The sequence below is a fragment of the Aquabacter sp. DMC10 genome (genome assembly GCF_056314145.1).
This window is the reverse complement of sequence record NZ_JBQUYX010000008.1, coordinates 277050-331133: the sequence shown is the minus strand read 5'-3', so window position 1 is coordinate 331133 and position 54084 is coordinate 277050. Positions and strand designations below refer to the sequence as shown.

The 54084-nt window shown below is 68.6% G+C and carries 60 protein-coding genes (1 of these 60 cut by a window edge); 28 read left to right on the top strand and 32 right to left on the bottom strand.

Annotation, left to right across the window (positions count from 1 at the left end; all coding sequences use genetic code 11):
- Positions 1-139 precede the first annotated feature (139 nt).
- The 4 genes from ychF to ACT54L_RS21170 form a co-directional block, all read right to left on the bottom strand.
- Entirely contained in the window at positions 140-1237 is a 1098-nt protein-coding gene (gene ychF, locus ACT54L_RS21185; protein ID WP_476087622.1) for a redox-regulated ATPase YchF, read from the bottom strand.
- A gap of 158 nt (positions 1238-1395) precedes the next feature.
- A complete protein-coding gene (gene pth, locus ACT54L_RS21180) occupies positions 1396-2004 on the bottom strand; it encodes an aminoacyl-tRNA hydrolase (RefSeq protein ID WP_476087621.1) in 609 nt (202 codons plus the stop codon).
- A 24-nt stretch (positions 2005-2028) separates the two neighbouring features.
- A complete protein-coding gene (locus ACT54L_RS21175) occupies positions 2029-2634 on the bottom strand; it encodes a 50S ribosomal protein L25/general stress protein Ctc (protein ID WP_476087620.1) in 606 nt (201 codons plus the stop codon).
- A 198-nt stretch (positions 2635-2832) separates the two neighbouring features.
- Positions 2833-2961 (bottom strand): hypothetical protein, encoded by a 129-nt coding sequence (locus tag ACT54L_RS21170; protein WP_476087619.1) that lies wholly within the window; start codon positions 2959-2961, stop codon positions 2833-2835.
- A gap of 175 nt (positions 2962-3136) precedes the next feature.
- Between ACT54L_RS21170 and ACT54L_RS21165 the strand changes: the two genes are divergently transcribed.
- Genes ACT54L_RS21165 through ACT54L_RS21155 form a run of 3 tightly spaced genes read left to right on the top strand, consistent with a single transcriptional unit; the run spans position 3137 to position 5775 of the window.
- On the top strand, positions 3137-4144 hold the full coding sequence (locus ACT54L_RS21165; protein WP_476087618.1) for an ABC transporter substrate-binding protein: 1008 nt from the start codon (positions 3137-3139) through the stop codon (positions 4142-4144).
- A gap of 4 nt (positions 4145-4148) precedes the next feature.
- On the top strand, positions 4149-4976 hold the full coding sequence (locus ACT54L_RS21160; protein ID WP_476087617.1) for an ABC transporter ATP-binding protein: 828 nt from the start codon (positions 4149-4151) through the stop codon (positions 4974-4976).
- Positions 4957-5775 (top strand): ABC transporter permease, encoded by an 819-nt coding sequence (locus ACT54L_RS21155; RefSeq protein WP_476087616.1) that lies wholly within the window; start codon positions 4957-4959, stop codon positions 5773-5775. Before ACT54L_RS21160 ends, ACT54L_RS21155 begins: the two co-directional genes overlap by 20 nt.
- Positions 5776-5800: 25 nt before the next feature.
- On the opposite strand, the gene ACT54L_RS21150 is transcribed toward ACT54L_RS21155, so the two are convergent.
- Positions 5801-7975: a primosomal protein N' gene (locus ACT54L_RS21150; RefSeq protein WP_476087615.1), complete on the bottom strand. Its 2175-nt coding sequence runs from the start codon at positions 7973-7975 to the stop codon at positions 5801-5803.
- 159 nt (positions 7976-8134) lie between these two features.
- On the opposite strand from ACT54L_RS21150, the gene obgE reads away from it, so the two are divergent.
- The 9 genes from obgE (at position 8135) to rlmH (ending at position 14445) form a co-directional block, all read left to right on the top strand.
- Positions 8135-9172, top strand: coding sequence for a GTPase ObgE (gene obgE / locus ACT54L_RS21145; protein WP_209099109.1), 1038 nt, complete (start codon positions 8135-8137; stop codon positions 9170-9172).
- The gene (locus tag ACT54L_RS21140) at positions 9160-9360 is read left to right on the top strand and encodes a hypothetical protein (RefSeq protein WP_476087614.1); all 201 of its coding nucleotides are present in this window, start codon (positions 9160-9162) and stop codon (positions 9358-9360) included. The genes obgE and ACT54L_RS21140 overlap by 13 nt, the downstream gene beginning before the upstream one ends.
- A 79-nt stretch (positions 9361-9439) precedes the next feature.
- On the top strand, positions 9440-9688 hold the full coding sequence (locus ACT54L_RS21135) for a type II toxin-antitoxin system Phd/YefM family antitoxin (protein ID WP_476087613.1): 249 nt from the start codon (positions 9440-9442) through the stop codon (positions 9686-9688).
- The gene (locus tag ACT54L_RS21130; RefSeq protein ID WP_476087612.1) at positions 9685-10062 is read left to right on the top strand and encodes a type II toxin-antitoxin system VapC family toxin; all 378 of its coding nucleotides are present in this window, start codon (positions 9685-9687) and stop codon (positions 10060-10062) included. The genes ACT54L_RS21135 and ACT54L_RS21130 overlap by 4 nt, the downstream gene beginning before the upstream one ends.
- 53 nt (positions 10063-10115) lie before the next feature.
- Positions 10116-11246 (top strand): glutamate 5-kinase, encoded by a 1131-nt coding sequence (gene proB, locus ACT54L_RS21125; RefSeq protein WP_476087611.1) that lies wholly within the window; start codon positions 10116-10118, stop codon positions 11244-11246.
- A gap of 214 nt (positions 11247-11460) precedes the next feature.
- Positions 11461-12756: a glutamate-5-semialdehyde dehydrogenase gene (locus ACT54L_RS21120; RefSeq protein WP_476087637.1), complete on the top strand. Its 1296-nt coding sequence runs from the start codon at positions 11461-11463 to the stop codon at positions 12754-12756.
- Entirely contained in the window at positions 12756-13430 is a 675-nt protein-coding gene (locus tag ACT54L_RS21115) for a nicotinate-nucleotide adenylyltransferase (protein ID WP_476087610.1), read from the top strand. Before ACT54L_RS21120 ends, ACT54L_RS21115 begins: the two co-directional genes overlap by 1 nt.
- A gap of 99 nt (positions 13431-13529) precedes the next feature.
- A complete protein-coding gene (gene rsfS / locus ACT54L_RS21110) occupies positions 13530-13928 on the top strand; it encodes a ribosome silencing factor (protein ID WP_209105401.1) in 399 nt (132 codons plus the stop codon).
- A gap of 34 nt (positions 13929-13962) precedes the next feature.
- On the top strand, positions 13963-14445 hold the full coding sequence (gene rlmH, locus ACT54L_RS21105) for a 23S rRNA (pseudouridine(1915)-N(3))-methyltransferase RlmH (RefSeq protein WP_476087609.1): 483 nt from the start codon (positions 13963-13965) through the stop codon (positions 14443-14445).
- A gap of 9 nt (positions 14446-14454) precedes the next feature.
- Here rlmH and ACT54L_RS21100 read toward each other — a convergent pair whose 3' ends face one another.
- Entirely contained in the window at positions 14455-15171 is a 717-nt protein-coding gene (locus ACT54L_RS21100) for an SDR family oxidoreductase (protein ID WP_476087608.1), read from the bottom strand.
- A 105-nt stretch (positions 15172-15276) separates the two neighbouring features.
- Here ACT54L_RS21100 and ACT54L_RS21095 point away from each other — a divergent pair, with 105 nt between their 5' ends.
- From ACT54L_RS21095 to ACT54L_RS21065, 7 genes are all read left to right on the top strand, one after another.
- Complete coding sequence (locus tag ACT54L_RS21095) at positions 15277-16668, top strand: murein hydrolase activator EnvC family protein (RefSeq protein ID WP_476087607.1); 1392 nt, start codon at positions 15277-15279, stop codon at positions 16666-16668.
- Positions 16665-18014: a S41 family peptidase gene (locus tag ACT54L_RS21090; RefSeq protein WP_476087606.1), complete on the top strand. Its 1350-nt coding sequence runs from the start codon at positions 16665-16667 to the stop codon at positions 18012-18014. Before ACT54L_RS21095 ends, ACT54L_RS21090 begins: the two co-directional genes overlap by 4 nt.
- 494 nt (positions 18015-18508) lie before the next feature.
- Complete coding sequence (locus ACT54L_RS21085; RefSeq protein WP_476087636.1) at positions 18509-19039, top strand: F0F1 ATP synthase subunit delta; 531 nt, start codon at positions 18509-18511, stop codon at positions 19037-19039.
- Complete coding sequence (gene atpA / locus ACT54L_RS21080) at positions 19039-20568, top strand: F0F1 ATP synthase subunit alpha (protein WP_476087605.1); 1530 nt, start codon at positions 19039-19041, stop codon at positions 20566-20568. The genes ACT54L_RS21085 and atpA overlap by 1 nt, the downstream gene beginning before the upstream one ends.
- Positions 20569-20624: 56 nt before the next feature.
- Complete coding sequence (locus ACT54L_RS21075) at positions 20625-21494, top strand: F0F1 ATP synthase subunit gamma (protein WP_476087604.1); 870 nt, start codon at positions 20625-20627, stop codon at positions 21492-21494.
- Positions 21495-21524: 30 nt separating this feature from the next.
- Positions 21525-22961 (top strand): F0F1 ATP synthase subunit beta, encoded by a 1437-nt coding sequence (gene atpD, locus ACT54L_RS21070; protein ID WP_476087603.1) that lies wholly within the window; start codon positions 21525-21527, stop codon positions 22959-22961.
- Positions 22962-23108: 147 nt separating this feature from the next.
- A complete protein-coding gene (locus ACT54L_RS21065) occupies positions 23109-23525 on the top strand; it encodes a F0F1 ATP synthase subunit epsilon (RefSeq protein WP_476087602.1) in 417 nt (138 codons plus the stop codon).
- A gap of 277 nt (positions 23526-23802) precedes the next feature.
- Here the strand turns inward: ACT54L_RS21065 and ACT54L_RS21060 are convergent, their stop codons facing one another.
- The 4 genes from ACT54L_RS21060 to rplU all read right to left on the bottom strand — a co-directional run bounded on the left by ACT54L_RS21060 (position 23803) and on the right by rplU (position 25871).
- On the bottom strand, positions 23803-24306 hold the full coding sequence (locus ACT54L_RS21060; RefSeq protein ID WP_476087601.1) for an RNA pyrophosphohydrolase: 504 nt from the start codon (positions 24304-24306) through the stop codon (positions 23803-23805).
- A 103-nt stretch (positions 24307-24409) separates the two neighbouring features.
- A complete protein-coding gene (locus tag ACT54L_RS21055; RefSeq protein WP_209099143.1) occupies positions 24410-25042 on the bottom strand; it encodes a GNAT family N-acetyltransferase in 633 nt (210 codons plus the stop codon).
- A gap of 160 nt (positions 25043-25202) precedes the next feature.
- Positions 25203-25472: a 50S ribosomal protein L27 gene (gene rpmA / locus ACT54L_RS21050; RefSeq protein WP_476087599.1), complete on the bottom strand. Its 270-nt coding sequence runs from the start codon at positions 25470-25472 to the stop codon at positions 25203-25205.
- A gap of 21 nt (positions 25473-25493) precedes the next feature.
- Positions 25494-25871, bottom strand: a complete 378-nt coding sequence (gene rplU, locus ACT54L_RS21045) for a 50S ribosomal protein L21 (RefSeq protein ID WP_476087598.1) — start codon at positions 25869-25871, stop codon at positions 25494-25496.
- Between the two features lie 230 nt (positions 25872-26101).
- Between rplU and ACT54L_RS21040 the strand changes: the two genes are divergently transcribed.
- Entirely contained in the window at positions 26102-26494 is a 393-nt protein-coding gene (locus ACT54L_RS21040; RefSeq protein WP_209099149.1) for an acyl-CoA thioesterase, read from the top strand.
- A gap of 3 nt (positions 26495-26497) precedes the next feature.
- Here the strand turns inward: ACT54L_RS21040 and ACT54L_RS21035 are convergent, their stop codons facing one another.
- The 4 genes from ACT54L_RS21035 to ACT54L_RS21020 all read right to left on the bottom strand — a co-directional run bounded on the left by ACT54L_RS21035 (position 26498) and on the right by ACT54L_RS21020 (position 31495).
- Positions 26498-27328 (bottom strand): DNA-binding transcriptional regulator, encoded by an 831-nt coding sequence (locus ACT54L_RS21035; RefSeq protein WP_476087597.1) that lies wholly within the window; start codon positions 27326-27328, stop codon positions 26498-26500.
- 218 nt (positions 27329-27546) lie between these two features.
- Positions 27547-29073 (bottom strand): bifunctional 3-(3-hydroxy-phenyl)propionate/3-hydroxycinnamic acid hydroxylase MhpA, encoded by a 1527-nt coding sequence (gene mhpA / locus ACT54L_RS21030; protein WP_476087596.1) that lies wholly within the window; start codon positions 29071-29073, stop codon positions 27547-27549.
- A 36-nt stretch (positions 29074-29109) separates the two neighbouring features.
- On the bottom strand, positions 29110-30078 hold the full coding sequence (locus tag ACT54L_RS21025) for a VOC family protein (RefSeq protein ID WP_476087595.1): 969 nt from the start codon (positions 30076-30078) through the stop codon (positions 29110-29112).
- A 79-nt stretch (positions 30079-30157) separates the two neighbouring features.
- On the bottom strand, positions 30158-31495 hold the full coding sequence (locus ACT54L_RS21020) for an MFS transporter (RefSeq protein ID WP_476087594.1): 1338 nt from the start codon (positions 31493-31495) through the stop codon (positions 30158-30160).
- A gap of 638 nt (positions 31496-32133) precedes the next feature.
- On the opposite strand from ACT54L_RS21020, the gene ACT54L_RS21015 reads away from it, so the two are divergent.
- The gene (locus ACT54L_RS21015) at positions 32134-32955 is read left to right on the top strand and encodes a hypothetical protein (RefSeq protein ID WP_476087593.1); all 822 of its coding nucleotides are present in this window, start codon (positions 32134-32136) and stop codon (positions 32953-32955) included.
- An 18-nt stretch (positions 32956-32973) separates the two neighbouring features.
- Here the strand turns inward: ACT54L_RS21015 and ACT54L_RS21010 are convergent, their stop codons facing one another.
- From ACT54L_RS21010 to ACT54L_RS20990, 5 genes are all read right to left on the bottom strand, one after another.
- Positions 32974-33615, bottom strand: coding sequence for an NrsF family protein (locus tag ACT54L_RS21010; RefSeq protein WP_476087592.1), 642 nt, complete (start codon positions 33613-33615; stop codon positions 32974-32976).
- Position 33616: 1 nt separating this feature from the next.
- Entirely contained in the window at positions 33617-34171 is a 555-nt protein-coding gene (locus tag ACT54L_RS21005; protein WP_476087591.1) for a sigma-70 family RNA polymerase sigma factor, read from the bottom strand.
- A 135-nt stretch (positions 34172-34306) separates the two neighbouring features.
- Complete coding sequence (locus tag ACT54L_RS21000) at positions 34307-34930, bottom strand: CGNR zinc finger domain-containing protein (protein ID WP_476087589.1); 624 nt, start codon at positions 34928-34930, stop codon at positions 34307-34309.
- A 102-nt stretch (positions 34931-35032) separates the two neighbouring features.
- A complete protein-coding gene (locus tag ACT54L_RS20995; protein WP_476087588.1) occupies positions 35033-35923 on the bottom strand; it encodes an alpha/beta fold hydrolase in 891 nt (296 codons plus the stop codon).
- A gap of 130 nt (positions 35924-36053) precedes the next feature.
- On the bottom strand, positions 36054-36956 hold the full coding sequence (locus ACT54L_RS20990) for a LysR family transcriptional regulator (protein WP_476087587.1): 903 nt from the start codon (positions 36954-36956) through the stop codon (positions 36054-36056).
- Between the two features lie 126 nt (positions 36957-37082).
- On the opposite strand from ACT54L_RS20990, the gene ACT54L_RS20985 reads away from it, so the two are divergent.
- Together ACT54L_RS20985 and ACT54L_RS20980 are read left to right on the top strand one after the other, a co-directional pair.
- Positions 37083-37622 (top strand): carboxymuconolactone decarboxylase family protein, encoded by a 540-nt coding sequence (locus ACT54L_RS20985; protein ID WP_476087586.1) that lies wholly within the window; start codon positions 37083-37085, stop codon positions 37620-37622.
- A 62-nt stretch (positions 37623-37684) separates the two neighbouring features.
- A complete protein-coding gene (locus tag ACT54L_RS20980; protein WP_476087585.1) occupies positions 37685-38311 on the top strand; it encodes a pyridoxamine 5'-phosphate oxidase family protein in 627 nt (208 codons plus the stop codon).
- A 48-nt stretch (positions 38312-38359) separates the two neighbouring features.
- On the opposite strand, the gene ACT54L_RS20975 is transcribed toward ACT54L_RS20980, so the two are convergent.
- The 3 genes from ACT54L_RS20975 to ACT54L_RS20965 are packed head-to-tail and all read right to left on the bottom strand — an operon-like array spanning position 38360 to position 40789.
- Positions 38360-39139: an aldolase gene (locus tag ACT54L_RS20975; protein ID WP_476087584.1), complete on the bottom strand. Its 780-nt coding sequence runs from the start codon at positions 39137-39139 to the stop codon at positions 38360-38362.
- 2 nt (positions 39140-39141) lie between these two features.
- A complete protein-coding gene (locus tag ACT54L_RS20970; protein ID WP_476087583.1) occupies positions 39142-39789 on the bottom strand; it encodes a glutathione S-transferase family protein in 648 nt (215 codons plus the stop codon).
- A gap of 7 nt (positions 39790-39796) precedes the next feature.
- Complete coding sequence (locus tag ACT54L_RS20965) at positions 39797-40789, bottom strand: Bug family tripartite tricarboxylate transporter substrate binding protein (protein WP_476087582.1); 993 nt, start codon at positions 40787-40789, stop codon at positions 39797-39799.
- Between the two features lie 85 nt (positions 40790-40874).
- Between ACT54L_RS20965 and ACT54L_RS20960 the strand changes: the two genes are divergently transcribed.
- Together ACT54L_RS20960 and mtnK are read left to right on the top strand one after the other, a co-directional pair.
- Entirely contained in the window at positions 40875-41405 is a 531-nt protein-coding gene (locus ACT54L_RS20960; RefSeq protein WP_476087581.1) for a helix-turn-helix domain-containing protein, read from the top strand.
- A gap of 193 nt (positions 41406-41598) precedes the next feature.
- Positions 41599-42870 carry an S-methyl-5-thioribose kinase gene (mtnK, locus tag ACT54L_RS20955; protein ID WP_476087580.1) on the top strand — a complete coding sequence of 424 codons (1272 nt, stop codon included), beginning with the start codon at positions 41599-41601 and terminating at the stop codon, positions 42868-42870.
- 23 nt (positions 42871-42893) lie between these two features.
- On the opposite strand, the gene ACT54L_RS20950 is transcribed toward mtnK, so the two are convergent.
- A complete protein-coding gene (locus ACT54L_RS20950; RefSeq protein ID WP_476087579.1) occupies positions 42894-43400 on the bottom strand; it encodes a PRC-barrel domain-containing protein in 507 nt (168 codons plus the stop codon).
- Positions 43401-43486: 86 nt separating this feature from the next.
- On the opposite strand from ACT54L_RS20950, the gene ACT54L_RS20945 reads away from it, so the two are divergent.
- The 3 genes from ACT54L_RS20945 to ACT54L_RS20935 are packed head-to-tail and all read left to right on the top strand — an operon-like array spanning position 43487 to position 46952.
- Positions 43487-44149: a cytochrome b/b6 domain-containing protein gene (locus ACT54L_RS20945; RefSeq protein WP_476087578.1), complete on the top strand. Its 663-nt coding sequence runs from the start codon at positions 43487-43489 to the stop codon at positions 44147-44149.
- Positions 44150-44158: 9 nt separating this feature from the next.
- A complete protein-coding gene (locus tag ACT54L_RS20940) occupies positions 44159-44950 on the top strand; it encodes a molybdopterin-dependent oxidoreductase (RefSeq protein WP_476087577.1) in 792 nt (263 codons plus the stop codon).
- Between the two features lie 34 nt (positions 44951-44984).
- Entirely contained in the window at positions 44985-46952 is a 1968-nt protein-coding gene (locus tag ACT54L_RS20935; protein WP_476087576.1) for a hypothetical protein, read from the top strand.
- Here ACT54L_RS20935 and ACT54L_RS20930 read toward each other — a convergent pair.
- The 9 genes from ACT54L_RS20930 to ACT54L_RS20890 form a co-directional block, all read right to left on the bottom strand.
- Positions 46941-47300, bottom strand: coding sequence for a DMT family transporter (locus tag ACT54L_RS20930; RefSeq protein WP_476087575.1), 360 nt, complete (start codon positions 47298-47300; stop codon positions 46941-46943). The genes ACT54L_RS20935 and ACT54L_RS20930 overlap by 12 nt on opposite strands.
- Positions 47297-48361 (bottom strand): NAD-dependent epimerase/dehydratase family protein, encoded by a 1065-nt coding sequence (locus ACT54L_RS20925; RefSeq protein WP_476087574.1) that lies wholly within the window; start codon positions 48359-48361, stop codon positions 47297-47299. The genes ACT54L_RS20930 and ACT54L_RS20925 overlap by 4 nt, the downstream gene beginning before the upstream one ends.
- Positions 48358-49110 (bottom strand): glycosyltransferase family 2 protein, encoded by a 753-nt coding sequence (locus tag ACT54L_RS20920; RefSeq protein ID WP_476087573.1) that lies wholly within the window; start codon positions 49108-49110, stop codon positions 48358-48360. Before ACT54L_RS20920 ends, ACT54L_RS20925 begins: the two co-directional genes overlap by 4 nt.
- Complete coding sequence (locus tag ACT54L_RS20915) at positions 49107-49823, bottom strand: TIGR04282 family arsenosugar biosynthesis glycosyltransferase (protein WP_476087572.1); 717 nt, start codon at positions 49821-49823, stop codon at positions 49107-49109. The genes ACT54L_RS20920 and ACT54L_RS20915 overlap by 4 nt, the downstream gene beginning before the upstream one ends.
- A gap of 9 nt (positions 49824-49832) precedes the next feature.
- A complete protein-coding gene (locus ACT54L_RS20910; RefSeq protein WP_476087571.1) occupies positions 49833-51011 on the bottom strand; it encodes a trans-sulfuration enzyme family protein in 1179 nt (392 codons plus the stop codon).
- 145 nt (positions 51012-51156) lie between these two features.
- Positions 51157-51885, bottom strand: a complete 729-nt coding sequence (locus tag ACT54L_RS20905; protein ID WP_476087570.1) for a GntR family transcriptional regulator — start codon at positions 51883-51885, stop codon at positions 51157-51159.
- 94 nt (positions 51886-51979) lie between these two features.
- A complete protein-coding gene (locus ACT54L_RS20900) occupies positions 51980-52915 on the bottom strand; it encodes an ABC transporter substrate-binding protein (protein WP_476087569.1) in 936 nt (311 codons plus the stop codon).
- Between the two features lie 12 nt (positions 52916-52927).
- Positions 52928-53779: an ABC transporter permease gene (locus tag ACT54L_RS20895; RefSeq protein WP_476087568.1), complete on the bottom strand. Its 852-nt coding sequence runs from the start codon at positions 53777-53779 to the stop codon at positions 52928-52930.
- Positions 53763-54084, bottom strand: the 3' end of a protein-coding gene (locus ACT54L_RS20890; RefSeq protein ID WP_476087567.1) for an ABC transporter ATP-binding protein. 482 nt of this gene lie beyond the right edge of the window; the window shows 322 of its 804 coding nt (coding positions 483-804); its start codon lies off the right edge, out of view; the stop codon is at positions 53763-53765. The genes ACT54L_RS20895 and ACT54L_RS20890 overlap by 17 nt, the downstream gene beginning before the upstream one ends.

The following is a 54084-nucleotide window of genomic DNA, read 5'->3' as shown; positions in this document are numbered from 1 at the left end:
TCCCGTTTCTCCCTTGCGTCATAGGGGAGGAAGCCGGGAGGCGGGTCAAGGCGTCAGAGGGTCCACCGCCTTCTGTCCATCCGGATGCGTGCGCTGGCCCGTGCCCGGCGATCAGCCGGGGCGCGATCCGCCGCAGCCCTCAATTGGCGAAGCGGAAGTGCAGCACGTCGCCGTCCTGCACCACATACTCCTTGCCTTCCAGGCGCAGCCGGCCCGCCTCGCGGGCGCCGGCCTCGCCCTTATTCGTCACATAATCCTGGAAGGCGATGGTCTCGGCGCGGATGAAGCCCTTCTCGAAATCCGAGTGGATCACGCCCGCCGCCGCCGGCGCGCGGGTGCCGCGGGTGATGGTCCAGGCGCGGGCTTCCTTGGGGCCGACGGTGAAATAGGTGACGAGGTGCAAGAGGTCGTAGCCGGCGCGGATCACGCGGTTGAGGCCGGGTTCCTCGAGGCCGATGGCGTCCAGATAGTCCTTCTGGTCGTCCGGGGGCAGGACGGCGATCTCGCTCTCGATCTTCGCGGACACCACCACCGCCTTGGCGCCCTCGGCCGCGGCGCGGGCGAAGACGGCGGCCGACAGCGAATTGCCGTCATGCGCCGAGGCTTCCTCCACATTGCACACATAGAGGACGGGCTTGGCGGTCATCAGGCCGAGCATGCCGAAGGCGCGCTCTTCCTCGGGCTTGCGCTCCACGAGGCGGGCTGGCTTGCCCTCGCGCAGCAGCACAAGGGCGCGCTGCATGAGGTCAAGGCTTTCCTTGGCCTCCTTGTCGCCGCCCTTGGCCTTCTTCTCCTGGGCCGCGGCGCGCTTTTCCAGGCTCTCCAGGTCGGCGAGCATGAGCTCGGTCTCGATGGTCTCGATGTCGTCCACGGGAGAGATCTTGCCCTCCACATGGGTCACGTCGCCGTCCTCGAAGCAGCGCACCACATGGGCGATGGCGTCGCATTCGCGGATATTGGCCAGGAACTGGTTGCCCAGCCCTTCGCCCTTGGAGGCGCCGCGCACCAGGCCGGCAATGTCCACGAAGGTGAGGCGGGTGGGGATGATCTGGCCCGAGCCGGCGATGGCCGCCAGCGTGTCCAGGCGCGGATCGGGCACGGCCACTTCGCCCACATTGGGCTCGATGGTGCAGAAGGGATAATTGGCCGCCTGCGCCGCCGCGGTCTGGGTGAGCGCATTAAAGAGCGTCGACTTGCCGACGTTCGGCAGGCCCACGATGCCGCATTTGAAGCCCATGCTCTGCAATCTCTCAAGGACAGGAGGCCGGCGCGCGGCTCCGGCGCGGGACCGGAAGCGACGCGGCAGCAGGTTGGGGGCTCCCTATCACATCGCAGCGGGCGACGGGACAGGGGGATGGGAAAAAGCATGCGGGCGCGCGGGGCGCGGTGCCGCCGTCAGTCCTTCGCGCCCAGCACCTTCTGCGCCCCGAAGCCCTGGGCCTCGAGGAAAAGGTGGGCGCGGTTCTGGAATTCCTCGGGCTTGCCGGCGGCGAACTGGTCGGCAAAATCGGCGCTGGCGGTGCACACCGCCTCCACCCAGGCCCGTTCCGCCTTGCCGAAATCGTTCAGCACATAGGCATGCACCAGCGCCTTGTCGCCGGGATGGCCGATGCCGAGCCGCACCCGCCAATAGTCGTTGCCGCAGAGCGCCGTGATGGATTTCAGGCCGTTATGGCCGGCATTGCCGCCGCCCTTCTTCACCCGCACCTTGGCGGGGGGTAGATCCAGTTCGTCATGGAAGACGACGACCTTGTCGAGGGGGATCTTATAGAAGCGCATGGCCTCGGCCACGGCGCGCCCGCTCTCGTTCATGAAGGTCTCGGGCAGGAGGGCGATGGCCTTCTCGCCGCCCAGCTCACCCTCGCAGGCCGCGCCCTGGAAGCGCCGGCGCCAGGGGGAGAAGCGATGGCGGCGGACAATCGCGTCCACCGCCATGAAGCCGATATTATGCCGGTTGCCGGCATATTTCGGGCCGGGATTGCCGAGCCCCACGAAGAGGAGCATGGGTCAACTCCGGCCCGGTTCCGCTCACGCCGTCGCGGCGGCGGCAGCGGCTTCCTCGGCCTCGAGGGCCGCGGGCGCCACGATGGTGGCGAGGGTGTCGTCGCCGTGCAGCGCGGACACCACGCCCTCGGGCAGGGTCACGCCGGACAGGTGGATGCTGTCGCCGATCTCAAGGCCGGTGACGTCCACATTGATGGCCTCGGGGATGGCTTCGGCGGGGGCATCCAGCGTCACCGCATGGTGCACCACGTTGAGCACGCCGCCGGCCTTCAGGCCCGGGGAGGCTTCCTGATTGACGAAGTGCACGGGCACTTCGACGGTCACATGAGCGCCAGCGGAAACCCGCAGGAAGTCCACGTGCAGGGGCAGGTCCTTGACCACGTCGAGCTGGTAGTCCCGGGGGATCACGCGCAGCTTCTTGCCGTCCACGTCGATGAGAAAGAGCGTGGTCAGAAAGTGGCCGGCATAGATCGTCCGGGTGATCTCCTTGTGGTCCAGGGAGATGGTGATCGGTTCCTGCTTCTCGCCGTAAATCACGGCGGGCACGCGTCCAGCGCGGCGCTCGGCACGGGCGGCCCCCTTGCCGGCCCGCGGGCGCGCCACAGCCTTCAGTTCCTTGATGGCGGTCATGGCACTTGTCCTAGGTTAAAGGGTTCTCTAACGGCCGACGGCCGCTCGCGCGGCCGTCCGGCTTTCGCTCGCGGCACGCCTCCAGGGGGGCGCATGCCTCGGCGAAGGCGCGCTTATAGCTGCGCAGCCCTTCAATTGCAACGGGCCGCCGCGCATGGGAGGGCGGCGCGCGCAGGCCTCGTGGCCGGGCGGGTGGGTTTACTGCGCCACCGGCTCGCCGCCGCAGGTCTTGGGCGGCGTGTATTTGAACCAGTTGCCGCACTTGTCACAGGCGGACAGGGAGAATCCCACAGCCACGACGAGGGCGATACGAACCAAGCTGCGCACCGGCAGACCCCTTACGCATTTGCGCCCCCAGGATAGAGGCAATGGGCGCTTATGACCATCACCACAGCGGACATAAAATACAAAATTTTAATGTTATATAAATCATAGCACGATTGAAATTGACTTTATCGATTATGTGGAGATTATTTACGCAACGTTCCTGTGGAGACCTTCCATGCGCAAAGCCGGGCTTTTTGCCCTCGCGGCCCTTGTGCTGCCGTCCCTCGCCCTCGGTACTTCCGCCCCGGTGCGGGCCGAGACCGACCAACTGCGGATCGCCCAGCAGTTCGGCATCGCCTATCTCCCGCTCATCGTCGCCAAGGAGCGCAAGCTCATCGAGGCGCGGGCGGTGGCGGACGGGGTTCCCAACCTGAAGGTGGAATGGCTGCGCCTCTCGGGGGCGGCGGCCATGAACGATTCCCTCATTTCCGGTGGCCTCGACTTCGCCACCGCCGGGATCGCGCCGGCGATCCTCACCTGGGACAAGACGCGCGGGAAGGTGGACATCTCGCTGGTGGCCTCCCTCGGCTCCATGCCCAACGTGCTGACCACCAACAATCCCAATGTGAAGACCATCAAGGACTTCACCGCCTCTGACCGGATTGCGCTGCCGTCGGTGAAGGTGGGCTTCCAGCCCATCGTGCTGCAGATCGCCGTCGAGAAGACCTTCGGCAAATATGACAAGCTGGACGACCTCACCGTCAGCCTGCCCCATCCCGACGCCACCACGGCGCTTCTGTCCGGCACCGGCGGCATCAGCGCCCACTTCACCTCGCCGCCCTTCTACGAGCAGCAGCTCGCCAGCGGAAAAGTGCACGAGGTGCTCAACAGCTATGACGTGCTGGGCGGGCCACACACCTTCAACGTGGTCTATGCCACCAAGAAGTTCGTGACCGACAATCCCAAGGTCATCCAGGCCTTCGTGGAGGCGCTCGATGAAGCCAATGCCTGGATCAAGGCCAACCCGGCCGAGGCCGCCAAGCTCTATATCGCCGCCGAGAATTCCAAGCTGGACCCGGCCTTCGTGGAGAGCATCATCCGCGATCCGCAGATCAACTTCACCACCACGCCCGAACGGGTCGAAGCCTTCGTGGACTTCGAGTATCGGGTCGGCCTCATCAAGCAGAAGCCCTCCTGGAAGGAGCTGTTCCAGGCCGGCCTCCATGCCAAGAGCGGGAGCTGAGGCCGTGCTCAGTCCCTTGGGGGAAGGCGCGTCCAGCGCGGTGCCGCTCGCCGTGTCCGGCGTCACCTTGCGCTATCGCTCCCAGGCTGGCCTCGTCACGGCGGTGGAGGATGTCTCCTTCTCCATCGGCCGGGGCGAGCGGCTGGCGCTGCTCGGCCCCTCGGGCTGCGGCAAGTCGAGCCTGTTGCGGGCGGTGGGCGGCTTCCTGAAGCCGGAGGCCGGCACCATCCGCCTGAATGGCGCACCGGTGCGCGGCCCCGGCCCCGATCGCATGGTGGTCTTCCAGGAATTCGATCAGCTCATGCCCTGGCTGACGGTGATGGGCAATGTGGCGTTCGCCTTGCGCAAGGCCCGGCGCATGGGCAAGGACGAAGCCCGCCGCGTGGCCCTGGAGTGGGTGGGCCGCGTCGGGCTCGGCTCGTTTGCCCATGCCTTTCCCCATACTCTGTCGGGCGGCATGAAGCAGCGGGTGGCCATCGCCCGCGCCTTCGCCGTGCAGCCGGCCATCCTGCTCATGGACGAGCCGTTTGCCGCCCTCGACGCCCTCTCCCGCCGGCGCATGCAGGATGAATTGCTGGCGCTGTGCGAGGAGACGGGCGCGACCACCCTGTTCGTCACCCACGCCATCGAGGAAGCCGTGCATGTGGGCACGCGCATCCTGGTGCTCTCCCCCCATCCCGGCCGCATCGCCGCCGAATATGATGTGGCGGGGGAGGCGGGGCGTCGCGGCACGGCCCAGTTCGCTGCCCTCGAAGCGGAAATCCAGTCTCGCATCTTCGCCGGCAATGTCCCGCGCGAAGGGAAGGCCGACCATGTCCTCGCGCACGCTTGAAGCCGCCGCCCCCGCCGGGCGGGCGCCCCTGGCCCTCGGCCCGGGCGCGCGGCAGGCCATTCTCCTGGTGGTGCTGGCCGCCATCTGGGAGGCCTATGCCCGCTATCTCAACAATTCCCTGCTGCTGCCCAGCTTCACCGAGACCCTCCAGGCCCTGGTGACGGCGACGCTGAACGGCGAACTGCCCGGGCGGACCGTGGCGTCCCTGTCGGTGCTCTTGTCGGGCTATGGTATCGGCATCGTGCTGGCGGCCGTCATCACCGGGCTCGCGGCCTTGAGCAAATGGGGGGAGAGCCTTCTGAGCCTCCTCACCTCCATGTTCAATCCGCTGCCGGCCATCGCCTTGCTGCCCATCGCCTTGCTGTGGTTCGGCGTCGGCTCGTCCAGCCTCATCTTCGTGACCGTCCATGCGGTGCTCTGGCCGCTGGCCCTGTCCTGCCATGCCGGCTTCCGGGCGGTGCCGCAGACCTTGCGCATGGCCGGGCGAAACCTGGGCCTCGCCGGACCGTCTTATGTCTTCACCTTGCTGGTGCCGGCGGCGCTGCCCTCCATCCTGTCCGGCCTGCGGCTCGGCTGGGCGTTTGCCTGGCGCACCCTGATCGCGGCCGAGATGGTGTTCGGCGCCAGCGCGCGCTCGGGTGGGCTCGGCTGGTTCATATTCACCAACCGGGCGCAGCTCGACACGGCCAATGTCTTTGCCGGCCTGCTGGCGGTGATCCTGATCGGCCTCGTGGTGGAAACCGTCATCTTCGCCACCCTGGCCCGCCTCACCGTGCGGCGCTGGGGGCAAGAGAGTTGAAGGTAGGAGAGCTGAGAGGCGCCCCCTACAAGAAGGTCATCGGGTCCACGTCGATGGCCACCTTCACATTGCCGGTGGGCTTGGGCGCCACCGCCCGCCAGGCGCGCAGATAGGCCGAGAGGTCGTAGCCGCGCGGCGAGCGGGCGAGAAGCCGCCAGCGGTGGCGCCCGCGCAGGATCGCCAAGGGCGCTTCCGCCGGGCCCAGCACACGCACGTCCCGGTCGCGCGGGGCGCTGGCCAGCAGCGCCCGGGCATGGGCTTCCGCCGCCTGGGCCTCGCTCGCCGAGACGATGAGGCTGGCGAGCCGTCCGAAGGGGGGCAGCTGGGCCTCTTCCCGCGCCGCGATCTCGTTTTCGTAGAAGGCGGCCCGGTCGCCCTTCACCAGCGCCTGCATCACCGGATGCTCGGGCATATGGGTCTGGATGAAGCCGCGTCCCTCCGCCGCGCCGCGCCCCGCCCGCCCCGCCACCTGATGCACCAGTTGGAAGGTGCGCTCGGCCGCGCGGGGGTCGCCATGGCCGAGGCCCACATCCGCATCCACCACCCCCACCAGGGCAAGGCCGGGGAAATTGTGCCCCTTTGCCACCAATTGGGTGCCGACGATCACATCGACTTCGCCGTTCGCCACCGCATCCAGCTCCGCCCGCATGCGCTCGATGCCGCCGGTGAGGTCGGAGGAGAGCACCAGAGAGCGCGCGTCCGGGAACAGTGCCGCCACCTCCTCCTGGAGGCGCTCCACCCCAGGGCCGCAGGGAATGAGGCTGTCCTTGGCCTGGCAGCTTGGGCAGGTGTCCGGCACCGGGGCCTGGTAGCCGCAATGGTGGCAGGTCAGACGGCGGCGGAAGCGGTGCTCCACCAGCCAGGCCGAGCAGGAGGGGCAGCGCATGCGATGCCCGCAGCTGCGGCACAAGGTGAGCGGAGCATAGCCGCGCCGGTTGAGGAACAGAAGTGCCTGCCCGCCATCCTCCAGGGTCTGGTTGATCTCGCTTTCCAGGCGCGGGGCGATCCAGCGGCCGCGCGGCGGGCCTTCGCGCCTGAGATCAATGGGCGCAAGGCCCGGCACCTTGGCGCCGCCGAACCGCTCCGGCAAAGGCAGCCGGCGATAGCGCCCGCGCCTTGCATTCACCTCGGTCTCGATAGAGGGGGTCGCGGAAGTGAGCACGATGGGCGCCCCGGCTAGGCGCGCCCGCACCACTGCCATGTCGCGGGCATGATAGGCGACGCCATCATCCTGCTTGTAGGCGGGATCGTGCTCCTCATCGACGATGATGAGGGCGAGGTCCTTGAAGGGCAGGAACAAAGCCGAGCGCGCGCCCGCCACCACCTGCGCCTCGCCCCGCGCCACCGCCGAGAGCAGACGCGCGCGGCGGCGGGTGGAGACGCCCGAATGCCATTCCGCCGGCTTCACCCCGAAGCGGCGGGTGAAGCGGTCGAGGAAGGCCTGGGTGAGGGCGATTTCCGGCAGCAGGATGAGGCATTGCCGCCCTTGCCGCACCGCTTCCGCCACCGCCTCGAAATAGACCTCTGTCTTGCCGGAGCCGGTGACGCCGTCCAGCAGGTGCGGCGCGAAGGCGCGGGCCTCCACCGCTTCTTTCAGGATCTGCGCCACGCCCGCCTGCTCGGGCGAGAGGGTGGGGGCGGCATGGTCGGGATCGGGAGGATAGGCGGCAGGCTCGGGGGGCAGGACCAGGGATTCCAGCACCCCTTCATCCACCAGCCCGTCCACCACGGAGGGCGAGACCCCCGCTTCCCGCGCCGCCTCGCTTTTGCCGCGCACGAAGCCGTCGGCGAGCAGAGCCAGCAGCTTCTCCCGCGCCGCCGAGCGGCGGACCGGGTCCTTGCCGGTGGGCCGTACGCCCACCCGCTCGCGCGCCTCGCCGGGGCTTTCCCCATGGCGCAGCGCCATGCGCAGCACCATGCCGCGGGGGGCCAGGGTATAGTCCGCCATCCAGTCGATGAGGCGCAGAAGGTCGGGGGGCAACGGCTCATAGGCGAGCTTGGCCTTCACCGCCTTCAGCTTGGCCGAGGGCACCACTTGGCTTCCGCCCGCGCGCGGCCAGACGCAGCCGATCATGCCGCGTGATCCCAGCGGCACATGGACGAGATCGCCGGGCGCAAGGTCCAGCCCGTCGGGGACGGCATAGGAATAGGGGGTATCGAGGCCCAGCGGGAGCAGGACATCGACGGTGCGGGCGCTCATGTTCCTCTTTTGATCCGGCGACGCGAAAAGGTCAAAGGCGCCGGCTGCCTCGTCCACCGCTGCAAGAGGGCGTGCCGCCTCGGCTCCCGCACCAAGCGGAAGGGCGGCCATGCGCAGGACACCCTTGCGTCGCGGGCCGCGCGCGTCTACCTCCAGGCCATGAAATTCCTCGATCAAGCCAAGGTCTATGTCCGGTCCGGAGACGGGGGCGCAGGGTGCGTCTCGTTCCGGCGCGAAAAGTTCATCGAGTTCGGCGGCCCCAATGGCGGGGACGGCGGACGCGGCGGCGACGTATGGATCGAATGCGTCGACGGGCTCAACACGCTCATCGACTACCGCTACCAGCAGCACTTCAAGGCCAAGAAGGGCGAGCACGGCATGGGCGCCAACCGCACCGGCGCCAAGGGCGCCGATGTGGTGCTGAAAGTGCCCGCCGGCACCCAGATCCTGGACGAGGACGAGGAGACGGTGCTCGCCGACCTCACCGAGGTCGGCCAGAGGATCAAGCTGCTGGAAGGCGGCAATGGCGGCTTCGGCAATGCCTATTTCAAGACCTCCACCAACCAGGCGCCCCGCCGGGCCAATCCGGGCCTGGAAGGCCAGGAGCGCTGGATCTGGCTTCGCCTGAAGCTGATCGCCGATGCTGGCCTCGTCGGCCTGCCCAATGCCGGCAAGAGCACGTTCTTGGCCGCCACCACGGCAGCCAAGCCCAAGATCGCCGACTATCCCTTCACCACCTTGCATCCCGGCCTCGGCGTAGTGCGGGTGGACGGGCGCGAATTCGTGCTGGCCGACATTCCCGGCCTCATCGAGGGCGCCCACGAAGGGGTCGGCATTGGCGACCGGTTCCTGGCCCATATCGAGCGCTGCCGGGCGCTGCTCCATCTGGTGGATGGCACCAGCGAGCATGCGGGCAAGGCCTACAAGACCGTGCGCGCCGAGCTTCTCGCCTATGGGGCGGGGCTGGAGGACAAGCCGGAGATCGTGGCCCTGTCCAAGATCGACGCGCTCTCGCCCGAGCTGCTGAAGCAGCAGAAGGAACGCCTGCAGCGCGCGGCGAAGAAGAAGCCGCTTTTGCTCTCCGCCCAGTCCGGCGCCGGCGTGGAGGCGGCCCTGCGCGCCCTTCTCTCCACGGTGGAGACCGCCCGCGCCGAGGAAGAGGCCGCCGCCCGACCGAAGGCGGAATGGCGGCCGTGAGGCCGGAGCAGCCTTCCGACCGCGAGACCTTGCAACAAGCTGAACCCGCGTCCGAGCCCATGACGCCCGAGCAGACGGCGCGGTTCGACGCGCTCTTGCGCATGTCGGATGACGCCGCGCGCCAAGCGCGTCCGGCCGCCACGTCCGACCACCGCGACATGTACGACGCGGATGGACTGCCTCTTTGACGGGGCGGCTTCAGTGTGCCCATTCTTGATGGCGCGGGGCCCAGGGTGTACCCTTTAGGGGTACATAAGGAGCCTTGCCATGCCGGAGCGCAGCGCCGTGCGGGTGGGCGTGAAGGCCTTTCGCGCCAACCTTGCCGCCTATTTGCGGGATGTGGAGCAGGGGGCGTCCCTTATCCTGGTCTCTCGCGGGCGGGATGTGGCGCGGATCGAGCCCGCGGTGGCACCAGCGGAACGTCGCGCCGGCACCATGGCCGGTGTCATCCGCATGGCCGAGGATTTCGACCGTCTGCCCGATGATCTGCTGGACGAGATGGAGCGCGGCCTGTGAGGGTGCTGCTCGACACCCATGCGGTGCTGTGGTTCCTGGCGGGGGATCCCCGCTTGTCCGCCTCAGTCCAGCACGTGATCGCCGATCCGCAGAATGAGGTTTTCGTCAGCGCGGTCTCGGCCTGGGAAGTGGCGGTCAAGCTGCGCATCGGCAAGCTTGAGCTGGACTTTGATCGCTTCCTTCTCGAGCTCGAAGCCTTTGACTGGCTCGGTGTGGAGCAGAGGCACCTGCGGCGGCTGGCGGGCCTGCCTGTGCACCATCGCGACCCCTTCGACCATCTCCTGGTTGCCCAGGCGCTGGAGGAGGACCTGGCCTTTGTCACCGCGGACACCCGCGCCCCCGCCTATGGCCTGCGCATCCTCCCCTGTTCCTGACGCCCGGCTTGGAGTATCGAGACGGCCCCTGTTCCTGCCGTGAAGCTCCCACCGTGACCGTCAAGACGCCCGCCCTCACCGATTTCCGCCGCATCGTCATCAAGGTGGGGTCGGCCCTCCTGGTGGATTCCACCCGTGGCAAGGTGCGCCTGGCCTGGCTGTCCTCGCTGGTGGAGGACATCAGCGCCCTCCATGCCAAGGGCAAGGAGGTGATGGTGGTCTCCTCCGGCGCCATCGCGCTGGGGCGCACGGTGCTTGGCCTGCCGCGCGGCATCCTGAAGCTGGAGGACAGCCAGGCCGCCGCCGCCGTCGGGCAGATTGCGCTCGCCCGCACCTGGGCGGAGGCGCTGGCTCATGAGGACATCACCGCCGGTCAGATCCTCTTGACGCTGGGCGACACCGAGGAGCGCCGCCGCTACCTGAACGCCCGCTCCACCCTGGCGCGGCTGATGGAGCACCGGGCGGTGCCGGTCATCAACGAGAACGATACGGTGGCCACCTCCGAGATCCGCTATGGCGACAATGATCGCCTCGCGGCCCGCGTCGCCACCATGGCGAGCGCCGATCTCCTGGTGCTGCTCTCCGACATCGATGGCCTCTATACGGCCCCGCCGGCCCACAATCCCGATGCCGAATTCCTGCCCGTGGTGCCCCGCATCACCGCCGAGATCGAGGCCATGGCGGGGGCGGCGGGCTCCGAGCTGTCGCGCGGCGGCATGCGCACCAAGATCGAGGCGGGCAAGATCGCCACCTCCGCCGGCACCCATATGGTGATCGCCTCCGGCCACCGGAAAAACCCGCTGCGCGCCATCTCCGAGGGCGCCCGCTGCACTTGGTTCCTCACCGGCGCCACCCCCGCCCGCGCCCGCAAGGCCTGGATCGCCGGGGCGCTGGAGCCCCGCGGGGTGCTGCATCTGGACGAGGGCGCCGTGGCCGCGCTGCGGCGGGGGGCGAGCCTTCTGCCGGCGGGCGTCAAGCGCATCGAGGGCACCTTCGAGCGCGGCGACGCCGTGCTGCTGCGGGGCCCCGACGGGGCGGAGATCGGGCGCGGTCTGGTGGCCTATGACAGCGACCACGCGGACCGCATCATGGGGCGTGGCACGGACGAGATCGAGGCGCTCCTCGGCATTGTCGGCCGGGCCGAGATGATCCACCGTGACGATATGGTTGTCGGCGGAAAGTAGCCGGCTTACGAACTTTTTTGCCGCTCTCGGGAGCTCAGATGTGGGTGCGGGGCACCGCGCTGGGTTGCAATCCATGCATGGCCGTGCCCGAGGGTTCCGCCTGCGCCCCTGTCACGCCGGGTAACCCGATGCTATGTATGGCGCCCCGCCGCGTCAGGCGGGCCAGAAATCAGCCGTGAGCAAAGCCATGTCCGTCTCGTCCGCTGCCCGTGCGATGGTCCCCTCCCTTGAGGGTTCCGCCAAGCCGCCGGCGGATGTGAACGCTTATATGCTCGACCTCGGGCGCAAGGCGCGGGCTGCCGGACGCACCCTCTCCGTGGCCGATGCAGGCCAGAAGACCGCGGCCCTGAAAGCCGCCGCCGCCGCCATCCGCGCCGCCGCGCCCGCCATCCTGGAGGCCAATGCCCGGGACCTGGAGCGCGCCAGGGCGGACGGCATGAGCGCCGCATTCCAGGATCGCCTGGCCCTGACTCCCGCGCGGGTGGAGGCCATCGCCGCCGGCGTGGACATGGTCGCGGCGCTGCCCGATCCCGTTGGTGCCGTCACCGAGAGCTGGACGCGGCCCAATGGCCTGAAGATTGAGCGGGTGCGCACGCCGCTCGGCGTCATCGGCGTCATCTATGAGAGCCGGCCCAATGTGACGGCGGACGCGGCGGCCCTGTGCCTGCGCGCCGGCAATGCGGTGATCCTGCGCGGCGGTTCCGACAGCCTGAATTCCTCCGGCGCCATTCATGCCGCATTCGTCCAGGGCCTGCGGCAGGCGGGGCTGCCCGAGGATGCCGTGCAGTTCGTGCCCTTCGCGGACCGCGCGGCCGTAGGCGCCATGCTGGCCGGGCTTGGCGGCAATCTGGACGTGATCGTGCCGCGCGGCGGCAAGGGCTTGGTGGGCCGCGTGCAGACCGAGGCCCGCGTGCCGGTCTTCGCGCACCTGGACGGCATCGTGCATGTCTATGTGCATGCGGCCGCCGATCTCGACATGGCCAAGACCGTGCTTCTCAACGCCAAGATGCGGCGGACCGGCATTTGCGGCGCGGCGGAAACGCTGCTGGTGGACGCGGCCTGTGCCTCCACCCATCTGGCGCCGCTGGTGACCATGCTTCTGGATGCCGGCTGCGAGGTGCGCGGCGATGCGGCGGCCCAGGCGGTCGATCCCCGGGTGAAGCCGGCGGTGGAGGCGGACTGGGACACCGAATATGAGGATGCCATCATCTCCGCCAAGGTGATTGAGGGCATCGACGCGGCCATCGCCCATATCGAAGGGCACGGCTCCCACCACACCGATTCCATCATCACGGCGGACGCGGCGGCGGCCGCCAAGTTTCTCTCCGAGGTGGATTCGGCCATCGTGGTGCACAATGCCTCCACCCAGTTCGCCGATGGCGGCGAGTTCGGGTTCGGGGCCGAGATCGGCATTGCCACCGGCCGCATGCATGCGCGTGGCCCGGTGGGTGCCGAGCAGCTCACCACCTTCAAATATCGCGTGCACGGCGCCGGCCAGATCCGTCCGTGATGCCGGGGAATCGGCCCGTGCGGGTGACGCAGGCCGAGGCCGAGCGCCTGCCCATGGCCGTGCCCGGCCTTCGGGTGGGGCTGTTCGGCGGCACCTTCAATCCTGCCCATGAGGCGCACCGGGCGGCGAGCCTTCTGGCCTTGCGGCGGCTGGGTCTCGACCGGGTGTGGTGGCTGGTCACGCCCGGCAATCCCCTGAAGGACAATCATCGCTTGCCTTCGCTGGCCCATCGCGTGGCGGCCGCGCGCAGGGTGGCGCGCCATCCGCTCATCGATGTGACTGGCGGCGAGGCCATGCTGGGCACCCGCTACAGCTGCGAGACGGTGGAGCGGCTGAAGCGGCGCATGCCCCGCCTGCGCTTCGTGTGGATCATGGGGGCGGACAATCTGGCCTCCTTCCACAAATGGCAGAGCTGGCGGGAACTGGCCGATCTCGTGCCCTTGGCGGTGGTGGACCGCATGGGTTCCTCGCTGGCCGCCACCGCCTCCATCGCCGGCCGGGCGCTGGCCAAATATCGCATTGATGAAAGCGACGCGGCCATCCTGCCGACCCTCTCCGCGCCGGCCTGGGTGTTCCTGCACGGCATGAAATCCCCCGTCTCCTCCACGCGCATTCGCGCTGCACAAGAAGCGGGGCAGGGGAGCGCGGCGGGGGAGGGGATGCGGAACCCTTGATGTTTGCTGGATTTTAAGGCATTGTTAGCGATGCGGCTTCAGGGATCGGCTTCGTCGGTTCCCAGGGGGCCGTTGATTTGATCGAGAGGATCTGGACCCCTGTCAACGACGGCTCTTCTGGCGGCCGCCCCCACCCCGGCGCCCGCTTCAGTCTCCGAAGCGCAGCTTGATGCGGAGGAGATTCTCGCCTTCGTCACTGCCAGCCTCGATGACGACAAGTCGGAAGACATCGTCTCCATCGACCTGCGGGGCAAGACATCCATCGCCGATTACATGGTGATCGCGTCCGGCCGCTCGCAGCGGCATGTGGGCGCTGTTGCCGACCACCTGATCGAGGGGCTGAAGGCCAAGGGCGTGCGCAATGTGCGCGTCGAAGGCCAGCCGGCCTGCGACTGGGTGCTCATCGACGCGGGCGACGTGATTATCCACGTCTTCCAGCCGGAGGTCCGCAGCTTCTACAATATCGAGAAGATGTGGTCCGGCACCGCGCGCGCCTGAGCGTCTGACGGCCGCGCCGCGCGGAGGAGGTGCGGTGCGCCTGCAACTTGTGTGTGTCGGCCGCCTGAAAGCAGGCGCCGAGCGGGAACTGGTCGGCCGCTACCTGGACCGGGCGAAAGCCACCGGACGTGCGCTGGGGCTCGCCGGTTTCGACGTGGCCGAACTCTCCGAATCCGCCGCCCGCCGCGCGGAAGACCGCATGGCCGAGGAAGGCGGGGCGATCTTGACTGCGCTGGCCCCCGGCGCCCGCATCGTGGCGTTGGACCCGCGCGGCAAGCCTTTGAGCAGCGAAGATTTTTCCACCCGTGTCGCGACCGTGCGCGATGCCGGCGCGCCGGCCATGGCCTTCGTCATCGGCGGCGCGGACGGCCTGAGCCCCGCCGTGCGCGACAAGGCCGACCTTCTGCTCGCCTTCGGCGCCGCCACCTTTCCCCATCAGCTGGTGCGCGTCATGCTGGCCGAACAGCTCTATCGGGCCACCACCATCCTGTCCGGCCATCCCTATCATCGGGCCTGAGCGCGCCGCTCACCGTCCCGGCAGGCTGGCGCCGCCATCCACGCCGATGAGCTGGCCGGTGATGAAGCTCGCGTCTTCCGAAAGCAGGAAGGCGATGGCCGCGGCCACTTCCGCCGGCTCGCCCACCCGGCCCATGGGCACCGCCCGCAGCGCGCGGGCTTCCGATTCACTGCCCGGCGGGCGGGCCTTGCGAAAAAGCTCGGTGCCGATGGGGCCGGGCGCCACCGCATTGCAGGTGATGGCGAAGGGCGCCAGCTCCAGGGCCCAGGTGCCGGTGCAGCCGAGCAGCGCGGCCTTGGCGGCCGAATAGGCGGTGCGGTCGATGCTGCCATGGAGGGCGCGGCTGACCACATTGACGATGCGGCCATAGCGGCGCGCCTTCAGCCCTTCCAAGAAGAACTGTGTCACCTGCACGGCGACCCGCAAGTTGAGGTCCAGCACGGCGTGGAGCGTGGCCAGGTCCACCGCGCCGAAAGGCTGGGGCATGACAGCGCCCACATTATTGACGATGCCGCTCACCGTGAAGCGGTCCGCCACGGCCTTGAGGCCTGCCGCGGTGGCGGCGACGTCCGAGAGGTCGCACGAGATGAGCGTGCCGGGAAAGTCCACGTGGTCCACGCCCCGTGCAAGGCCCACCACCGTCCGGCCCTGGGCGGCGAGCCGCTGCGCGGTGGCCAGGCCAATGCCCTTGGAGGCGCCGGTAATGAGGATTGCCGTCTCGTCCATCTCGCCCCCCGGGCCGGCGTGGCAACCGGCCTGTCTTGCGCCCGACCGCCATTTGGCCGGTCATGGTTTACGTCTCCTAAACCCGCGCCGGTTAAGGCTGCGTTCATGACCGCTCATCCGCGCCGGCACGTCCGCATCCTGATGCTCGGGGGCTTCGTCCTCGCGGGCGCGGCGCTGCTGCCGGTGGCGCTGGAGGCGCAGAACACCCCGAAGCCGGCGCCATCAGCCGCGGGGAGCCCCCCTGCGGCGGCCTCCCCCTCCCCCCTGCCGAAGCCCCGTCCAGGTGGCAGGGCCAATCTGGGCGCGGCCGATCTCGACACCGAGGCCATTCGGGCGGAGATTGCCCGCAATGCCACGTTCCAGGCGGGCCTGCGGCAGGATCTGGAGGCCGCGCGCAATGATCGCGGCAAGCTCAACCGGCTGCTGGTGGACGCCACCACGCGCATCCGCACGGTCGAGCAGCAATTGCTCGACCTGGAACCGCGCCTGGCCGCCCTCGACCGCTCGGCCGCGGATCTGCGCCAGTCGCTGATGCAGCGTCGGGACCTCCTGGCGGAGGTGCTGGCCGCGCTGGTGCGCATGGGACGCAACCCGCCGCCAGCCCTCCTCATGCGCCCGGACGATGCCCTCGATTCGGTGCGCTCTGCCATTCTGCTGGGTGCGCTCCTGCCGGAATTGCGCGTGGAGGCGGAGACGCTGGCCGCTGACCTTGCGGAACTGTCCCGGGTGCGCACCGAAATGGTCGCCGCCCAGGACGCCCTGAAGGCCCTGCGCACATCTCTGGAAGAGGACCGGGTGCGCATCGCCGTGCTGGTGGAGGAGCGCCAGAAGCGCGAGGCGGAGGCGCAGATCGCCCAGCCCGGCGACCGCGCCCAGGCGGAACTGGTGGCCCGGAACACCCCGGACGTGCACGATCTCGTGACAAGGCTGGAGACCGAGGTGCCCCCCGCCAGCCGTGCCGCCGATGCCGCCAAGGCAGGCGCGGGCCCCGCGCGCCCCGACGGCCCCCCGGTCAGCACCGAGCTGGCCGCCCTGTCCAACCCCGCGCGCCTGTCGCCGGCGATGCCCTTTGCGCAGGCTAAAGGCTTGCTGCCGCTGCCGGTTGCCGGGGTGCGGGTGCGTGAATTCGGCGCCCCCGACCCGGTGGGTGGCACCGAGAAGGGCATGACGCTGGCCACCCGATCCGGCGCACAAGTGGCCTCGCCCGTGGATGGCTGGGTGGTGTATGCAGGACCGTTCCGCAGCTACGGGCAACTCTTGATCATCAATGCCGGCGGCGGGTACCATATCTTGATGGCGGGGATGGAACGAATTTCGGTCGACCTCGGCCAATTCGTCCTGACGGGGGAGCCGGTGGCGGTGATGGGCGGCGGATCAAGATCTGCCGGTTCAGCCTCGGGACAGCCGCAATTGTATGTCGAGTTCCGAAAAGACGGAGTCTCGATCGATCCCGCCCCATGGTGGGCGGCAACGGACAGTCAGAAGGTGCGCGGATGATGCGTCGTACGTCTTTCTTTGTTGTCGGCGTCGCGGCCGGCGCCTTGGGGGCGGTTCTCGCCACCCAGCCGGGCATGCTGTCCAGCATGGCGGCGCAGGCGGCATCGTCCGACACCTACCGCCAGTTGAACCTTTTTGGTGACGTGTTCGAGAAGGTGCGCTCCGACTACGTGGAGAAGCCCGACGACGCCAAGCTGGTGGAAGCGGCCATCAACGGCATGCTCGCCGGCCTCGATCCGCATTCCTCCTACATGGACGCGAAGAGCTTCCGCGACATGCAGGTGCAGACCCGCGGCGAGTTCGGCGGCCTCGGCATCGAGGTCACCATGGAGGATGGCCTTGTGAAGGTCATCTCGCCCATCGACGACACCCCGGCGTCCAAGGCGGGCGTGCAGGCCGGCGACATCATCACCAAGCTCGACGGCGAGCAGGTGCAGGGCATGACCCTGAACCAGGCGGTCGAGAAGATGCGCGGCGCGGTCAACACGCCCATCATCCTCACCGTGGTGCGCAAGGGGCAGGACAAGCCCATCGAGATCAAGGTGGTCCGCGACACCATCCGCATCAAGTCGGTGCGCTCGCGCATCGAGAATGGCGACATCGCCTATCTGCGGGTGACCTCGTTCAACGAGCAGACCTACGAGAATCTCAAGAAGGCGGTGGAAGACCTGACCGCCCAGATCGGGCCCGATAAGATCAAGGGCTATATCCTCGACCTGCGCAACAATCCCGGCGGCCTGCTCGACCAGGCGATCGCGGTGTCCGACGCCTTCCTGGATCGCGGCGAGATCGTCTCCACCCGCGGCCGCAATGCGGAAGAGACCCAGCGCTTCAATGCCCGCAATGGCGACCTGACCAAGGGCAAGCCGATCATCGTGCTGACCAATGGCGGCTCCGCCTCGGCCTCGGAGATCGTCGCCGGCGCCCTGCAGGACCATAAGCGCGCCACCATCCTGGGCTCGCGCACCTTCGGCAAGGGCTCGGTGCAGACCATCATTCCGCTCGGCGGCAACGGCGCCCTGCGCCTGACCACCGCGCGTTACTACACCCCCTCGGGCCGCTCCATCCAGGCCAAGGGCATCGAGCCGGACATCGTCCTCATCCAGGACCTGCCCGACGAGCAGAAGGCCAAGATCGCGGCGGCCGGTGGCGACACCACCCGCGGCGAGGCCTCGCTCAAGGGCCACCTGAAGAATGGCGACGACGAGCAGGCGGGCTCGCCCTCCTACGTGCCGCCGGACCCCAAGGACGACACCCAGCTCAAGATGGCCGTGGAGTTGCTGGAAGGCACCACCAAGAACGCGGCCTTCCCGCCCAATCCCACCAAGAGCTCCGTCGCCAACTGATCGACGGCTTGCAGGTTTGGAGGCCCGCCGGGGAAACCCGGCGGGCATTTTCTTTTTTGGCTGTCCTGCGCCTTTCGATTCAGATCAATGCACAGGAGGCGCCATCAAGGGCGAATCGCTCTTTTTCGCGCCGGCGGCGGCGCACGCGCCCTCGGGCCGCCTAAAATGGCGCGCACACAGGGAAATCTGCGCCTTGAACGCGGCCGTCCGGGCGTCACGGACGGCGGAATTATGCCCTTGCGTCAGCGAAAAATGTGCCTTTGCGGCCTCCGGTGCGGCAATGCGGCACGAATGCGGGGGATCGGTCATGTTGCCGCGTCGCAAAGCCTGTGTTAGGCAACCCCCGCAAATCGGGAACCGGCTCTGCCGTGTTTCCGGGGGCGCACATCGATATTCCCAACAGATCAAGGGTTTGGGCCTTGGAGGGCGTGCTGGGCGCCGTCAGGTCACAAGATCCGAGAGAGGCGCGGGTGGCGGAGACGATCGTGTCAGGCATGGCGGGGCGCTATGCGACCGCACTGTTCGAGCTGGCTGATGAGGCCGGATCCATCGATGCCGTGAAGGCGGATCTCGACACCCTGGGGTTGCTGATCCAGGAGAGCCCCGATTTCGCGCGTCTGGTTCGCAGTCCGGTGTTCACGGCTGACGAGCAGCTCAAGGCTGTGGTCGCGGTGCTGGACAAGCTGGGCATCGGCGGTCTCGCCGGAAATTTCGTGAAGCTCGCGGCGCAGAATCGTCGCCTGTTCGCGCTTCCCGCCATGGTCTCGGCCTATGGCGCGCTGGTCGCCGCCCGCCGGGGCGAAGTGACCGCGCAGGTCACCGCCGCCGAGCCCCTGAGCGACACCCATATTGCCGCGCTGAAGGAAGCGCTGGCTGAAAAGACCGGCAAGGACGTGAGCCTCGACGTGACCGTCGATCCGTCCATCCTCGGTGGTCTGATCGTGAAGCTCGGCTCGCGCATGGTCGATGCTTCGCTCAAGACCAAACTCAATTCTATCCGGCATGCGATGAAAGAGGTCCGCTGATGGACATTCGAGCCGCTGAAATTTCTGCCATCCTGAAAGAGCAGATCCAGAATTTCGGCCAGGAGGCGGAAGTCTCGGAGGTCGGCCAGGTTCTGTCCGTCGGCGACGGCATCGCTCGCGTCTATGGCCTCGACAATGTCCAGGCCGGCGAGATGGTCGAATTCGAGAACGGCACGCGCGGCATGGCGCTGAACCTCGAAATCGACAATGTCGGTATCGTGATCTTCGGCTCCGACCGTGAGATCAAGGAAGGCCAGACCGTCAAGCGCACCGGCGCCATCGTGGACGTGCCGGTGGGCAAGGGCCTGCTCGGCCGCGTCGTCGACGCGCTCGGCAATCCCATCGACGGCAAGGGCCCGATCCAGTTCACCGAGCGTCGCCGCGTGGACGTGAAGGCGCCGGGCATCATCCCGCGCAAGTCCGTGCACGAGCCCATGCAGACCGGCCTCAAGGCGATCGACGCCCTGATCCCGATCGGCCGCGGCCAGCGCGAGCTCATCATCGGCGACCGCCAGACCGGCAAGACCGCCGTGGCGCTCGACAGCATTCTCAACCAGAAGCCCATCAACCAGGGCACGGACGAGAAGGCCAAGCTGTATTGCGTGTACGTCGCGGTGGGCCAGAAGCGCTCCACCGTCGCCCAGTTCGTGAAGGTGCTGGAAGAGCAGGGCGCGCTGGAATATTCCATCGTGGTTGCAGCCACCGCCTCCGACGCGGCCCCCATGCAGTTCCTGGCGCCGTTCGCCGGCACCGCCATGGGCGAGTTCTTCCGCGACAACGGCATGCACGCGCTCATCATCCATGACGACCTGTCCAAGCAGGCGGTCGCCTATCGTCAGATGTCGCTGCTGCTGCGTCGTCCTCCGGGCCGCGAAGCCTATCCCGGCGACGTGTTCTACCTCCACTCCCGCCTGCTCGAGCGCGCCGCCAAGCTCAATGACGAGAACGGCGCCGGCTCCCTGACCGCCCTGCCGGTCATCGAGACCCAGGCCAACGACGTGTCGGCCTATATCCCGACCAACGTCATCTCCATCACCGACGGCCAGATCTTCCTGGAGTCGGACCTGTTCTACCAGGGCATCCGCCCGGCGGTGAACGTCGGCCTGTCCGTGTCGCGCGTGGGCTCCTCGGCCCAGATCAAGGCGATGAAGCAGGTGGCGGGCAAGATCAAGGGCGAGCTGGCCCAGTATCGCGAGCTGGCGGCCTTCGCCCAGTTCGGCTCGGACCTCGACGCCGCCACCCAGAAGCTGCTGAACCGCGGCGCCCGCCTCACCGAGCTCCTCAAGCAGGGTCAGTTCTCCCCGCTGAAGGTCGAGGAGCAGGTGGTGGTGATCTTCGCCGGCACCAACGGCTATCTGGACGCCCTGCCGGTCAGCAAGGTGCGCGAGTTCGAGCAGGGTCTCCTGCTGGCCCTGCGCTCCCAGCACCCCGAAATCCTCGACACCATCCGCACCTCCAAGGAGCTCTCCAAGGACACCCAGGAGAAGCTGGTGAAGGCCCTCGACGCCTTCGCCAAGAGCTTCGCCTGAGCCCTGACGGACGCTCTTCGGCTTCCGATGGAAAGTGACGCAAAGGGACGGGTGCGATGGCGAGCCTGAAAGACCTAAGAAACCGCATCGCCTCGGTGAAGGCGACGCAGAAGATCACCAAGGCGATGCAGATGGTCGCCGCGGCGAAGCTGCGTCGTGCTCAGATGGCAGCGGAAGCCGCCCGTCCGTTTGCGGAGCGCATGGATACCGTGCTCGGCAATCTGGCCGGCGGCATGACCACCAGTGCGGACACCCCGCTCCTCCTCGCGGGCACCGGCTCCGACCAGCGGCACCTGCTGCTGGTCTGCACCGGTGAGCGCGGCCTGTGCGGCGCCTTCAACACCTCGATCGTGCGCCTGGCGCGCGAGCGGGCCCAGGCGCTGATGGCCCAGGGCAAGGACGTGAAGTTCTTTTGCGTCGGCCGCAAGGGCTATGACCAGATCCGCCGGCAGTTCCCGACTCAGATCGTGGAACTGGTGGACCTGCGGTCCGTGCGCACGCTCAGCTTCACCAATGCCCAGGACATCGCCCACAAGGTGATTTCCCTGTTCGATCAGGGCAGCTTCGATGTCTGCACCCTGTTCTATTCCCACTTCAAGACGGTGATCGCGCAGGTCCCCACGGCCCAGCAGATCATTCCCGCCACCTTCGAGGCGAAGGCCGGCGAGGCGGTGGTCTATGATTATGAGCCCGAGGAAAGCGAGATCCTGGCGGACCTCCTGCCTCGCAACATCGCGGTGCAGATCTTCCGCGCCCTGCTCGAGAATCAGGCCTCCTTCTACGGCGCCCAGATGAGCGCCATGGACAATGCGACCCGCAATGCGGGCGACATGATCAAGAAGCAGACGCTGGTCTACAACCGGACCCGTCAGGCCATGATCACGAAGGAACTCATCGAAATCATCTCCGGCGCCGAAGCGCTCTGACGGCAGCGGGACGGATAAAGGACGACGAAAATGGCGAACCCCACCGGACGCATCACCCAGGTCATCGGCGCCGTCGTCGACGTGCAGTTCGACGGCCACCTGCCGGAAATCCTCAACGCGCTCGAGACCACCAACCAGGGCAATCGCCTGGTGCTCGAGGTTGCCCAGCATCTGGGCGAGAACACGGTCCGCACCATCGCCATGGACTCCTCCGAGGGTCTGGTGCGCGGCCAGGCGGTGACCGACACCGGCGGCCCCATCATGGTTCCGGTGGGTGATGCCACCCTCGGCCGCATCATGAACGTCATCGGCGAGGCCGTGGACGAGCTCGGCCCGGTGGTCGGCGAGACCAAGCGCGCCATCCACCAGCCGGCGCCTTCCTATGCCGAGCAGTCCACCGAGGCCGAGATCCTGGTCACCGGCATCAAGGTGGTGGACCTGCTGGCCCCCTATTCCAAGGGCGGCAAGATCGGCCTGTTCGGCGGCGCGGGCGTGGGCAAGACCGTGCTCATCATGGAGCTCATCAACAACATCGCGAAGGCGCACGGCGGCTATTCCGTGTTCGCCGGCGTGGGTGAGCGCACCCGTGAGGGCAACGACCTCTATCACGAGATGATCGAGTCCAAGGTGAACGTGGACCCGCACGAGCACAATGGCTCGTCCGCCGGCTCCAAGTGCGCCCTGGTCTATGGCCAGATGAACGAGCCTCCGGGCGCCCGTGCCCGCGTGGCGCTCACCGGCCTGACCGTCGCCGAGCACTTCCGCGACCAGGGCCAGGACGTGCTGTTCTTCGTGGACAACATCTTCCGCTTCACCCAGGCCGGCTCGGAAGTGTCCGCTCTGCTGGGCCGCATCCCCTCCGCGGTGGGCTATCAGCCGACGCTGGCCACCGACATGGGCGCCCTGCAGGAGCGCATCACCACCACCACCAAGGGCTCCATCACCTCGGTGCAGGCCATCTACGTGCCGGCGGACGACCTGACCGACCCGGCGCCGGCCGCCTCGTTCGCCCATCTGGACGCCACCACCGTGCTCTCGCGCTCCATCGCCGAGAAGGGCATCTATCCGGCGGTGGATCCGCTCGACAGCACCTCGCGCATCCTCTCGCCCATGATCCTGGGCGAGGAGCACTACAATGTGGCCCGTCAGGTTCAGCAGACCCTGCAGCGCTACAAGGCGCTCCAGGACATCATCGCGATCCTGGGCATGGACGAGCTGTCCGAAGAGGACAAGCTGGTGGTGGCCCGCGCCCGCAAGATCGAGCGCTTCCTGAGCCAGCCCTTCCACGTGGCGGAAGTCTTCACCGGCTCGCCCGGCAAGCTCGTCGACCTCGCCGACACCATCAAGGGCTTCAAGGGCCTGGTGGAAGGCAAGTACGACCACCTGCCCGAGCAGGCCTTCTACATGGTGGGTTCCATCGAGGAAGCCATCGAGAAGGGCAAGAAGATGGCCGCCGAGGCGGCCTGATCGATCCGGGAACCCCGAATGGGGGTTCCGGTTCTAGGACAAGGACGGCCGCGCCTGCCGCGCGGCCGCGTCCGGTGCCAGGGGCGGATCGATCCGTTGGAGATCGGCGCCCGGCCCGGCAAGGTGACGGCGGATTGAGAGGCAGACATGGCCAACTTCACGTTTGAGCTCGTTTCGCCCGAGCGGCTGATCTTCTCCGGCCAGGTGGACAGCGTCGATGTCCCCGGCTCCGAGGGTGATTTCGGCGTGGGCGCGGGTCATGCGCCCTTCATCGCCACGCTGCGGCCGGGCATCCTGACCATTCACGGCCAGGGCGCGGCCAAGCGCATGTTCGTGCGCGGCGGCTTTGCCGAGGTGAACGGCGCCGGCCTCACCGTTCTGGCCGAGCGCGCCACACCCGTGGAAGAGATCCACCTCGACCAGCTGCGCCAGCTCATCAAGGACGCCCAGGAAGACCTGGCGGACGCCCGCTCCGATGAGGCCAAGACCAAGGCCCAGACCCAGCTCTCCGACCTCCAGCAGGTCCTGGACGTGCTGACCCTGCAGGGCGGCACCGCCCACTGAGGCGCACCCGCCGGGGCTTTTCGGCCCAGATACGAAAAGGGGAAGGCCTGCGCCTTCCCCTTTTTGCGTTTCAGGACCCCGCACCGCCCCTCGCCGGTGGCTGGGCGGAGGCGCGACAGGGATCGCTTGAGCGCTTCATGCAACATGCGCCAGCGATCCAACTCTTTGTTCGAGAGCACGTCCCTCCCGCGAACCGGGGGCCGGTTCGCTCACAAGGGCTCCGGACGCAAAGCGTCCTTTCCCGGGGCGCGCCCCGTCCGGTGTCACAGGTCCGAGGTCACACGGAGAAGCGGCGGAACTCGTTGGCCACGCGCTCATAGACCGGCCGCTTGAAGGGCACCACCAGCTCCGGTGCCCGGTCCAGGCTCTCCCACCGCCAGGCCATGAACTCAGCCTTGTGGTGGCCGCCGCCGGGCTTGAGGATCTCGATCTCGCCCTCGTCGCCGGTGAAGGCGAAGGCGAACCATTTCTGGGTCTGGCCGCGAAACTTGCCGCGCCAGGCCTGGCCGACGATGCGGCCGGGGATGTCATAGGTCAGCCAGTCCTCGATCTCGCCCAGCTTCTTCACGGAGCGGATGGATGTCTCCTCGTAAAGCTCGCGCAAGGCGGCCTCATAGGGATCCTCGCCCTTGTCGATGCCGCCCTGGGGCAATTGCCAGGAATAGGTCATGTCCACATGCTCGGGGCCACCGGCCCGCTGGCCCATGAAGACGTGCCCGGCGCGATCGAAGACAGCGATGCCCACGCAGGGGCGATAGGGGAGGTCATCGGGCGAGCGCATGGCGGGGGATCCTCAGATGAAGCACTTGGGCTCCAGATAGCAGATCCCGCCGGCGCGCGCGCGGGGCGTGCGCCCCGCGCGGCCGGTCTTGCCCGTCATGGCCTCAATGGGTGAGGGCGCGATGGTGGGGGAGGGCGGTGGAGCCCCAGGCGCGCAGCGAGGCCCAGGTGCGCCGCTCCAGCTGGAAGCGGTCCACCGGCACCGAGGCGCCCAGCGCCTTCACCCGGCACAGGCCCACGCCGCACCACTGGAAGGCGCACTTCTCAAGCACACGCCGGGAGGCCGGATTGACCACGCGGGCGGCGCCGAGAATGCGGTCGTGATCGGTCTCGGAGAAGACGAAATCGATGATGGCGCGCACCGCCTCGGTGGCGATGCCGCGCCCCCAATGGGGCTCGCCGATCCAATAGCCGATCTCGGGCGCGCTCTCGCCCTTGCGCTGGCCGAAGCCGCACATGCCGGCGAAGGCGAAGCCGCCTTCCTGCTTGAGGAAAATGGCGAAGGTGATGCCGTTGGCGGTGGCGGCCAGCGTGTCGACGAAGGCGCGGGCGTCCGATGGGCGATAGGGATGGGGCAGGTTCGCGGTCATTTCCGCGATCCGGACATTATTGGCAAGGGCAGCAATGGCGGGCACGTCCTCGACCCGGGGCATGCGGAGCACGAGCCGCTCGGTTTCGAGGACGGGGATACTGCTCTCCTGGAGCAGGACCTGCGACGGGCATTCGACGATGGTCATGGCTGGCTCCTTGCCTCAAGGGTCGTGGGACCGTGCGGACAAAACAAAACCGGGGAGACTGCCCGTCTCCCCGGTTTCATTCAGGAGCCAATGACACCCATGTCAGGCTCCCACCGGTTCGACGAGACCGGCGGGACCCTGCATTTTCAGGTCTCGCCGCTTATTCGGCCGCCTCAAGGGCGGGGACAACGGATACGAAGGTTCGGTCGTTGGCTTTGGTGCGGAACTCGACTTTGCCCGGAATGAGGGCAAACAGGGTATGGTCCTTGCCCATGCCCACATTGCTGCCGGGATGCCATTTGGTGCCGCGCTGGCGCACGATGATGTTGCCGGCAATGACCTCTTGGCCGCCGAACTTCTTCACGCCAAGGCGGCGGCCGTCGGAGTCGCGACCGTTGCGGGACGAGCCGCCTGCTTTCTTATGAGCCATCTGAGCTCTCCAATCCTAAGATCAGGCGTCGGCAGCGGCCTCGACGGCCGGCGCGTCCTGGGTGGTCTGGGCAGCCTTGGCGCTTTCGCCGCCGGGGCCGGTGATCTCGGTGATGCGCACCACGGTCTGCTCCGCGCGGAAGCCCCGCTTGCGGCGCGAATTCTGGCGGCGGCGCTTCTTGAAGGCGATCACCTTGTCGCCGCGGGTCTGTTCCACCACCTCGGCGGTGACGGTGGCACCGTCAACGAGGGGGGCACCAATGACCGTGGCCGCGCCGGCCACCATGAGAACCGGGAAGGACACGCTCGCGCCGGCTTCGGCCTCGATCTTGTCCACCGTGATGACGTCGTCGGCGGCGACGCGATACTGCTTACCGCCTGTCTTGATGACCGCGAACATCTTGTCTCGCTTTCGTGTTCAGCCAAGCCTCGAAGGGCCGGCTTCTTTCGGTCGGGCTGGGATATGGGGCGCATGTCCCCACGCGAAGGGTGTCCCCTATCTGCGGGAGGCCTTTTTGTCAATGCGAAAAGGCCGGGGCTGCCTTGCGTCAATGCCGGCAAATCCTGCCCGCCTGCGGCTTCCGGTCTCACTTTGGCATCGCTAAAAGGAGTCCAACACAGGGGGATATCATGCGTGACAAAGAGGCCGGCATGCCGGACGAGGTGCCGTCCATCCGCACCATCGCCATGCCGGCGGACACCAATCCCAATGGCGACATCTTCGGCGGCTGGCTCATGTCGCAGATGGACCTGGCCGCCGGCAATGTGGCCACCCGCCGCGCGCGGGGCCGCGCGGCCACCGTGGCGGTGGAGGCCATCACCTTCCTTGGCCCGGTGGCGGTGGGCGACGAGGTGAGCCTGTTCGCCAAGCTGACCAAGATCGGCCGCACCTCCATGCGCATCGAGGTGGAGGCCTGGCGCCGCGAACGGGCGAGCGAGGAGACCTTCAAGGTCACCGAGGCCACCTTCACCTTCGTGGCCATCGACGAGGTCGGCCGACCCCGCGCCATTCCGGTGGAGTGAGCGTCAGGCCGGCTCCGGGGCCGCGGCGGCTTCGGCGATGGCCTGCGTGATCTGGCGCAGGGTGCCCGCATGGGCGGCGATGGCTTCGTCCAGCGACAAGGCGGAGCGGATCCAGATCATGGACACCACCGCCGCCAGCCGCCCCTCCATCAGGACGGGCGCGGCGATGCTGGAGGTCTTGGGGCGGAACTCGCCGCCATCGCGCACGCCGAGGCACCGGCGGCGCACATCCTCGATCATGCGCGTGAGCCAGGCCTCCTCCAGGAAGGGCTTGTCCTCCGGCTCGTCGAGCCGCCGCAGATGGTCGAGAATCATCGCCCGCTCCTCGGGCGCGCAGAGCGCCAGATAGGTGCGCCCGGCGGAGGTGCGCAGCATGGGCAGGCGATAGCCGATCATGCCCCGGTCGATGGAGAGCGGCGAGCGGGTGTGGGTGGTCTCCTGGATCACCATGGCCGCGTTTTCATAGACGGTCAGGTCCAGCGGCCAGACGAGCTTCGGGCCGAACGTGCCGAAGACGGGGCCGGCGGCTTGGCAGACCCGCGAATGGGCCGCATAGCCGTCCCCAAGGCTCGCCGCGAGGCGCGTCACCCGCACCTGGGCGGAGGAGGCGGAGAAGGAGAGATAGCCCTCTTCCTCCAGCGTCTGGATCAGCCGGTAGACGGTAGGCCGGGGAATGTTGAGCGCCCGCGCGATGGACGAGGCGCCGGCGCTGCCCACCGCATTCACATAGCGCAGCACCGCGAGGCCGCGGCTCAGCGCCCGCACGCTCTCGCTTTTGTCCTGCGGCTCCTTGTGCAGGCCCGCCGGGCGGGGCGCCGCGTCGGTCTCGTCCATGGCTGGTCCGTTCGGCCGAGGGGATCGACCCATGCGATGAACCGCCCCCGTCGGCCGAACGTCAAGCCCGGTGCCGTGGCGACAGGGATTCGGGCGCCCTCCGGCGTTCCGCCATCCCAAGATGCGCACCGGCCGGGAGCGACACGCCCCGGGCTGGTGCCGTCGCCGCCAGTGAAGGCCGCGACCGTTTCGGGTGAGTGGCCCCGGCGACCGTTGGATCAGGCGGCCGAGGCGTGGGTCGGCCGATAGGGGGCAAGGGCCTGGGAGAGGGCGGCCAGGTCCGCCGCATCATCGGCCGCGCCGGCCACATAACGATCCGGCCGCACCAGGAGCGCGGAGGCGTCCGCCTCGTCCAGCAATGTGGCGAGGGCCGGCCCATCGGTCTCGGTGAGGACGGCGATGCCCGCCTCGGTGAAGCCGCGCCGCACGCCTTCGCTGGCGGCCCGCCACAGGCTCTCGCGCACCAGCAGCGCGAAGCCATAACCCACGGCATCGTCGAGCCGCCGGCCATCGGCGAGACGCGGCTGGGGAATGCGCTGGCCGGCGCGCTCCGCCCGCCCGGCGGCAAGGCCCGCGCCCAGTTGCGGCACCCGGCTTTTCAGGCGGGCCACCCCGTCTTCGTCGCGGAAGGCGCTGGCGAGTGCCGCCTCGGTGTTGCAGGTGTTGATGAGGCCGCCGAGGCGCATGGCGGTCTCAATATAGGCGCGGGCGTCGGGCGCGCGCTCGCTCTGATAGGTGTCGAGCAGGGCATCGGCCGCATGGCCGTTCACCACCGCCTCCAGCTTCCAGGCAAGGTTCGCCGCGTCCCGCACCCCCGAGCACATGCCCTGGCCCATGAAGGGCGGAGTGAGGTGGGCGGCATCGCCCGCCACCAGCAGTCGCCCGGCGCGCCACTGGCGGGCCACGGCGGAATGGAAGGTATAGACGGCGGCGCGCTCCACCTCCGCCTCCTCCGGCTTGAGCCAGGGGGCGAGCAGCTCCCACACCTTGCGGGGCGTGGTCATGGTGGCGGCGTCCTCGTGCGGGTGCACGGTGATCTCCCAACGCCTGCGGTCGCCGGGGCCGCGCACATAGGTGGCGGGGCGGGCGGGGTCGCAATATTGGATGGTGTGGTCGCCCAGCTCCGGCTTGTCCCGTCGCAGCATCACGTCCAGCACCAGCCAGCGCTCATGGAAGCCGAGATCCTCCAGGGACGATCCCATGAAGCGGCGCACCAGCGAGCGGCCGCCATCGCAGCCCACCACATAGCGGGCGCGGACCTTGCGGGGCGTGCCGGTGCCCAATTCCTCGTAGCGCACCTCGACGCCCGCGCCGTCATCGGTGAAGGCGAACACATCGCAGCGGGTGCGCACCTCAACAGAGGGGAAGCGCGCCAGCCCGGCGCGCAGGATGCGCTCCAGGTCCGGCTGGTGAAAGCGGTAGCTGGCCTGCCAGCCGAGCGGGCTCTCGCCCTGCGGGCGGGGCCAGTCCAAAAGCAGGGCGCCCTGCGCATCCACGAAGCGCATGCCGGGATTGCAGCGTGTGGTGGGCTCGATCTCATCCGCGAGGCCGATGGCCTGGAAAACGCGCATCACCTCGTCGTCGAAATGCACGGCGCGGGGCAGATGATAGGCGTTGGTCTCGCGCTCCAGCACCAAGGTGGAGACGCCCTTCTGCCCCAGCAGATTGGCCAGGCACGCCCCCACCGGGCCGAGGCCCACGATGGCAACGTCGAAGATGTGGTCGGTATCGGTGAGCGTGGACATTTGGTCCCTCGCGGATGTGACGGGAAAAAAGGGGGCTCAGCCGGGGACGTGGCCGTAGAGCCAGGGGCAATCCACCACCGCCGGGGCGCGGACGCCGTTGGCAGCGGCGTCGAGCCGCATCTGGCGCAGCCGCGCGCGGGGCTCTTCCGGCAGATAGAGCCGCTCATGGCCCCAGAAGCTCGGCCCTGCAAAGGTCTCGTGGGGCTCCCAGGTGGCCGGATCGATCACCCGTCCGCCCCAGCCATTCTCCACGAAGAAGCCGGAGGGCGAATGGGCGTAGAAGGAGGTCATGTAGTCGTTGGTGTGCCGGCCCAGCGTGTAGGCGACACGGCCCTCCTGCAACTGGGCAAGGTCATAGCCCTGGCCCACGTCGTCCAGGTTCTTGAACTCCACCATGAAGTGGTGGAAGCCGGTCTGGCCCGAGCCCACCATGGCGAAGGAATGGTGGCGGCCATTCACATGGAAGAAATAGAGCGGATAGGGGGTCAGGCCGTAATCGGAGACGTGGAAGCCCAAGAGGTCCCGATAGAAGGGCAGCAGCGCCTCGATGCGCACGGCGTGCAGCACCGCATGGCCCATGCCCAGGGCGCCGGTGTTGAAGCCGGAAATGGGCCGGCCGGGCACGAAGGGATCTTGCGCCCGCATGGGGTTGAAGAACAATTCCACCCGGTTGCCGTCGGGATCGTCGAAGACGATGAGGTCGTCCACGAAGCGCTGGTCGGCGAGGGAGCGCGTGCCGCGCCTGACGGCGACGCCGGTCGCCTCCAGGCGGGCGCCGAAGAGGTCGAGATCATCCTGGGCCTCCACCTCCCAGCCGATGGCGGCCAGCGTCGAGCCCGGCTCATTGGCGACGAACAGGCGCTGGCGCTGGTCGTCCATGCGGAAGGTGGCGTGGCCGGAGGTGACGTCCACCGCCTGCATGGCGAGGAGGCCGGAGGCGAAATCGCGCCAGTCCCTCATCTTGTCGGAGCGGATGCCGAGATAGCCCAGTGCGATGACGCCCACGGGTGGGTCCTCCAAAAGCAGGAAGTCGGGTGCGGGGTGAGGGGCGCGCGGGCCATTGGCCGGTCCGCGCGCAAGGGGGTCAGGGATGCGGGGCGCCAGCGGCGGGCAGTTCGGTGCCCAGGGTCTCGGAGGCCGGCACGCTGTCGCGCCTTGTGATGTGGAAGCTCGCCCAGAAGCTCAAGGCGGCGCACAGCGCGATATAGAGCGAGGGCGCGGCAGGCATCTGGGTGCGCTCGATGAGCATGGTGGCGGCCAGCGGCGCGAAGCCGGACAGGATCGTCACGCTCACATTGTAGGACAAGGCGATGCCGGAAAAGCGCACCTTGGTGGGGAAGAGGTTGGCCAGAAGCGAGGGCCAGATGCCGCTCGCCAGCGAGAAGACCAGCGACAGGAGGCTGAGCACCAGCACCACGCTGGCATGATTGGCCAGCATCATGAACAGCGGCACCACGCTCACCACCATCAGCGCCGAGCCGACGCGCAGGATCTGCTTGCCGGGCACATGGTCCCCGGCCCAGCCGGCGATGATGAGGCCGATGGAGGACACCACCAGCGCCGAGGTCATGCCCAGCGCCACTTCGGGCGCCGCATAGCCCAGCGAACGCACCAGGAAGGCGGGCATGAAGCCATAGAGCAGGCCGTTGAAGCCCGCGATGATGGCGGCGATGCCGGCGGCCACGATCAGCGAGCGGCCATGGTCGCGCACCAGCTCGCGCAGGGGATGGCGGGAGGCCTTGCCGTGCAGGTTCACGAATTCCGGGGATTCCTCCAGCTTGCGGCGCAGCGCGAAGGAGACAATGCCGATGACGCCGCCGAACAGGAAGGCGATGCGCCAGCCATAGGCCGCAACGTCCTGGGGCGGCAGGGCATATTGGATGCCGAGATTGACCAGGGTGGCGATCAGCACGCCCACATTCACGCAGAAGATGATGAAGCCGCAGGCAAGGCCCGCCCGACGGGGCGCCGCCTCCACCGCATAGGTCACCGCCCCCGGCAATTCGCCGCCAAGGCAGATGCCCTGCACCAGGCGGAACGCCACCAAGAGGAGCGGCGCCGCAAGGCCCCAGGTGGCATAGGAGGGCAGGAGGCCGATGGCAATGGTGGCCAGCGTCGTCAGGCCCAGGGAGGCGATGAAGACCGGGCGGCGGCCATAGCGGTCACCCAGGCCCCCGAGCAGCACGCCGCCGAGCGGCCGCGCCAAGAACCCCAGCGCCAGCACCGAGAAGGACAGGATGAGCGACACATAGGGGTCGCTGGTGGGGAAGAATTGGGCCGAGATGTATTGGACGAAGATGCCGTAGATGATGAAGTCATAGAATTCCAGCGAGCCGCCGAGGCTGGCCAGCATGATGATGCGCCACTGCGCGCGGCTGAGCCGGGGCGCGGGAGCGGCGGATGGGGTGGCGATGGCGCTCATGGTCCTCAGGCCCTCCGTAAGCCTTCTTGATGGGCGGGGAATCGGCAATGGGGGATCGTTCGCCCGGCGGGTCCGCGCCGGACGGGGAGACAGGGACCCGTCGGGGCGCCGGGAGTGACCCGGAGCGCGCGACTGGCATGGAACCCGCCGGCGGCGCGCGTCGCGGTGAAGACGGCGCCGGGGCGTGGCGGGCGGGATCTGGGCGTCGGGAATGCGATCGGGCGTCCGGCGCGCCTCTCCTGACGGGCGGGCACGCGGGCGCCGGGGGCGCGAGGTCGGCTCGGGTGGGGATCTGCCGGTGCAGGGCGACCGCCCCACGCGGCCACGTCAGGTCACCGTGACCTTAAGGGACCCCAGCGCCGTCAGGGCCAGATGGGCGTGGGGGCTTGGCCGCCATCAGGGCGCGGAGTGGATGTGCCTCGGTCTCATGGGTTCCTCCCGTGTTTCTTATCTGTCCGAGATAGGCCCCTGCGACCGCATGCAACAGCGGAAAACCCCTCCTGTCCGCCTGGCGGACAGGAGCCTGCGTCATTCCGTACACGCCAGCGGCCGCGGGACCTGCCAAGGCGAGGCTTGATCCAGGGCGCCGCCACGGCCAAGGTCCGCCGTCTTCTGTTTCGTGCCCGAGCCCCCTCGCGATGCGCCTGCCCGTTCCGTCCGCCGTCCTGTCCGCTGCGCTGCTTCTCACGGCTGCGGCAGCCCCAGCCTTTTCGCCCGCTCTTGCCGCCGATCTTTCCACCCCTGCCGCCGCTGTCACCGTGCCTCCGCCCATGGTGGATGCGGCCAAGTACCAGCTGACCCTTTATGGCTGGGCGACAGCACTGAACGGCCATACGGGCGCGCGCGGCTGGCCGGCCGCCAATGTGGACATTTCCGCCATCGACGCTTTGTCCAATCTGGACGGGGCCGTCATGGGCTCGTTCATGGTGAAGAAATCCGACTTCACCTTCCTGATGGACGTGGTCTACGCGAACCTCTCCACCAGCTCGACGGTGGGGCGCGACGGGGCGAGCTATGCCAGCGTCGGCATCAAGCAGGCCATCATCTCCGGCCTCCTGGGCTATCGCCTGCCGGTGGGCCTGCCGCAGAATGTGGATCTGAGCGCCACGGTGGGCTTCCGCTACCAGCATCTGTCCGGCGACTTCCAGCTCCAGACGCCGTTCTTCGGCCTGCCGCTCAGCACCAGCGGCAACCAGGACTGGGTGGACCCCACCATTGGCCTGATGCTGAACTATGCCATCACGGACAAGTGGTACATCAATGTCATCGGCGATGTGGGCGGCTTCGGGCTGGGCTCGAAGATCACCGCCCAGGGCTTTGCGTCCGTGGGCTATATGTGGACGCCCAATCTGTCCACGGCGGTGGGCTACCGGGCCATCTATACGGACTATGTGAACAACGGCTTCGTCTATGACATGACGCAGCACGGCGTCTTCCTGTCCGTCGGCTATCATTTCTGAGGCGAACGGCAGGCCGCCTCACCAGCGCAGCAGGCGCCCGCCCAGGAGGGCGCCGAGGCCGGCCACGGCCAGGATGGCGAGGCCGTACCAGGTCAGCACGAAGAAGGCGGAATCGTCCGGGCAGTGGAAGGCATAGACGGCGGCGCCGAGCCCTCCGGCCAGGAAGCCCGCGGCCGCGCCCGCCTCCACGGGCCGCGCCGGGGCGCCGCGGCGCAGCGCCACCAGGGCCGCGCCCAGCACGGGCAGGGAAAGCAGCGGCACAAAGGCCAGGCAATAGGGCGCGAAGCGGCCGATGAGGCCGGGCATCCAGGTGCGCTCCGGCGTCGCCAGCATTTCCCCCGCGCAGCCGAAAAGCGCCAGGGCCAGCGGCAGCAGGATGACGGCCCAGGAGGGCCGCCGCGCGCCGGGTCGGGCAAGGCGCAGCGCGAGCGCGCCGGCCGAGGCCGCCATGGCCAGCGCCACGGCGAATTTCAGCGCGATGCGGGGCTCCATCACCAGTCCGGCGAGGCCCGGCCGCACATTGAGCGTGAGCGCGAACAGGGCGGCGGCGCCCGCCAGCCCGGCCACGAGCGCGCCCGCGAGCCCGGCTTCGAGGCTCGGCCCGGGGCGGGGATCGGCGGCAAGGGCTCGGATCAGGTCGTCGGTCTTCACACGCGTCATCCTATTCTTTTTCTTCGCCGCGCAGGCGTTCGGCCAGGCGGGCGAAGGCGCGGTGCAAGTTCACCCGCACGGCGCCGGGCGTGAGCCCGAGGCGGCTCGCCGTCTCGCCCACGGAGGCGCCCTCCACCGCGATGGACGTGAGCACATCGCGTTGGCGCGGCGGCAGCATGGCGAGATGGCGCTGCACGTCGCGGTCGTCGGTGCCGGGTCGGTCCTCCTGCGCGGGGAGGGTCTCGGCGAAATCCTCGATGGGCACTTCCACCCGCCGCCCGCGCCGCCGCAGATGGTCCACGAACTTGTTGCGGGCGATGGTCCACAGCCAAGGGCCCAGCGGATCGGACGACCGCCAGGTGTGTCGCTTCAGATGAACCGCCAGCAGGATCTCCTGCACCACATCCTCGCTCTCGCCCACCCCCAGTCCGATGCTGGAAAAGCGTCGGCGGACGGCCGCGCGCAACGCCGGCGCCAGTTCGCGCAGGAGCTGCTCATAGGCTTGCTGGTTGCCGGCAAGCGCATCCCGCATGCCCTGCGCCCAGCGCCGCTCGCGATCGTCCATCCAGCTTTCCCAAACGTCAATTCGCGCGACGAGGCCCCGGCGTTACATCCGCCCGCCCCCCTCTTGTTCGTACCGCACGGCCCGCGAATGGCAACGGCAAAGCCGCAGCCCCGGAAGGCGTCGCCCTCCGGCCGGTCAGGAGGCGTCGGCTGCCCCCGCCTTGCGTGCCCTGAAGCGGCTCACCTTGTCGCGGTTTCCGCACACGCTCATGGTGCACCAGCGGCGGCGGCCGTTGCGGCCCTGGTCATAGAAGACCATGGAGCAGGCCGGGTTGGCGCAGTGCTTCAGGCGCTCCGGCTCGAAGTCGCAGAGGAAGCGGGCGAAGTCGAGGGCAATGGCGGCTTCGATGCCGCCGGCCTCCTCGGCCAGGGCATAGCGGTCTCCCGCCACGGCGACGCGCGGGCGCACATGCACATGGGCGAGCGCCCGGTTGGCGGCGTCCGCAATGTCGGCGCGCGGCGCGCCGTCCTGTGCCAGATCATCGAACAGGCGGCGCAAATCCGCGCGCAGGCCGAGCACGGCCGTGTGAGTCTTGCCAAGCGCGGGCGGCGCCGGCGGCTGCAGGCGGGCCAGCACGGCCCAGAGCGCCAGGTCGTCGGGCGTGGCGATGAGGTCGCGTGGGCCGTCCTCGGTCACCGGCGTGGTGTTCAGAAGGTCGATCCACAGCCGCCCGCCCAGGAACGGCACGCCATCGCGAAAATCCCCCTCCGCAGGGGATGGGGACGGGGTGGGGGTGATGGGCGGCGGGGCTTTGGGCATGGGGGCTCCGGCGGCGGGCGGGCGCCTTCCGCATCTAGGATGCGCCCCGCCCCGGCGCAAGCTCGGCCGGCGGGGCCAAGCCCCCGCCGGCCGGTCCTTGCTTCAGCGCACGGTACGATCGAGGAAGGCAAGCGTGGCGGCGCCGATCTCGTCCACATGGGTCTCAAGGGCGAAGTGCCCGGCCTCAAACAGATGTACCTCGGTGTCGGGGATGCAGGCCTTCACGTGATCGACGCCCGCGAGCGTAAAGAAGGGGTCATTCTTCCCCCACACCACCAAGGTGGGCGGCCGGCGGGCGCGCAGATATTCGGCGAAGGCGGGATAGAGGGCCACATTGTCCTGGTAGGCGTGCAGCAATTCCAACTGGATGGCGTCATTGCCGGGCCGGTCGAGGCCCGCCTGGTCGACGACATAGCTTTCCGGGGCCACCCGCTCGGGCCGGGAGGCGCCGTGCAGATATTGGAAGCGCGTGGTGTCGGCCGTCAGCAGGTTGCGCACGGGGGCCTCGGTCTCGGCGGTGCGGTTCTCCCAGAAGGGGGCGATCTGGGCCACCACGTCGGGGTTCCAGCCCTCCACATTGGCCACCGCATTCTGGAAGATGAGCCCGCGCACCCGCTCGGGGCGGCGCAGCGCCAGGCGCAGGCCGACCGGGCCACCATAATCCTGCATGAACAGCGCGTAGTGCGCCGCGCCCACCGCCTGGGTGAAGCCCTCGATCACCTCGGCGAGGCTGGCGAAGGAATAGGGAAAGGCGTCCGGCGCCGGCGCGGACGAGGCCCCAAAGCCCGGATAATCGGGCGCCAGCACCCGGTAGCGGCCAGCCAGAAGGGGAATGAGCTCCCGGTACATGTGGGAGGATGAGGGGAAGCCGTGAAGCAGCAGCACCACGGGGGCATCGGCGGGGCCGGCCTCCCGATAGGCGATGGTCAGGCCGTTTACGGTCACGGTGCGGTGGAGGGCGCGCGTCGACGCTCCCGCGGGAGAGGCAGGCATTGGAAAATCTCCTCGTGTGGCAGAGGGGCGCCCGGCCGTTTGCGGCCGGGCATCAGCCCAGTGATGGAGCAGGGATAGGGGTGAAGGGGGTAACCTGTCAATTATAATTTTATTGGTTACTCTCGACCTCCTACACCAACGCCTCCAGTCGCACCCGCAGGCGCGGCACGGCGAAATCCACGAAGCTGCGCACCTTGGCGGCGGCAAGGCGCGCCTCGGGATGCACCACATGCACCGGCATGGGCGGCGGCTCGAAGTCCTCCAGAAGAAGCCGCAACCGCCCGTCTTTCACCGCGTCCGCCACCTGGTAGGACAGGACGCAGGTGATGCCCCGTCCCTCGATGGCGGAATCGATGGCCGCTTCCGCGCCCGTCACCGCAAGGCGCGGGCGGATCTCCACCGGCCCCCGCCCCCGGCCGGTGGGAAAGGCCCAGCCCTGGCCTTCCGAAATCTGGCCGAAGGTGATGCAGGGCAGGCCCGACAGGTCGTCGGGCGTCGCGATGGGGGGCAGGCGCTCCAGCAGCGCAGGGCTGGCGCAGACCACCCGGCGCACCTCGCCCACGCGGCGCGCGATGAGCCCGGAATCCGGCAAGCGGCCGATGCGGATGGCCACGTCCATGCCCTCGTCTACCAGGTGGACCATCCGGTCGAGCAGCAGGAGACGCCCTTGCACCTCGCCGTGGGCATCGAGGAAATCATCCAGGATGGGGCGCACATGGCGGCGCCCGAACACCGCCGGCGCGGTGAGGGTGAGCACGCCGCGCGGGGCGAGGTGCTCGCCCGAGGCCTGGGCGAAGGCTTCGTCGTAATCCGCCAGCAGCCGCCGGCAGGCGATGAGGTGGCGTTCGCCCGCCTCGGTGAGATGGAGCGCGCGGGTGGTGCGCCGCAGGAGGCGCGTGCCCACCTGCTCCTCCAGGTCCGAGAGGGCACGGGAGACGGCGGTAGGCGAGCGCCCCAGGCGCCGGGCGGCGGCGGCGAGGCCACCCGCATCCACGGCCAGCACAAAGGCCCGCATGGCGTCGATCCGGTCCATCTCCGTTTCCCTTCGTGCGAGATCCGCAAGAATGTCTTGCGGCTTATGTTCATTCTACGCAGCAATGGGCGCGGATATTTCATGGCGCACCGGCCAAATCGGCCGCTCCATGAAAGGAATGAAGCCATGACCCGCATCCCCGGCGTCGACCCCGCCACCGCCACGGGCCGCAGCGCGGAGCTGCTCGGCGCCATCAAGGCCAAGCTCGGTGTGGTGCCCAACCTTTATCGCGTGGTCGCCCATTCGCCCGCCGTGCTGGAGGCGACTTTGGCCTCCGGCGAGACGCTCAATGGCGGCGTGCTCACCGCCCGCCAGCGCGAGGCCATCGCCATCGCCACCGCCGAGGCCAATGGCTGCGATTATTGCCTCTCCGCCCATGTGCTGCTGGGCCGGGGCGCGGGCCTGACCGAGCCGCAGATCGCTGCCGCCCGCCGCGGCGCGAGCGGCGATGCCACCTTCGACGCGATCATCGCCTTCACCCGCGCCGTGCTGGAGACGAAGGGTCATGTGAGCGATGTCGAGATCGCGGCCGTGCGCGCCGCCGGCCTTGGCGACGCTGCGCTGGTGGAGATCGTGGCGCAGGTGACGCGAAACATCTTCACCAATTATCTCAACCATGTGGCCGGCACCGAGATCGATTTCCCGGTGGTGCGCACTGCCGCCTGAGCGGCGTTCGACCCAACGGGGCGGCCAGGATGCCGCCCCGCATCCCCCGTGGGAGACCTGTCATGACGCAAAGCACATGCGACATCGCGTTCACGCCCACCGTCCGCGCCGAGCAGGAGCGGCGAGGCTCGCGCGCCCGCTATGCGGCGGTGGAGGCGCAGGGCGGCTTCCGCAGCGATCTGTCGGAATTTCCGCGCGGCTTTCTTGCCCGCGTGGACACGGCCTTCCTCGGCACCGCCAATCTGGACGGCCAGCCCTATGTCCAGCATCGCGGCGGGCCGCCCGGCTTCATCCGCATCGCCGACGACCATCATCTGGTGATGGCGGACTTCCGGGGCAATCGGCAATACATCTCCACCGGCAACCTTGCGGATAATCCGAAGGCCTTTCTCTTCCTGATGGATTACGAGAACCGCCACCGCATCAAGCTGTGGGGCCGCGCCCGCATGAGCGCCGACATCGCCACTTATGCTGAGGTGCTCGGCATCGATCCCGCCGACCGGAAGGTGGAGCAGGTGCTCGTCTTCGAGGTGGAGGCCTGGGACGTGAATTGCCAGGCCCACATCCCCCAGAAGGTGGACGCCGCCGCCGCCGCCCGCGTGGTGCTGGCGCTGCGTGCGCGCCTTGAGGCGGTGGAAGCCGAGAATGCGGAATTGCGCGAGCTTCTGAAGCCGGGACCCGGCGCCTGAGAGGCGAAACGTCTCGAAGGCCCGGACCCCGTGGCGTCTCTGGTCGCCTCAGAACGGGGCGATCGCCAGGGTGCGCCGCGCATAATAGGCGAAGGCGGCGCTGTTGCGCTTGGGGGTGTTGATCCAATCGCGCGCCTCGCGGGCAAGCTTGGAATCGATGGGCTGGATCGCGCCCGCCGCCATCGCCGCCAGTTGCATCTTCGCCGCGCGCTCGAAAGCCAAGGCGATGATGCAGGCTTCCTCCACCGTGCGCCCTGCCACCAGCAGGCCGTGATGGGCAAGCAGCAGCGCGCGCTTGGTGCCGAGCGCCGCGGAGATCAACTCTCCCTCGTCATTGCCCACCGGAACGCCCGGCCACTTCGGCACGAAGGCCACATCCTCATAGAGGATGCATGTGTCCATGTGAGAGACCTGGAGCGGCACCTCCAGCATGCTGAGCGCGGCGGTGTGGAAGGCGTGGCTGTGAACGATGCAGTTCACGTCCGGCCGCGCCCGATACACCCAGGAATGGAAGCGGTTGGCGGGGTTGGCCATGCCCGCGCCGTCCAGCACGCGCAGATGCTCGTCCACCAGCAGGAGATTGTCCGGGCTGATCTCGTCGAAGCCGAGGCCGAGGCGTTGCGTCAGGAAGGTGCCCGCCGTCTCGCCGCGCGTGGTGATCTGTCCCGCAAGTCCTGAATCATGGCCGTTGTGGAACAGGATGCGGCAGGTGAGGGCCACCTTCTCCCGCTTGCTGTAGGCGCCGTCGTCCAGGTGGGCGCGCATGTCTTCCTGCGACTTGGCCATCAGACTGGTCTTGTCGAGGCTGAAGCTGTCGGTGAGCCCCATATTCATATCTCCTGTCGGGATTCGGTCAGGTCGGGCCGCCCGGGGAAAAGGGGCTCGTAGCCCGGCAGGGCCTCCATGCGCCGGAGCCAGTGGGTGATGGCGGGGAACCGCCCCGTGTCCAGGCCGCCCATGGCGGCAAGGCGGGTGTAGGGATAGAGGGCGACGTCGGCGATGCTGGGATGGGAGGGCGTCGCCACCCACCCGCTCTCTCCCGCCGCCGCCAATTGGGCCTCCAACTGCCGCAGCGCTTCATTCGCCTGATGGCGCCAGTCCGCCAACTGATCGGGGGCCAAGGGCCAGTCGGGATGAAGCGCCAGATGCAATCGCAATTGGGCCAGCGGATGCATGTGCTGGGACTGCTCGAAGGACAGCCAGCGCAGCACTTCCGCCTGCGCGAGCCGCCCCTCGGGCCACCACGGCGTGCCCTCGGCCAGATAGAACAGGATCGCCAGGGATTCCGACAGGCTCCGTCCGTCCGGCAGCTGGAGGACGGGCACCTGGCGCAGGGCATTCAGAGCTGCGAAGGCGTCGGTCTTCAGGTCGCCGCGGTCGATGGACAGCGACGTGCGCTCCAGCCGGAGGCCCAGGAAGCCCGCCAGCAACCGCACCTTCCAGGCATTGCCCGAGCGCTGTGTGTCGTAGATGCGCATGGGGGCCTCACTGGATGCTGATGTGGGCGGCTTCAACCACCTTCGACCAGCGCTCGGTCTCGGTCGCGATGTGCCGGGCATAGGCTTCGCTGCCGATGGGCATCGGCTCGATCCCCAGCTCCTGGAACCGCGCCAGGACGGTGGGATCAGCAAGCACTTTTGCGAGTGCGTCCCGGAGCACCGTCACGCGGCTGCCGGGCGTTCCCGCCGGGGCGAGAAGGGCATTCCAGGAACTGACCACCATGCCCTCCACGCCCTGCTCGGCGGTGGTGGGCACATCGGGCAGCGCGGCATTGCGCGTGGTGGCCGTGATGGCCAGCGCCTTCAGACGTCCGCTGGCCTGATGGGGCATCACCACCGGGATGGCGTCGCACACGATCTGGATCTGGCCGCTCAGCGCACCATTGACGGCGTCGCCGCCACTCTTGAAGGGGATGTGCTCGATCTTCGTCCCGGTGAGGAGTTCAAGCAGTTCCAGCGCCAGATGGGGGGAGGAGCCGTTGCCGGCCGAGCCGAAATTCAGCTTGCCCGGTTCGGCCTTCGCCCGCTCCACCAGCGCTTTGAGGCTGTTCACATCGAGCGAGGTGGAGACGGCGATGACATAAGGCGAATTGCTGACCAGGGAAATCGGCACAAAGCTGGCCGGGTCATAAGACAGGCGCGGATAGATCATCTTGTTGACGACCTGCGTGCCCACTGTTCCCAGAAGAAGCGTGTAGCCATCTGGCGTCGCGGTGGCCACCGACTGGGCGGCCGTGGCGCCGCCGGCGCCCGGGCGGTTCACCACCACCACCGGCTGCCCCAGCCGGTCCGACAGGCCTTGGGCCACCAGCCGCGCCACCACATCGGTGATGCCTCCGGCGCCGAACGGGACCACCAGCTTAATGGCCCGCGTTGGAAACTCCTCCTGCGCCCGCAGCGGCCCCACGCCGCCCGCGACAGCCCATGCCACCAAGAGGCCGAGGCCGGCCAGCAGCCCCCTGGTACGATGCCTCAACATCCGTTCCCTCCCTCGTTATTGTCGGCGTTGTGGGGGAGCAAAATCCGTTTCATAGATCGAGTCAACAAGTTTCTTGTAGGAAACAATGTCTCTCAATTTCAAGCTGCTGCGCCTGCGCGCCAATCTCACGCTGGAAGAGGTCGCCCAGGCCACGGGCGTCACCCGGGGCTATCTGTCCAAGATCGAGCGGGGTCTGGTGAAGCCGTCCGTGGGCTCCGCGCTGAAGCTCGCGAAGGTGCTGAACGTCTCGGTGGACGAGCTGTTCGGCGATGCCGAAACCGGCGATGCGGTCATCGTCACCCGCGCCAAGGAGGGCACGCCGCAGGACACGCTGCGCGGCACCCCCCGGCTGGTGGCCAGCACCCGGGGCGGACATCGCATGGTCGCTTTCGTCATGAGGCCGGGCGAAGCGCGGGAGCAAAGCCACCCCATGAGCCACCATGAAGGGGACGAGCTGCTCTTTGTCCTGGCCGGTCGCATCCGCCTGGAACTGCCGAGCCGGGTGGAGGATCTCGAACCGGGGGATGCCGTCCAGTTCAACGGCGTGGTCCCGCACAAGATCACATCGCTCAGCGGCGACGCGGCCGAGGTCCTGATCGTCATCCGGGTCGACTGACCGCCCGACGGTCTCTTGCGCGCAGGGGGCGGCAAGGCGCCCCCATGCTGGCGGGATATTCGCAGCCCCGTCTCCATCACAGCGCCGTGACGCATGTAACGGCCAAGCCGTCTCCGTCGAATGGGTCATCGGAACCCGGCCTCGCCCGTCGCCCTGGGCGGCCGGGCGGACCGCCCGCACCATGGAGACCGGCATGCTCGAAAGACTGCCCGCCTATCGGCCGCTCACGGGCGCCGATTTGCCGCTGCGCCTCGCCGGCCGCAGCGAGATGACCGATGCCCTCGGCCCCATCAGCGGCTGGCGCGTGCGGGAGATTGGCGATGGCAATCTCAATCTCGTCTTCGTGGTGGAGGGCCCGCGCGGCTCGCTCATCGTCAAGCAGGCGCTGCCCTATGTGCGGGTGGTGGGGGAGGGCTGGCCGCTTTCGCTGGCCCGCGCCACCTTCGAGTTTCATGCCCTGACGCGGCTCGGCGCCCGCGACCCCGGGCGCATGCCCAAGGTGATCGCCTTCGATGAGACGCAGGCGCTGATCGTGATGGAGCACCTGACGCCGCACCTGATCCTGCGGCGGGGGGTGATCGCGGGGGAACAGTATGGCGATCTTGGCCGGCATCTCGGCGCATATCTCGCCCGCACGCTGTTTCGCGGCTCCGACCTTCATCTTAATCCGGCGCAGCGCAAGGCGGACACGGCCTTGTTCTGCGCCAATGTGGAACTGACGGGGATCACCGAGGATCTGGTCTTCACCGATCCCTTCCGTGACCACCCCCGCAACCGCCACACGCCGGGCCTGGAGCGGGAGGCGGCGCATGTGCGCGCGGACCGGGCGCTGAAGCTGGCCGCCTGCGAGATGAAGGCGCGCTTCGCCACCCGGTCGGAGACGCTGCTGCACGGCGATCTCCACACCGGATCGGTGATGGCCACCGCCACCGACACGCGGGTGATCGACCCGGAATTCGCGCTCTATGGCCCCATGGGCTTCGATGTGGGCGCGCTCTTGGGCAACCTCTTCCTCGCCTTCTTCGCCCAGCCCGGCTTGCCGGCGGGGCGCGTCGACCGCGCCGCCTATGGGGCGATCATCCTGGACCTCGCCGCCCAGGTCTGGACCACCTTCACGGAGGAGTTTTCGATCCTCTGGCAGTCCGAGCGCACGGGGCTGCTGGGCGGGCGGGACGTGTTCGAGGGGCAAGGCGATCCGCGCGGCGCGGACCTCCTGCTGAAGGCGCGCCTTGCCGAAATCTGGCAGGACACGCTCGGCTTTGCCGGCATCGAGATGCACCGTCGCATCCTGGGTCTGGCCCATGCGGCGGAGTTGGAAGCCGTGGCCGATGAGACCGTGCGCGCCGCCTGCGAGCGCCGGGCGCTCCAGGCGGGGCGGGCGCTGGCGGTGGGCCGGATGGGCTTCTCGCGCATGGCGGATGTCTGCGCCTTGATGCGGGACGTGGCCGGCGGGGCGCGGCCGTGAGGGCCGCCCCCGCCCTCGCCCCGTCAGCGCCGCGAAATGGCGATGCGGATGGTCTCGTTCGCCGCCAGGGGGGTGCCGTCCTTTCCCGTCCAGTCGGGCAAGGCGGCAAGGTCCGCCCGGTCGAGATCGAGCAGATTGATGTGTTTCCCGAGGCTCGCCACCGCCTCCAGCGGCACGCCGACCGGGCGCCCGCCGCGGCCGAACCAGCCGCCATAGGGCATCACCAGCACGAGCCCGCCCTCCGGCGTGCGCACCACCTCGGTGACGAACCCGAGCGTGCGGTCGTCAAAGTCGAGCACCGCCTGGCCGATCAGGTCGCCCACGCGCGCCTTCTGGGGAAAGCGGCGCTCCATGCGCTGCTGCGGGGTGAGCCCGTCCTCCTGCGTAACGGGCTGGGTGTGCGCCCCGCCCTCGCGGCGGGTGACCTGCGGGGTGACCTGCGACCCGTCATCGGCGCGGGCGGGGCCGGCGAGCGGCGCGGCGAGCAGCAGGGCGGCGAGCGTGGAGGGGAGAAGAAGTTGGGGCTTCATTTGGATGAATGTCCGAATTGAAGGAGTGAATATAAAATATAGCTGAAATTGAATTTCGTAAATCGAAATAAAGGTGGGGTCATAAAATGTCAGATCTATCTATTTCTATGGAACGAGTTGGAGGTCGCGCACGTCGTTTGCATCCACTTCCCTTGCGGGTCATGCATTGGGTCAATGCAGTCACCATGGTCGTTATGATTATGAGCGGATGGAAGATCTATAATGACGAAGTGATCTTCGGCTTTCTCCACTTTCCCGAAGAGATCGTCCTGGGCGTTTGGGCGCAGCACGGGCTGCAATGGCATTTCCTCGGCATGTGGGTGCTGGTGCTGAACGGCCTGGCTTATCTTGCCTACGGCCTCCTCTCCGGCCGCTTCCGCCGCATGCTCCTACCGATCTGGCCCCGCGAGGTGGTCGCGGAGGTGATCGCCGCGCTCACCTTCCGCCTGAAGCATGACGATCTCACCCACTACAACGCCGTGCAGAAGTGCCTTTATGTGGGCGTGATCGGGGCCATCATCTTCCAGGTCGTCACCGGGCTGGCGCTTTGGAAGCCCGTGCAATTTCAGGGTCTTGTGAGCCTGTTCGGCGATTTCCAGGGCGTGCGCCTCGCCCATTTTCTCGGCATGGCGGCCATCGTCCTATTCCTGGTGGTGCATGTGAGCCTCGCGCTTCTCGTGCCGCGCACCATCCTCGCCATGCTCACCGGCGGCCCCCGTCTGCCCGCCTCCCCTCCCTCCGACCACTGAAGGCGTGCCATGTCGCTGCGCAGACGTCCCCTGTCCCTGTTCCGCCCGCAAAGCGTGCCCGATCGCGGCGTGCTGGTGGAGAACCGCAAGCTGGTGGAGGCCATCGACCGCCGCAAGGTGCTGCGCGGCGCACTGAGCCTTGGCGCGCTCACCTTGCTCACCGGCTGCAACGTCTCGCAAGACGAGAGCGTGCAGACCGTTCTGCGGGCGGTGTCCGATTTCAATGACGGCGCGCAGGCGGCCCTGTTCGACCCCAAGAAGCTGGCGCCCACCTATGACGTCTCGCAAGTGGTAAAGCCGCCGCGCTTCAATGCCTATTACGAGATCGAGGATGTGCGCTCGGTGGACCTGACCACCTGGAAGCTGGAGCTGGCGGGCCTCGTGAAGGACAAGCGCCCCTGGACGCTGGACGCCATCAACGCCTTGCCGCAGCAGGAGGAAATCATCCGCCACATCTGCGTGGAAGGCTGGGACTATATCGGCCAATGGTCCGGCCCCAACCTGAAGGACTTTCTGACCCGCGTCGGGGCGGACCTGTCCGCCCGTTACGTGGCCTTCCATGGCGCCGATGATTACATGGAGAGCATCGACATGGCCTCGGCGCTCCATCCGCAGACCATCCTGGCCACCCATTATGCGGGCGAGCCCATCACCGATCCCTATGGCGCTCCGCTGCGCCTGCGCACGGCGGTGAAGTTGGGCTTCAAGAATCCCAAATGGGTGCGGGCCATCGAGGTGACCAACACCTACCAGCAGGGCTTCTGGGAGAAGCAGGGCTTCAACTGGTTCTCCGGCCTGTGAAAGGCCGCTCTGCGGCCCGCTACGGCCTCACGCCATGCTGAGCTTGCCTTCCGTCCTCGCCTGCGCCGCCGTCGCGCTCATCCTGTGGGGCGGGCCGGGATGGCTCCTCGCCACGCGCCTGCGGCTGGGGCTCGGGGGAAGTCTGGCGCTGGCGCCCGTGCTCGGCTGGGCGGTGCAGAATGCGCTGGCCTTGCCGCTGGCGCAGATGTTCGGCTTTTCCCCGGTCGCGAGCCTTGCCGCCTCGGGGCTTGCCGGCGCGCTGGCGCTGCTTGCCGCGCCGCAGCCGAGAGAGCGGGGACGGGTGGGGCCAATGCTGCTCTTCGCCGGGGCGGCGGCCCTCATTGCCCTGGTGCCGGCGGCGGTGGTGTGGCCGAAGGCGGGGGGCGGCGGCGTGCTGCTCTCCGCGCCCCTCTTCGACCATTCCAAGGTGGCGCTCATCGATGCCATCCTGCGGGAGGGCGTGCCCCCCGAGGACCCCGTCTATGGCGGCGGGCCGCTGAGTGTATCCTATTATTACCTCTGGCATTTCGGCGCCGCGCAGTTGGCAGCCCTCACCGGCGCCACGGGCTGGGCGGCGGATGCGGCGGCCAGCTGGTTCACCGCCTTCGCCGCGCTCTGCCTCATGGGCGGACTGGCGGCGCGCCTGCGCCCGGGACGGCTGGCACCGGCCCTGGTGCTGGTCGCTGCGCTGTCCGGCTCGCTGCGGCCCGCGCTCGCGGTCCTGGTGGGGCAGGCGCGACTGGATCAGGTGCTTGAACCGGCAAGTGGCCTTGCGGGCTGGCTGTTCCAGGTGAGCTGGAGCCCCCATCATGTGATGGCCGCCTGTTGCGCGGTGCTCGTGCTCGGCCTGTTCCAGCGCCTCGCCGGCCGCGCCGGCCGGCCGGAGGCCCTTCTGGTGGGTCTTGTGCTCGCGCTGGTGTTGGCGGCTGGGTTCCAGGCTTCGCTGTGGGTGGGCGGCATCACGCTGGCGCTGGCCGGAGGCGCGGTGGTGCTGGTGCTTCTGGGCGGATTGACGCCTCGGCGGCGGCTGGCTTTTCTGGCGCTGTGCCTCGGCGCGGCGCTGCTTGCTTTGGGGCTGAGCGCGCCGCTTCTGCAGGCCCAGGCCGAAGCGGCGGCCGCGCGCGGGGGCGGGGTGCCGCTGGCGCTCGGCCTTTATCCCGTGCTGGCGCCCGATCTGTCGCATGTCCTGCGCCTGCTGCTCGACCCGTTTTTCTATTGGCTGGTCTTCCTGCCGCTGGAACTGCCTTTGGTCTTCTTGCCCGGCGCCCTCTGGCTGCTGCGCGGCCGGGGGGAGGATGCGCGGTTCACCCGCCTGCTTGCCCTGTTCGCCTTCGTCAGTCTTGCGGGCGGCTGGGTGCTGGTGAGCACGGCTGGGGAGAATAATGATCTGGGCTGGCGCGCCGTGCTGCCGGGGCTTCTCATCCTTATCCCGGCCGCTGCCGCGCAGGCGGCGGACTGGATCGGGAGGGAAGCCCGCGCGCCGTGGTTGGCGCTTGCCCTGGTCGCGGTTGGGGGCCTTGGGGGCGGGGCCGTGATCGCGGCGGGAAATTTGCGCGGGGTGCCCTCCCCTTCGGCGGAGGATTTCGCGCGCGCTCCCGACCTCTGGGCGGCGGTGCGCCGTCATGCGGGGCCGCGGGACCGGGTGGCCAACAATCCCGCCTTGTTCGCGGACATGACCCCCTGGCCCGTGAACATCTCCTGGGCGCTGCTGGCGAACCGACCCTCCTGCTTTGCGGGCAACGAACTGGCGCTCGCCTTCGCGCCTTTGTCGCCGCAGGCCCGGGCGGAGCTGACGGAGCTGTTCGCCCGCGTCTTCGACGGCACGCCGCAGGGGGGCGACGTGGCGGCGATGGTCCAGCGCCTCAATTGCCGGGTGTTCGTGGTGACGCCGCAGGATGGCGCTTGGGCGCGCGATCCGTTCCGCTCCGTTCCGGGCCTGCACCTGGCGGAGGAGACCACCGGCCGCTGGCGCATCTATGTGGCTGAGGGCTCAGGACAGTGACAGCACCACCACGCCGGCGACGATGAGCGCCGTTCCAGCGATCCGAGCTGGCGGCATGGGTTCGCCCAGGAGAAAGGTCCCCGCCAGCGCCACCATCACGAAGCCGAGGCCGAGGAACGGATAGGCGAAGGAGACATCCACCTCCCGCAGCACCCGCAGCCAGATGAGCAGGCTGAAGCCGTAGCAGGCGAGCCCCGCCAGGATGCCCGGCCGCAACACGAACAAGGCCAGCGCGGCAAGCCCGCTCTCGGCCTGCGGCACGCGCGCACCCCAGCGCAGGAGCACCTGCGCCGAGGCGTTGAGCACCACGCTCGAAAGGATCAGCGCCAGCGCGCTCGGCAGGCTCACGAGGCGCGCCGGGCGGGCGCCGCGCGCGCGCGGGCCTCCGCCGCGAAGGCGGCGATGCCCGCGGCGAAATCCTCCTGCGGCCGCCAGCCCAGATCCTCCCGCAGCCGGCGGGAATCGGCGGTGATGTGGCGGACGTCGCCGAGCCGGAAGCCGCCGGTGATGACTGGGCGCGGGCCGGCAAGGGCGGTGGCGAGGGCGTCCGCCATCTCGCCCACGGTGCGCGGTGTGCCCGATCCCACATTGAAGGCGGCGACCCCCGCACGGTGGCGCTCCAGGGCCGCCACCGTGGCGGAGGCCACGTCGCGCACATGCACGAAGTCGCGCCTCTGCCCGCCATCCTCGAACACGCGCGGCGCCTCGCCCTTCAGCAGCGCGGAGGCGAACAGCGAGGCCACCCCCGCATAGGGCGTGTCCTGCGGCATGCCCGGCCCATAGACATTGTGATAGCGCAGCGCCGCCACGCTGCCTTGGGTCATGCGCGCCCAATTGGCGGCATAAAGCTCCTGCGCCATCTTGGAGGTGGCATAGGCGTTGCGCGGATCAAACGGCGTCGCCTCATCCACCAGGCGATGCGCCAGCGGACGGCCGCAATGGGGGCAGCGGGGTTCGAACCGGCCGGCGGCAAGGTCTTCCGCCCGGCGGGGCGCCGGGGTGACGGCGCCATGTTCGGCGCAGTCCGCCTGCCCCTCGCCATAGACAACCATGGAACTGGCCAGCACCAGCCGGGGCACCTCCTGCCGGGCCATGGCCGCGAGCAGGATGGCGGTGCCCGTATCGTTGGTGCCGGCATAATCGGGCATGTCGTCGAGGCTCACCCCGAGCCCCACCTTCGCGGCCAGATGCACCACCGCCTTGACCCCCTCCAGGGCCTCCGTGAGCAGCGCGGAATTGCGCACATCGCCCCGGATGAAGGCGACGCCGGCGGGCGGACGCCAGTCGCCGGTGCGATGCACGTCGGCGCGCAGGCTGTCGAGGACGCGCACCTCGTGCCCGTTGCGCAGCAGCGCGGCGAGCACATGGGTGCCGATAAAGCCGGCGCCGCCGGTGAGCAGGATCGTCATGGCGAGGTCCTCGGACGGGGAGCGGAGGGCGCGGGCGTGCGGCGCAAGGTGAGGGCCAGCCGCAGGAAGGTGAGGGTGATGCGCATGGCGGCGTTCAGGCCCGCCACCAGATTGCCGGACACCTTGGAGACTCCGCCCCGCCGGCAGCGATGGTCCACCGGCACCTCCAGGCAGGTCAGGCCGAAGGCGGCGGCGCGCATCTGCATTTCCAGGTTCCAGCCATAGGTTTCCTCACCCATGCCCAAGGCGGCGAGGCGGTCGGCGCGGATGGCGCGCAGCGGCGACATGTCGGTGAAGCGCACCCCATAGGTGGCCCGGAGCAGCACGCCCGCCAGGCGTCCCGCCACCAGCTGCTGGGGCGTCAGGCTGCCCGCCTCCCGATGGCCGCGCAGGCGCGAGCCCATGACGAAGTCAGCCGCGCCGGAGAGCACCGGCCCCGCCACGTCCCCGAGGAAAGCGGGAACGTCGCTGCCGTCGCCATCCAGGAAGCACAGGACGGGCGTGGCGGCGGGCGCCGCCTTCGCCCCCGCCGCGCAGGCCCGGCCATAGCCGCGTTCCGGCGCCGCCACCACCTGCGCGCCCGCCGCGCGGGCATTGCGCGCCGTTTGGTCGGTGGAGCCGTTGTCCACCACGATCACAGCACCGACCCCCTGTGCGCGCACGTCGTGCACCACGTCGGCGATGGCCTCTTCCTCGTTCAGGCAGGGAATGATGACAGCCACGGAAGACAGATCCACCTGCGTCATCATGCGGCCTCCCGGCCCGGCCGGCGGGCGGCGAGGAAGGCCGTGGTGGCGGGGGCCGGCGCGCCGGCATGGCGCAGCGCCTCGGGCAGGGGGCGGCCGGCGAGGTCGTTCTCCAGCAGGGCATAGGTCGCCGCATCGTCCACGTCGTACCAGGGTGCGAGGACGCGCACCGGCAGGCCGATCGCTTCCGCGCGGGCGAGCGTCTCCGCCAGCACCGTCTCGGTGCTCCAGGCGATGTCGGCGAACAGGCGCGGCTCGCGATAACTCAGGCCGATGAAGGTGTAGCCGCCATCGAGGGCCGGCCCCACTACCACCGGCGCGCCCTCCTCCAGCGCCGCCATCGCCTCCCGCAGCAAAGCCGGTGGCAAGGTCGGGCTGTCGGAATTGATGAGGATCGCACCCCCATGGCCGGCGGCGAGAAGATCGGCCACGCCCTGGTCGAGGCGGGCGCCCAGGTCGCCCTCGCCTTGCGGCACGAGGCCTACCCCCGCCGGCAACAAGGCGCGCAAGGCCGCCTCGCTGCCCACCGGCGTATAGACCGCATAGGCCCGCGCCGGTCCTTCCGCCGCCAGGCCGACGAGGGTCCGGGAGAGGTCGTGGATGAAGCAGGCGGAGAGCGCCGCGCAGTCCTCCGGCGCCAGAGGCGGGGAAAGGCGGGTCTTGGAGGCGCCCGGCCGGGGCGTCTTGCAGAGGATGGCGAGAGCGATGGTGGACATGGCGTCACCTCATCGGGTCGGGCGGGAGGGGAGGTCGGGAAGCAGGTTGTCGAGGGCCTGGGCCAAGTCGTGAAAGAGGTCGTCGGGGTCTTCGAGGCCCACGGAAAGGCGCAAGAGGTCGTCGGGACAGGGCGAGCCCGGCCCCTCGATGGAGGCGCGGTGCTCGATCAGGCTTTCCGAGCCGCCAAAGGACGTAGCGCGATGCCAGAGCCGCACGCGCCCCGCCGCCGCGATGGCCGCGGCCGCCCCCTCTTTCACCCGCACCGAGATCATGCCGCCGTAGCCCCCCACCATCTGCCGGGCGGCGATGGCATGGCCGGGATGTTCGGGAAGGCCGGGATAGAGCACCTCCGACAAGGCGGGATGGAAGGTGAGGCGCACGGCGAGGCGGGCGGCGCTGCGGCTCTGCTCGCGCACCCGCAGGTCCAGCGTGCGCAGGCCGCGCATGAGAAGCCACGCCTCGAACGGGCCGAGCACCGCGCCATGATGCTCCCGCACCTGGCGGATGCGGCGCCACAGATCGCTCTCGCCGGCGGTCGCGAGCACGCCGGCGATCACGTCCGAATGGCCGTTCAGATATTTGGTGGCCGAATGCATGACGAGGTCGGCGCCAAAGTCCAGGGGGCGGCTCAGCACCGGGGTGGCCACCGTGGAATCCGCGCACAAAAGCGCGCCCGCCTGATGGGCGATATCCGCCACGGCGGCGATGTCGGTGAGGGTCCACAGCGGATTGCTCGGCGTCTCGATCCACACCAGCCCCGTCGTCCCCGGCCGCACGGCAGCGCGCACCGCGTCGAGGTCGGCCATGTCCACGAAGGTGACGCGATGGCCATAGCGCGCGGCCTCGGTGAGCCATTGCTTGAAGCCGAAATACATGTCGCGGGGCGCCACCACATGGGTGGGGGCAAGGGCGAGGAAGACGGTGGTGGCCGCCGCCATGCCGGAGGTGAAAAGCAGGGCTTCGCTCGCCCCTTCCAGCTCCGCCAGCTCGTCCTCGGCCTGCTGGACCGTGGCATTGTCCTTGCGGCCATAGACATGGCCGGTGCGATAGCCGTTGTCGGCATCGCGGACATAGGTGGCGGAGACATCGATGGCCGGCGCCAGCGCGGTGGCCGGCGAGCGGCGGGGGAGGCGGGCGCGGGCGGCCAGCGTCCGCGGCTTGGGGAGGAATTGGGGCCGGTCGTCCATGGTCCGCTTTTGGCTGTGGCGCCCCGCCGGCCGGCCGGGGGAGCCGGCGGCCGTCAGGGGTCACAGGGCCATACGCGGGGGGTGTGCGGCGCGTTACGTGGCGGCGGGGCCGTCGCGGTTTCGTGAACGGGGGAGGGGATGACGGTCAGGACCGCCGGGGTTTTCCCGGCGCCTTGGCGGATGCGGTCTTGGCGCCGGCCTTCCCGGTGGGTTCTGCGGCCAACGAGGCTTCCAATTGGGCCTTGGTGGCGGCGATGTGCCGGCGCATGAGGCGCTCGGCATCATCCGGGCGGCGCTCGGCGATGGCGGCGAGGATCTCCCTGTGCTCCTGGAGTGCGCGGGCGCGCTGGTCCATGTCGCCGGACACGCGCTTCAGGCCCACCCGCATCTGCCCTTCCAGCGTCTGGAGCAGGTCATAGAGGCGGCCATTGCCCGATTGCTGGCCGATCACCGCATGGAATTCCGCATTGGTGGCGAAATAGGCGTCGGCGTCATTGTCCTCCACCGCGCGGGCCTGCCGCTCCAGGATCTCGTCCAGCAGCGCCATATGGGCATCGTCGATGCGCTCGGCGCACAGGCGGGCGGAGAGCGCCTCGGCGAATTCGCGCACCTCGTGGATTTCCAGCAGGTCGCGCGGCTCGATGGTGACCACCACCACGCCCTTGCGCGGCTGCTCCACCGCCAGGCCGTTGGCGACGAGGTTCAGCACCGCCTCGCGCACGGGGCTGCGGGAGACGTCCAGCTGGCGGGAGAGCTCGGGCACGGAGAGTTGCTGGCCGGGCTTCAGTCCGCCCTCGAAAATGGCTTCCTTCAACGATTCACTCACCGCATCCACCAGCCGCATGGCGGGCCGCAGCTTGGGCAACTTGTCCATTCGTCCCTCAGATCCCTTGCCCGTGAAGCCGGTTTGTCCGTCCGATATAGACCGTCCCGCCGGGGCTTGTCCTCCCGGCGGGATGGCGCGCGGCCTACTTGAACGTCACCTCGCCGATGCCGGTGACGGCGGTACGCAGGAAGCCGGTCTGCTTCATGAAATCGGCGAGGCCCTCGATGCCGGCGGTGCTGTCGGTGAAGTCGGTGTCGGGGTCCTTCAAGAGGGCCATGGCCTCCTCGGCGGTCTGGCGGCCGCCCATCTCCTGCGCCACGATCCGCCCTGCCTCCAGCGGGTCCTTGGCGATGAGGGCGATGGCGGTGGCGATGGCCCCTTGCAGGGCCGCGATGATGTCGGGTCGTGCCGTGCCGAACTTCTCGGTGGCGAAGGCGATGGCGAAGGGCAAGGGGCCGAAGGCCTCCTTGCTGTCGGCGATGCGCCGCGCTCCGCGCGCCACCGCCTGGGACTGGAAGGGCGGCGAGGACATGTAGCCCGCGATCTGGTTGGTCACCACCGCCTGCAAGGCGTCGGGATGGGGCATGGCGAGCATGTTGGTGTCCAGCGCCTTGGCATCGCCGAAGGCCTGGAGGGCGAGCTTGCGCAGCACGAAGGCCTGGTTGGTGTCGGGGGCGGGCACCGCGATCTTCTGCCCGGGCTTGAAGTCCTTCACCGACTGGATGGCGGGATCATTGGTGACCAGCCACAAATTGGTGCGGTTGAGCACGGAGACCGCTTTCACCTTGAAGCCCCGGTCGCGGCCCACCAGGAACGGGGCGACGGAGCCCGCGCCCACCTGCACGTCGCCGGCCAGCATGGCCTCGCGAATGGCGGCGGAGGAGGCGATGGTCTTCCAGTCCATCTCCACCCCGCCCACCTTCGCCTCCACCAGGCGATTGGCCTTGGCGATGAGGAGCGGGGCATAGGACAGGCCCGGCAGCATGGCGATCGTGACCTTGGTGGCCTCAGCCCGCACCAGAGCGGGGGCGCACAGGGTGCCGGCGGCGCTGAGCAGGAGGGTTCGGCGCGTGATCATGGAGCTGTTCCCTTATCTGGTGGTTTGGGTCGAGGATTGCTGCTTCATGCCCCAGCGCACGATGGTGCGGCGCTCGATGGCGGCGAGGACGAGTTCCAGCGTGATGCCGATGAGGGCCACCGAGATGATCCCGGCAAAAACCTCGTCGGTGCGCAGGAAGTAGCGGGCGTCATTGAGGAAATTGCCGAGCCCGCTCTTGGCGCCGGAGACCCCGAACACCAGCTCGGCGGCGATGATGGTGCGCCAGCCATAGCCAAGGCCGGTCTTGATGCCGGTCATGGTGTGGGGCAAGGCGGCGGGAAAGAGCACGTCGGTGATCATCCGCCACCAGCTCAAACCGATGTTGCGGCCCACATTCACCAGCGTCTGGTTCACCGTGCGAAAGCCGGTGGAAAGGGCCAGCGTCACCGGCCAGAGCACGGCGTTAACAACCACGAAGATCAGCGCATTCACGTTGAGCCCGAACCAGATGAGCGCGATGGGCAGCATGGCCACCGAGGGCAGCGGGTTCAGCATGGAGGTGAACAGCTCCACCGCATCATCCGCGAAGGTGGAGACGCGGGAGAGCACGGTGAAGATGAGCGCCAGCCCCATGCCGATGGCCAGCGACAAGGCCAGCAATTGCAGCGTGGTGAGGGTCGCCTGGGCCAGGCGCCCGGAGGTCCAGCCTTCCACCAGCGCCTGCCCCACCTGGAGCGGAGGCGGGAAGATGAGAGGGTCGACGCCCGAATAGCGCGTATAGGCTTCCCACGCCGCGATGAGCATGAGGAATTGCAGCGCCCGGCGCAGGGCCACGGGCAAGGCGGCCCAGCGCAACTTGAGGCGCGGCCGGGGCGCGGGGGCGGCTTCAGTCGCCATGGACATGGCTGGCTCCTTCTCCCATCACGCCCGCCACATGGCGGCCGATCTCCAGCGCGCGCGGGGAGGAGGGCTCCCGCGCCGCCCGCGCGTCCACGATCTCCTTGATGCCGGAGGGGTGGCCGTCGAGGATGATGATGTCGTCGCCCAGCAGCACCGCCTCGGCGATGGAATGGGTGACGAAGAGAACGGTCGCCTGCGAGCGGCGCACGATCTCCAGCAATTCCAGTTGCAGGCGTAGGCGGGTCTGCGGATCAAGGGCGCCGAAGGGCTCGTCCATGAGCAGCATGGCGGGGTCCATCGCCAGGGCA

Coding starts and splice junctions, on each gene's coding strand:
- ACT54L_RS21055 (WP_209099143.1), bottom strand. CDS start 25,042: ATGACCATCGTCGAATGCCCGTCGCAGGTCCTGCTCCAGGAGAGCAGT.
- ACT54L_RS21135 (WP_476087613.1), top strand. CDS start 9,440: ATGCCGGAGCGCAGCGCCGTGCGGGTGGGCGTGAAGGCCTTTCGCGCC.
- ACT54L_RS20900 (WP_476087569.1), bottom strand. CDS start 52,915: ATGATCACGCGCCGAACCCTCCTGCTCAGCGCCGCCGGCACCCTGTGC.
- ACT54L_RS21005 (WP_476087591.1), bottom strand. CDS start 34,171: ATGGACGATCGCGAGCGGCGCTGGGCGCAGGGCATGCGGGATGCGCTT.
- ACT54L_RS20995 (WP_476087588.1), bottom strand. CDS start 35,923: ATGCCTGCCTCTCCCGCGGGAGCGTCGACGCGCGCCCTCCACCGCACC.
- mtnK (WP_476087580.1), top strand. CDS start 41,599: ATGCTCGAAAGACTGCCCGCCTATCGGCCGCTCACGGGCGCCGATTTG.
- ACT54L_RS21165 (WP_476087618.1), top strand. CDS start 3,137: ATGCGCAAAGCCGGGCTTTTTGCCCTCGCGGCCCTTGTGCTGCCGTCC.
- ACT54L_RS20950 (WP_476087579.1), bottom strand. CDS start 43,400: ATGAAGCCCCAACTTCTTCTCCCCTCCACGCTCGCCGCCCTGCTGCTC.
- ACT54L_RS20910 (WP_476087571.1), bottom strand. CDS start 51,011: ATGGACGACCGGCCCCAATTCCTCCCCAAGCCGCGGACGCTGGCCGCC.
- ACT54L_RS21120 (WP_476087637.1), top strand. CDS start 11,461: ATGGTCCCCTCCCTTGAGGGTTCCGCCAAGCCGCCGGCGGATGTGAAC.
- ACT54L_RS21065 (WP_476087602.1), top strand. CDS start 23,109: ATGGCCAACTTCACGTTTGAGCTCGTTTCGCCCGAGCGGCTGATCTTC.
- ACT54L_RS21140 (WP_476087614.1), top strand. CDS start 9,160: ATGGCGGCCGTGAGGCCGGAGCAGCCTTCCGACCGCGAGACCTTGCAA.
- pth (WP_476087621.1), bottom strand. CDS start 2,004: ATGCTCCTCTTCGTGGGGCTCGGCAATCCCGGCCCGAAATATGCCGGC.
- ACT54L_RS21015 (WP_476087593.1), top strand. CDS start 32,134: ATGCGCCTGCCCGTTCCGTCCGCCGTCCTGTCCGCTGCGCTGCTTCTC.
- ACT54L_RS21085 (WP_476087636.1), top strand. CDS start 18,509: ATGGCGGGGCGCTATGCGACCGCACTGTTCGAGCTGGCTGATGAGGCC.
- ACT54L_RS21095 (WP_476087607.1), top strand. CDS start 15,277: ATGACCGCTCATCCGCGCCGGCACGTCCGCATCCTGATGCTCGGGGGC.
- ACT54L_RS20905 (WP_476087570.1), bottom strand. CDS start 51,885: ATGGACAAGTTGCCCAAGCTGCGGCCCGCCATGCGGCTGGTGGATGCG.
- atpA (WP_476087605.1), top strand. CDS start 19,039: ATGGACATTCGAGCCGCTGAAATTTCTGCCATCCTGAAAGAGCAGATC.
- ACT54L_RS21155 (WP_476087616.1), top strand. CDS start 4,957: ATGTCCTCGCGCACGCTTGAAGCCGCCGCCCCCGCCGGGCGGGCGCCC.
- ACT54L_RS21115 (WP_476087610.1), top strand. CDS start 12,756: ATGCCGGGGAATCGGCCCGTGCGGGTGACGCAGGCCGAGGCCGAGCGC.
- obgE (WP_209099109.1), top strand. CDS start 8,135: ATGAAATTCCTCGATCAAGCCAAGGTCTATGTCCGGTCCGGAGACGGG.
- ACT54L_RS20965 (WP_476087582.1), bottom strand. CDS start 40,789: ATGTTGAGGCATCGTACCAGGGGGCTGCTGGCCGGCCTCGGCCTCTTG.
- ACT54L_RS20990 (WP_476087587.1), bottom strand. CDS start 36,956: ATGGACCGGATCGACGCCATGCGGGCCTTTGTGCTGGCCGTGGATGCG.
- ACT54L_RS21090 (WP_476087606.1), top strand. CDS start 16,665: ATGATGCGTCGTACGTCTTTCTTTGTTGTCGGCGTCGCGGCCGGCGCC.
- ACT54L_RS20895 (WP_476087568.1), bottom strand. CDS start 53,779: ATGTCCATGGCGACTGAAGCCGCCCCCGCGCCCCGGCCGCGCCTCAAG.
- ACT54L_RS20975 (WP_476087584.1), bottom strand. CDS start 39,139: ATGGGGCTCACCGACAGCTTCAGCCTCGACAAGACCAGTCTGATGGCC.
- ychF (WP_476087622.1), bottom strand. CDS start 1,237: ATGGGCTTCAAATGCGGCATCGTGGGCCTGCCGAACGTCGGCAAGTCG.
- ACT54L_RS21035 (WP_476087597.1), bottom strand. CDS start 27,328: ATGGACGAGACCGACGCGGCGCCCCGCCCGGCGGGCCTGCACAAGGAG.
- ACT54L_RS20970 (WP_476087583.1), bottom strand. CDS start 39,789: ATGCGCATCTACGACACACAGCGCTCGGGCAATGCCTGGAAGGTGCGG.
- ACT54L_RS21150 (WP_476087615.1), bottom strand. CDS start 7,975: ATGAGCGCCCGCACCGTCGATGTCCTGCTCCCGCTGGGCCTCGATACC.
- ACT54L_RS20985 (WP_476087586.1), top strand. CDS start 37,083: ATGACCCGCATCCCCGGCGTCGACCCCGCCACCGCCACGGGCCGCAGC.
- ACT54L_RS20920 (WP_476087573.1), bottom strand. CDS start 49,110: ATGATGACGCAGGTGGATCTGTCTTCCGTGGCTGTCATCATTCCCTGC.
- ACT54L_RS21020 (WP_476087594.1), bottom strand. CDS start 31,495: ATGAGCGCCATCGCCACCCCATCCGCCGCTCCCGCGCCCCGGCTCAGC.
- ACT54L_RS20925 (WP_476087574.1), bottom strand. CDS start 48,361: ATGACGATCCTGCTCACCGGCGGCGCCGGCTTTATCGGCACCCATGTG.
- ACT54L_RS21000 (WP_476087589.1), bottom strand. CDS start 34,930: ATGCCCAAAGCCCCGCCGCCCATCACCCCCACCCCGTCCCCATCCCCT.
- ACT54L_RS20935 (WP_476087576.1), top strand. CDS start 44,985: ATGCTGAGCTTGCCTTCCGTCCTCGCCTGCGCCGCCGTCGCGCTCATC.
- ACT54L_RS20945 (WP_476087578.1), top strand. CDS start 43,487: ATGTCAGATCTATCTATTTCTATGGAACGAGTTGGAGGTCGCGCACGT.
- ACT54L_RS21075 (WP_476087604.1), top strand. CDS start 20,625: ATGGCGAGCCTGAAAGACCTAAGAAACCGCATCGCCTCGGTGAAGGCG.
- atpD (WP_476087603.1), top strand. CDS start 21,525: ATGGCGAACCCCACCGGACGCATCACCCAGGTCATCGGCGCCGTCGTC.
- ACT54L_RS20940 (WP_476087577.1), top strand. CDS start 44,159: ATGTCGCTGCGCAGACGTCCCCTGTCCCTGTTCCGCCCGCAAAGCGTG.
- ACT54L_RS21060 (WP_476087601.1), bottom strand. CDS start 24,306: ATGCGCTCGCCCGATGACCTCCCCTATCGCCCCTGCGTGGGCATCGCT.
- rplU (WP_476087598.1), bottom strand. CDS start 25,871: ATGTTCGCGGTCATCAAGACAGGCGGTAAGCAGTATCGCGTCGCCGCC.
- rpmA (WP_476087599.1), bottom strand. CDS start 25,472: ATGGCTCATAAGAAAGCAGGCGGCTCGTCCCGCAACGGTCGCGACTCC.
- ACT54L_RS20980 (WP_476087585.1), top strand. CDS start 37,685: ATGACGCAAAGCACATGCGACATCGCGTTCACGCCCACCGTCCGCGCC.
- mhpA (WP_476087596.1), bottom strand. CDS start 29,073: ATGTCCACGCTCACCGATACCGACCACATCTTCGACGTTGCCATCGTG.
- ACT54L_RS21040 (WP_209099149.1), top strand. CDS start 26,102: ATGCGTGACAAAGAGGCCGGCATGCCGGACGAGGTGCCGTCCATCCGC.
- ACT54L_RS20960 (WP_476087581.1), top strand. CDS start 40,875: ATGTCTCTCAATTTCAAGCTGCTGCGCCTGCGCGCCAATCTCACGCTG.
- ACT54L_RS21175 (WP_476087620.1), bottom strand. CDS start 2,634: ATGACCGCCATCAAGGAACTGAAGGCTGTGGCGCGCCCGCGGGCCGGC.
- ACT54L_RS21010 (WP_476087592.1), bottom strand. CDS start 33,615: ATGACGCGTGTGAAGACCGACGACCTGATCCGAGCCCTTGCCGCCGAT.
- ACT54L_RS20915 (WP_476087572.1), bottom strand. CDS start 49,823: ATGTCCACCATCGCTCTCGCCATCCTCTGCAAGACGCCCCGGCCGGGC.
- ACT54L_RS21100 (WP_476087608.1), bottom strand. CDS start 15,171: ATGGACGAGACGGCAATCCTCATTACCGGCGCCTCCAAGGGCATTGGC.